This window comes from Clostridium aestuarii (assembly GCF_026735135.1).
Lineage (GTDB): Bacteria > Bacillota > Clostridia > Clostridiales > Clostridiaceae > Clostridium_H > Clostridium_H aestuarii.
On record NZ_JAPQER010000002.1, the window covers coordinates 403700 to 461370 of the forward strand.

Here is a 57671-nt window from a genome sequence, read left to right on the forward strand (position 1 = left end):
TATTTTTATTAATTTTAAATTCATGTATTATATCACTTAAAGATATTTGAAATATCAAAATCAATGCAATAATATAAATAGACACTAAAATTATATAAGTTCCAATACTACCAAATAATTTATATAGAGGGACATCTATTAAGTAACTAAGAATTCCTCCATGAGTTATTTTTTCTTCATTGTATATTTTTTGGATACCCTGTAATACATTTCCTTCTGTATAATATTCATTTATAAGTATCATTTGTATAAATAATAGAGAATTTACAATTAACAGTAAAATGCCATAAAACCTTTTTTTAAAATTAACTTTTCCATTTTTAGCAATATAGCTTATGCCAAGAAATATTATTATAAATGGAAAAAAATACGATCCAATTCCCATAAATGATATTAATATCTTTTTTGAAGTTATACCTATTAATCCCGCCGATGATGAATTTGTTATAAAAACACTTAATATAATAAGTATACCTATAGTAATGAAAATTATTCCCTTAATATCATTTTCAAATTTTGATTTTCTCTTAGAGTTTTTTCTTCTACTATATTTGGTTTTCCGGCTAGTTTTTTTGGTCATTTGCATCACCTCTATTTTTTAGTTCTACATAAAATATAATTATCCTTTAATATTATTATATATTATAAGCATCGCAAGAAAACTAGCCGGTATTTATAAATTGTTAGCTAGTTTTTTTATCTTCTATCAGTTCATTCAATTTTTTAACAGCGTTGCTTATACCACCAACTTCATCAATTAAGCCATATTCTACAGCTTGTTGTCCTATTAAAATAGTCCCCATATCATTTAGTAACTCATCAGTTTGAAGCATTAATTGCCTTAATAAAGGCTTTTCTATTTTAGAGGTTCGAGAAATAAATTCAATAATACGTTCTTGCATTTTATTAAAATATTCGAAAGTTTGAGGTACTCCTAATACCAAACCATTCATTCTAATTGGATGTATAATCATAGTGGCTGATGGTGATATAAAAGAATAATCAGCAGAAGTTGCAAGTGGAACACCTATAGAATGACCACCACCAATAACCAAAGATACTGTTGGCTTACTTAAACTTCTTATCATTTCAGATATTGCAAGACCAGCTTCAACATCTCCGCCAACCGTATTTAGTATAATAAGTACCCCTTCTACAATTTCATTAGTTTCTATGGCCACTAATTGAGGAATAAGATGTTCATATTTAGTAGCTTTAGATTGAGGAGGCAAAGCAGAATGCCCTTCAATTTGACCTATTATAGGTAATACTTGAAATTTTTGAATTTGAGAAGGGACATTTGCTGTTCCTAATTCTTTTATCGAATCAATTTTTTCATTTTCATGTTCTGATTTTATTTTTTTTTCATTCATAGTTATCATTCCTCCTAGTAAGCTTAGTTTTTGCTTAAGAAGTAATGACTATTCATATTTTATTTGCAATCCAAATCAAATTCTTTATGAAGTGCATTTATTGCTGTTTTAGTATATTTTGATTGTATTAAACACCAAATAGTGGTATGAGAATCTGCTGTTTGGAGTACTTCTATATTTTCCTTAATTAATGGCTTTAATATTTTAGCCATAACACCAGGAATACCACGCATTCTAGAACCTATTACGGCTAGCTTACTACAATTATCAATATATGAATATTTTAGGTTTAAGTCATTCATTATACTATTAAATTTATTAATGTCTTTATTATCTATGGTGAATATTTTTTGGTTAGGAAATATATTTATTAAATCTATACTTATTAAATTTTTTGCTAATATAGGGAATAAATCGTAATAAATATCATTGTCAATATTTATATTTAATTCTACTTTTACTTGAATTCTATTATCCATATGAGTAATACCAGTTATAATATTTTTATTATCTATAGATCCTATATTATTAATAATTGTACCATCGCATTCATTCATTGTATTTTTAATTACTAAAGGTATATTACCTTTCATTGCAATTTCAACAGCTTTGGGATGAATAACTTTTGCACCTTGATCTGCAAATTGAAATACTTCAGTATAATTCATTTTTTTAATCAATGAAGCATTTTTCACAATTCTAGGATCTGCTGTCATTATACCATCTACATCGGTGTAAATTTCTACTGCTTCAGCTTTTAAAGCATTACCTAAAAGTGCTGCTGTTACATCACTTCCTCCTCTTCCTAATGTAGTTACAAATCCCTCTTCACTTATTCCTTGAAATCCACATATAATTGGAATTTTTTTATCTTTTAATATGTTTATAATATTTTCACAAGATACATTTTTTACAGAAGCATTATTAAATTCATTATTAGTCTTAATTCCAGCTTGACCTCCAGTTAAAGGAACTGAAGCTATACCGTATGAATATAGTTGATTACAAAGCACAACAGAGCTTATAACTTCTCCACAACTCATTAAAAGGTCTGAAGCTAGATAATTATCATTTTTAAATTTTTCAGTTAAAAGTGATAATAACGAGTCAGTTGCATATGGTTGTCCTATTCTCCCCATTGCAGATACAATTACAACCGGCAAAAAACCTTTTTGTTGAGCTCGAGCTATTTTTTCTATCACAAAATTTCTTTTTTCATGAGTAGAAACAGACGTTCCACCAAATTTTTGTATTAAAATTCTCATGATTGCCTCCATGATATTACTTACTAAAATTTTTAAGTTCAGATTCTTCTATATCTAGTATTATAGTTCTTGTACCAATTTTATTTACATATTCCCAAGGTACTTCCCAAAAAACATCACTACCAAAAAAACTAAAATGATGTTTAGTAGTATTATTAATTATTAGAAGTTTTAAATTACCATCTTTATCAATTATTGTGTCATTATCTGAAAGATAGTTATACTTCTCACCGTTATTAATATTAATTATCTCATACCTTTCCATGTCGCTATAAAATTTTATTTTATCATCATTCAAAGTTAAATTCCCTCCTCAGTGTATATCATAATATATATTATGATATACACTGAAATTATACCACTACAAATTTATCATTTTAGAATTTTTATAAGCAACTTGATTTTTTTCTAAGATATTCATAATTATTGTTTTGTCAAAATTATTTCCTACAAAAGCAGAATTTTGTATACCTAAATTAAAAGTTTTTTTCATGACTTCTTTAAGTTTTTCTTTATTTATTTGGTCAATTTTATTTATTACTTCAGTAGGAGTGACAATTTTATTTAAAAATAATGCAATACGACCATTTCTAAACATTCTACTACTAGTACTTTCTAATCCTAGAATAAAATTACCTTTTAATTGCTCCTTTATTTTTGAGATTTTATCATTACTAATATCTTGTTTAGAAAAATTATAAAGTTCTTCTTTTATATAATTTACTGCATCTACTGCATATACAGGATTTAGGCTAGTATATATATTAAGTGTACCCGCATTAATATAAGAAGAAATATAAGAATATATAGTATAACACATCCCAAGTTCTTCTCTTATTTTTTGGAATAATATAGATGAAGCTCCTCCTCCAAGAATTGTATTAAGCAGCATTAAGGGATAAACATCATCATTACCAACTTCAATACCAGGTATTCCTAAACTTATATGAACCTGCTCAAGATCTTTAATTTGAAATAAGTTATTTGTTTGAAGTTTTGGTAAGGAATAGTTAGTTATTTTTTTATTGTTACTATTCCAGTTTCCAAAAAATTTTTCAACTAAACGCTCAATATTGTTAGTATTAAAATTACCTGATATAGATACAACTGAGTTTTCCGGTATATAATATGAATCAATGTATTTTTCTAGCATATCTTTAGTAAATGAGTTTACTGTTTGTATATCACCTAATATTGGAAATGATATAGAATCCTTACCAAATGATGCTTTACCATGTAAATCCATTAATACATCTTCTGGATTGTCATTACTCATTTTTATTTCTTCAATAATAACTTTTTTTTCTTTTTCTATATCTTCTTCTGAAAATCTACTATTAAAAAGCATGTCAGACAACAGGTCTAATGATAATTCTAAATGTGTATCTAAGATTTTTGCATAAAAGCAAGTAGATTCTTTACCTGTAAAGGCATTTATTTGCCCACCGACATTTTCAATAGTTTCAACAATATCTTTGGCAGTTCTTTTTTCAGTACCTTTAAAAAACATATGTTCAATGAAATGAGAAATACCATTATTATTTGTATCTTCATTTCTTGATCCATTTTCAATCCAAAGTCCAACAGTAACTGAATTTATATAATCAATATGTTCTACTATTACTTTTAATCCATTATCCAATTTAAATAAATTATACATATGACCTCCTAAAATTTAATAAAATAAAAAGGCATCTCTGCCCTTCTACTTGTTATCAGTATTACTTTCTTCTTCTGATTCTTTAATAGCATCTTTTCTTGAAAGATTTATTCTTCCCATTGAATCGATATCTGTAACTTTAACTAATATCTCATCTCCTACTGAAACTATGTCTTCAACCTTATTTACTCGTTTAACATCAAGTTTTGATATATGGACTAAGCCTTCTTTACCTGGTAATATTGCAACAAATGCACCAAAATTAGAAATTTTAGTTACTCTACCTAGATAAATTTCTCCAACTTTTACTTCTTTAGCATATCCATTAATCATTTCTAAAGCTTTGTTACCACATTCATAATTTTCAGCAGTTACGAATACTGACCCATCATCTTTTATGTCAATTTTAACTCCAGTTTCATCTATGATTTTATTTATTGTTTTTCCACCTGGTCCTATAACATCTTTGATTTTTTCAGGATTAATAGTTACAGTAAATACTTTTGGTGCATATTTAGATACTTCTTTTTTGGGTTCAGAAATACATTCATTCATTACTTTTAATATTTCTAACCTTGCTTTTTTAGCATCATTTATAGCAGTTTTTATACAACTGTTTGATAATCCTGATATTTTAGTATCAACTTGTATTGCTGTAATTCCCTTTTCAGTTCCAGCTACTTTAAAGTCCATATCTCCAAAGAAATCTTCTAATCCTTGTATATCTGTAAGTATTTCTTCTTGCTGTAAATCTTCACTTGTAACTAGTCCCATAGCAATTCCTGCTGCTGGTCTTATAATAGGAACACCGGCATCAAGTAAAGCAAGAGTACTACCGCAAACACTTGCTTGAGAAGTAGATCCATTTGAACTCAATACTTCTGATACTAATCTTATAGCATATGGGAAATTTTCTTCACTAGGGATTAATGGTTCAAGAGCTTTTTCAGCTAATGATCCATGACCTATCTCTCTTCTATTAGGTCCTCTTAATGGTCTTGTTTCTCCTACACTATAAGATGGGAAATTATAATGATGCATATATCTTTTAGATGTCTCTTCACCTATGCCATCTATAGTTTGCCCTTCGTTTATAGATCCTAAAGTTGTTACAGTCATAACTTGAGTTAATCCTCTTGTAAACACTCCACTTCCATGAGTTCTTGGTAAAACACCTACTTCAGCAGATAAATTTCTTATTTCACTAAATTTTCTACCGTCCGGTCTTCTTTTTTCATTCAAAATCATATTTCTAACAATTTCTTTTTGAGTTTTATATACTACCTCATTTATATCAGAAATATTATCAGGATATTTTTCAGCAAATTCTTCGCTGATTTTTTCTTTAACTTTATCCATAGCTTCATTTTTAGCAGCTTTTTCAGTTATATACATAGCATCTTTTATCATTTCAAAAGCAAAATCTTTTACTTCTTTTTCTATTTGTTTATCTGCAGTATACATTTCAACTTCAATTTTAGTTTTACCATATTTTTTCATGACTTCTTCTTGGAACTGAGCTATTTTTTTACATTCTTCAAATCCGAATATTATAGCATCATACATTACATCTTCTGGAACTTCCTTGCCACCTGCTTCTATCATCATAACTCTATCTTTAGTAGCACAAACTGTTAAGTCTAAATCACTTTCTTCTCTTTGTTTTGAATTAGGATTTATTACAAATTCACCATTAACAAGTCCTACAGATACAGTTCCAACAGGAGTTGTGAATGGTATACTAGATAGACATAAAGCTAAAGATGCTCCATTCATTGCTAATATATTTGGTAAATTATCATGCTCAACAGACACGACAGTACATACTATTTGAACATCATTTCTAAATCCTTTTGGGAAAAGCGGTCTTAATGGTCTATCAATGGCCCTAGCGTTAAGAATAGCTTTATCAGAAGGTTTACCCTCTCTCTTTATAAAACCTCCTGGGATTTTTCCTACTGAATATAGTCTCTCCTGGTATTCTATACTTAATGGAAAAAAATCAATACCCGCTCTAGGACTCTCTGATACATTAGCATTAACCAATATTACAGTATCACCATAGCTTATTTTTAAAGCGCAGTTTGAAAGCATACCTAACTTTCCAAATTCGCCTATTAATTTTCTACCAGCAATAGTTGTTTCAAAAACATTATTCATTTTTTTACCTCCCTTCAATATGTAAACCTAATAATATTATTACCTATTATAACTAATTTAATAAAATAATAGAGCGGTACTAGCCCGCTCCAAGTTATTTTCTTAATCCTAATTTTTTAATTAAAGTACGATATCTTTCAATATCTTGATCTTTTAAGTAATTTAAAAGACCTCTTCTCTTACCAACCATCATTAAAAGACCTCTTCTTGAATGATAATCTTTTTTATGCATTTTCAAGTGTTCATTTAAGTGGTTAATTCTTTGTGTTAATAAAGCAATTTGAACTTCTGGAGAACCAGTATCTCCTTCATGTGTTGCATATTGTGTTATTAATTCTTGCTTCTTAGCCTTTTCCATATCTAAGCACCTCCAAATTTGTTAATCCCCTATATTCCATGGATGCCGCCGGCCAGTCAAGCACTCATAGGATAAGGTTCATAAATGTTATTATAGCAAATAACTGCCAAAATGTAAATCGTTTTTTTGATTTTCTACATAAGATTTATCTTTTGATATTTGAGAAGAAAGTTCATTAAGAGAATTAAACTTTTTTTCATCTCGTATTCTATCAATAAAATATATTTTTACATTTTCATTATATATATCTTTATCAAAATTCAATATATGAGTCTCTATACTTAATTTTTTATCTTTAACTGTTGGATTATAACCTATATTAGTTATACCTTTATATTTATTATTGTTATACTCTACAATAGAGTAATACACACCACCACGTGGTAATATAAATCTTTTATTGTAATCCAAATTTATTGTAGGAAAATGAAGTTTTCTTCCTAACTGTTTGCCCTGTATAACCTTTCCTTCTAACATAAAAGGTCTTGTTAAATAATAATTAGCTTTTTTAAGTTCACCTTCTGATAATAAATGTCTTATTCTGGAACTACAAATCACTTCATCATTAAATTTTACAGGATCCATTACATATACTTCAACTCCAAGCTTATGTCCTAAGTTTTTAAGCAACTCAATGTCTCCTAGATTTTTATATCCAAATCTATAATTAAATCCTACTATAAAACCTTTAGCATTGTAATGCTTAACCAAATTTTTTATAAAATCTTCAGGAGATATTTTCATGAAATTTTCATTGAAATTTGTATAATTAACAATATCTATTCCAATTTTCTCAAAAAGTTTTGATTTGGTTTTATTTGTAATTATTAGCTTAGGAGCTAAATCTTCATTAATAGTTGTTAAGGGATGATTTTTAAAAGTAAATATCATACTTTTAACATTACTAGCTTTTGATAACTCAATTGTCTTATTAATTAAACTCATATGTCCCATATGTAAGCCGTCAAAACTTCCTAATGTTATATAGGTTTCTTCTTTTAGTTTAATATTAAAATTATCTTCGTATATCATCATTTATTTAACCTCTAAAGCAATAATTTCTTAATTTTAAGACCTGTATCTTTTCGCATACCAATACCTATAAATTTTTCATCTTCAGTATAAAAACGATACATTTTATTTAATTCAAATTTTTTTAACAGATTTTGATTTTGTATTTCAACACCATTGATTAACAATTTAGCTACTTTACTAGTTACATTTATTTTTTTGTATTTATCTAAAGCTTCATCTAATGGAATTAAAAAATCATTTATATTATCTTCTGTTATATCTTCTAATTTTATTGAATCATTTTTTTTAAAGTTTCCACTTTCAGTTCTTTCAAGATACCACATAGTACCACCGCAATTTAATTTAGTTCCTATATCATAACACAGACTTCTAATATAAGTACCTTTTGAACATTTAACTTCAAATGTAACATACGGCAGATTAATATCTAAAATATTAATTTCATGTAAGGTAATATTTCTAGCTTGCCTTTCTATTTCTATACCTTGACGTGCAAGCTCATATAATCGTTTACCTTGTACTTTTATAGCTGAATACATAGGAGGTATTTGAGAAATTTCACCTTTAAAAGAATTAATGGTGTTTTTTAAATCAGTTTCAGAAATATTCACTTCGCTAGTACTAATGATTTTTCCTTCTCTATCGTAAGTGTCAGTAACTACTCCTAATTTTAATTGAGTTTTATATATTTTATAATCGTTCATTATATAATCTACAATTTTAGTTGCTTTTCCAATACATACTGGAAGCACTCCACATGCCATAGGATCTAAAGTACCAGTATGCCCAACTTTTTTTATTCTAGTAATATTTCTTATTTTCCTTACAACATCAAAGGAGGTTATTCCTTCAGGCTTATAAACATTTACTATACCATTCATTTTATCAACTCTTTTTCTATTTCTTTAATTAAAAGCTTTTTAGTGATTTCAAGTGATTTTTTACACAAAAAACCTGAAGCTCTGATGTGTCCTCCGCCTCCAAAGACTTCAGCTATTTTCCTAACATCCACTTTACTTTTAGATCTTAAGCTAACTTTTGTTCCTTCTTGAGATTCTTTTAATAATAATGTTACTTCAACAGTATTTATTTTAGTTCCTATAGATATTATATCTGACGTATCAGCTTTATCAAGTTCAAATTCATCAAGTAGTTTTTGGGTTAATTCCATCACACATACTTCTTCATTAAGAACCAAAAACATATTATCTATTACTCTACCATGCAATTTTAATCTTGAAAAATTCATATTTTCAAAAATATTTCTATGAATTTGTGAAAAATCAATTCCTGTATTTATTAAATTTGCTGCAATATTATGAGTTAATGGTGTAGTATTAGAATGCTTAAAAGAACCTGTATCCGTAATTAGTGCTGTATATAAGCAAGTGGCTATATCTTTATCTATAAAAACATCCATTAAATTAAGCAACTCATATACAATTTCTGCTGTTGCTGCAGCCTTAGCATTAACATAATTTAAATCACCATATAAATCATTTGATAAATGGTGATCTATGTTTATTAAAGTATAGTTACTATTTTGAAATTTCATATTAGAACTAATTCTTTCTACATTTCCACAATCTAATACTATTACTGTATCAGTATTTTCTAAAACACAACAATTATTTTTGTCTATTTTTAATGAAGATGGTAAATATCCAAAATTTTCAGGAAGAATATCTTTTGACATAATATAAACTTCTTTGCCTAATTTAAGAAGCCCTTGCATTAATGCAAGAGAGCTTCCTAAGGCATCACCATCAGGTGATACATGGTATGTGATTCCTATTTTTTCACTTTTTCTTATAACATCAATAATATCATCTATTATCATGAGCCTTTTCATCCTTCTTTAAATTATGAATAAGTTCATTTATATGCATACCATTTTCTATACTATTATCTAGTTCTAAGATTATTTGTGGAGTGCATCTTAACTTAACTCTATGACCCACTTCACGTCTGATGAATCCAAGAGAACTTTTTAATGCATTAAAACTAGCTTTTTTAGACTCTTCATTTCCAAAAAGACTAACAAAAACTTTTGCATATCTTAAGTCATTTGTTACTTCAACTTTTGTTATACTAACCATAGCTGTAAGTCTAGGATCATTTACATCATCTCTGATTATATTACTGATTTCTTTTTTTACTTCTTCATTAATTCTACCTAATCTATATTTAGACATATATATCTCTCCTCAGTATTTTTATATATGTTTAGGTTTTATTTCTTCCATAATATAAGCTTCTACTAAATCGCCTTCTTTTAGGTCATTGAATTTCTCTATTGTCATTCCACATTCATATCCTGTAGCTACTTCTTTTACGTCATCTTTAAATCTCTTTAGTGATGAAATTTCTGATTCAAAAATTACGATACCATCTCGTATAACCCTAACTTTACTATTTCTTGTTATTTTTCCATTTGTTATATAACATCCAGCAACAGTACCTATACTTGAAATTTTATACGTTAATCTAACTTCAGCAGTACCTAAAACAACCTCTTTATATTCTGGTTCTAACATACCAACCATAGCAGCTTTTATATCATCTAAGGCATCATATATAACTCTATATGTTCTTACGTTTACGCCTTCTTTTTCAGCTAAAGTTGTTGCATTATTAGAAGGTCTAACGTTAAATCCTATAATTATAGCATCAGATGCTGCCGCAAGAGTAACATCTGTTTCATTGATAGCTCCAACAGCACCATGAATAACTCTAACTTTAACAGAATCAGTAGATAATTTTTCTAAAGATTGTTTAACAGCTTCAACTGAACCTTGAACATCAGCTCTAACTATTACACTTAATTCTTTTACTTTACCTTCTTGAATTTGATTATATAAATCTTCAAGAGAAACTCTATTTGTTGTTTGAAGACGTTGCTCTCTTAAATTTTCTTTTCTATTTTCTGCCATGTTTCTAGCTGTTTTTTCGTCTTTAACTACATTGAATCTATCTCCTGCATCAGGTACTTCTGACAAGCCTAAGATTTCTACTGGAATAGATGGTCCAGCCGAGTTGATTTTATTACCTTTATCATCAAACATAGCTCTTATTCTACCATATGTAGAACCAACTAGGATTGAATCTCCTCTATTAAGAGTACCATTTTGAACCAATAATGTTGCTACTGGTCCTCTACCTTTATCTAATTTAGCTTCAATTACAGTACCTCTAGCTTTTCTATTTGAATCAGCTTTTAGTTCTTGCATTTCTGAAGTTAAAATTACCATTTCAAGTAGAGTATCTATTCCTTCTTTAGTATGTGCTGATACTGGAACACATATAACATCGCCACCCCAATCTTCTGCGATTAAATTGTGCTCTGTTAATTCTTGTTTAACTCTATCTATATTTGCACCAGGTTTATCAATTTTATTTATAGCCACAACAATAGGAACATTAGCTGCTTTACAGTGATTTATTGCTTCTAATGTTTGTGGCATTATTCCATCATCTGCTGCAACCACAAGAATAACTATATCTGTTATTTGAGCACCTCTTGCTCTCATAGTTGTAAATGCCGCATGACCTGGAGTATCTAAAAATGAAATTTTCTCACCGTTTATTTTTACGGTATAAGCACCTATATGTTGAGTTATTCCACCAGCTTCTGTTTCAGTAACTTTTGCTTTTCTAATAGCATCAAGTATTGAAGTTTTACCATGGTCAACATGACCCATTACAGTTACAACTGGTGGTCTTGTTTCAGCATCATTTTCTTCAATATCTTCTTCAAATTCTTCAACCCCTGTTATATTTTGTTCTTTTTGTATAACTAAGGCATTAAATTTTTCACCAAGTTTTTCAGCTGTATTAAAATCCAACTCTTGGTTTATTGCTGCCATTACACCCATAAACATTAATTGTTTTATTACTTCTGTTATCGGTTTGTTTAATTTATCAGCCAATTCTTTTACTGTAATCGTATCTTCCATTTCTATTGTTATTTGGTCATCTAGTTCTTCTTGATTTTTATTGTCTAAGTCTACATTGTTACAATCTTCTTTTATTTGTTTTTTCTTTTTAGTTTTTTTCTCTTCAACTGAATTGTTAGCATCTTCCTCATATTCATCTACTATACTTTTAGGTGTATCATCCATATCCTGTTTTTTACTATTTTCAGAATCATCATCAAATAGTTCCTTTATCAACTCAGCATCTTCCTCATCTAATACACTCATATGATTTTTTATTTTAATACTAAATTCATTTAAAAGTATTTCTATTAATTCTTTACTTGTTATATCTAATTCTTTTGCTAATTCGTAAACTCTTGTTTTAGCCAAATAGTTCACCCCCATTAGTTTTTTTTAATTTTATTCACTTAAAATTTCTATTTTTAATTTATCATAGATTTCACTACCTATTTTGCATTGTAAATTTTTGTCAAGTCTTTTAGATTTAAAAGAGGCTTCTAAACAACTAACATCTTTACATATATAAGCGCCTCTCCCTGGTTTTTTACCAGTTAAATCTATAGAAATTTCGCCTTCTTTATTTTTCACAATTCTTATTAATTCTTTTTTAGGCTTCATTTCTGAACAGCCAGTACACATTCTTTTGGGTATTTTCCTTACTTTCATAAATAAATTACCACCTTTCTTCAGAATTATTCTGAAGTTAGAGTTTCGCTAGCTTGAGATTCACTCTTTATATCAATTTTCCAACCTGTTAATTTAGCTGCAAGTCTAACATTTTGACCTTCTTTTCCTATTGCTAAAGACAGTTGACTATCCTCTACAATTATTTTAGCAGATTTGTTATCTTCATTAATTGATACATCAATAACTTTTGCTGGACTTAAGGCATTGGCAATATATTTTTCAGGTAAATTACTCCATTTGATTATATCTATTTTTTCATTTCTTAGTTCATTAACTATATTTTGTACTCTTATTCCTTTTGGTCCTACACAAGCTCCTGTAGCATCTACGTTTTCATCATTAGAATGAACAGCAATTTTAGTTCTTGAACCAGCTTCTCTTGATATACTTTTAATTTCTACTACTCCTGAATATATTTCAGGAACTTCCAATTCAAATAATCTTTTTACTAAACCTGGATGTGTTCTTGAAACAACTATTTGAGGTCCCTTTGTTGTATTTTTAACTTCAACTATATAGAATTTGAATTTTTGGTTGAAATTATATTGTTCACCAGGCATTTGTTCATTAGAACACAGTACTGCTTCAAGTTTTCCTAAATCAACAAATACATTTCCTTTATCTTTTCTTATGATAGCTCCAGTAATTATATCATATTCTTTTGCTACAAATTCACTATATATTACTTTTCTTTCAGCTTCTTTTATTCTTTGAATAACTACTTGTTTAGCTGTTTGTGCTGCAATTCTTCCGAATTTTTTAGGAGTAACTTCTATATCAACTATATCACCCATTTGATATTTAGGATCATATTGTCTAGCATCTTCTAAACTTATTTCATTAACAGTTGCAGGATTTTCTTCAACTACTTTTTGTGAATATACGTGCATTTCACCATTGTCTTTATCAATTGTTACTTTTACATTTTGAGAATTTCCACCACTTTTAGCAAAATTCTTTTTATAAGCTGATACTAATGCATCTTCAACCGTATCAAATAACAACTCTTCACTAATTCCTTTTTCTTTAACAATTTCTTTTAAGGCATCAATAAATTCTACATTCATTGTCTTACAAACCTCCTCAAAACTCCCCTTTTAGTGTAATTTTTTTAATTTTATTTTTAGGTATACTAACATTTTCATTTTCTATTTCAATTGAAATATTTTCATTATTAAAATCTAATAATTTACCTATATATGTTTTTTGACCATTATATAATCTTGATAATTTTATGTTTACTATATTATTTATATATTTACTAAGATGTTTATCATTATATAATGTTCTCTCAATACCTGGAGAAGATATTTCTAAATAATAGCTTTCGCTTATAGGATCTTTTTCATCCAGCATATCACTTAATTTTCTACTAACTTTTCCACAATCTTCTAAAGATATACCTTCAGCTTTATCTATATATATTCTAAGATAATTTTCTTTGTTTTCTTTTATATATTCTATATGGTATAATTCATAATTTAGTTGTACTACAATAGGTTCTACTAAATTTGAAAGTTTATCAATTAAAATATCATTTTTCATTTCTGACCCTCCTTACTCTTAGTTTTTACAATTTATTTTTAAATAAACAAACATTAATGAAAAACGCAACATCAGTTGCGTTTTTTACAAATATAAAGAGCGGGCTTTAACCCACTCTTATGCGAACATTTATTTGCAAAGTAATTTATTCAACTTCATTGTAACATACTAAAAAATCTATTTCAAGTAAATATAAGAAAACAATTTATCCTAAACTTGTAAATGCACCATTAGAACAAAGATAATTGATTTGTTTCTGGCAATCCATCTAAGCATCCATGTTCACTTAAAGCTGCTATTACAGTTTTAGAAATTTTTGCCCTTTTTCTTAAATCCTCTTTTGAAATAAATTGACCTTCTTTTCTAACTTTAACAATGCTTTTAGCTGCATTTGCTGCAATACCAGAAAGTGCACAAAGCGGTGGTCTAATATCATCGCCCTCTATTACAAATTTAACTGCATCTGATTTATATAAATCAACTTTTAAAAATTTTATTCCTCTCATATGCATTTCATAAGCCATTTCCAAAACTGTAAGTAACCCTTTATCCTTTTGAGTTGCAGTATTACCTAAATTATTAATTTCACTCATCTTATTTTTCATGGCGTCTACTCCTTTTAATATAAGTTGAGCATCAAAATCATCAATACCTCTTACAGTGAAGTAGGTGCAATAATATGCATGAGCATAATAAACTTTATAGTAAGCTATTCTAACTGCCATCATTACATAGGCAACAGCATGGCCTTTAGGAAACATATATTTTATTTTTTTACATGAATCAATATACCAATCAGGGACTTTATATTCTCGCATCATTTGTTCATGTTCTTCTGTTAATCCTTTTCCTTTACGAACTTTTTCCATTATAGTAAAAGATTCTTTAGACGGCAATCCTTTATGAATTAAGTACATCATTATATCATCTCTTGTTGCAATACAGTCTTTCAACGTTGTATATCCTTCTTTAATATAATATTGAGCATTATTTAGCCAAACATCCGTTCCATGTGATAATCCTGATATTCTTACAAGGTCAGAAAAAGTTTTTGGAGAAGTATCTACAAGCATTTGACGAACAAACTTGGTTCCAAATTCCGGAAGACCATAACTACCAACAGGGCACCCTAATTCTTCAACAGTTACTCCTAATGCTTCCGGAGAAGTAAAAAGACTTAAAACTTTTTCATCACTTATTGATATTGTTGTAGGATCAACATTTGTTATATCCTTCAACATTCTTAAGACAGTAGGATCATCATGACCAAGAATATCTAACTTTAATAATCTACCACTAATTGAGTGATAATCAAAATGTGTTGTTATTATATCACTAGTAGTATCATTCGCTGGGTGCTGTATAGGACAAAAATTAAAAATTTCATTATCACTTGGTACAACCATTATTCCACCTGGATGTTGACCTGAAGTTCTCTTTACCCCAGTACAACCTTGAGTTAATCTTTCGATTTCTGCTTGTGGCACTATTTTTTCTTTTTCATCTAAATATTTTCTAACAAATCCATAAGCAGTTTTTTCTGCAATGGTTCCAATTGTACCAGCTTTAAATGTATGACCTTTTCCAAACAATACTTCTGTATATTTATGAATATCTGCCTGATTTTCACCTGAAAAATTTAAATCTATGTCAGGTTCTTTATCTCCATTAAATCCCAAGAAAGTTTCAAATGGAATATCATGTCCTTCTCTTATAAGATCAGCGCCACACTTAGGACATTTTTTTGGTGGTAAATCCACCCCAGAAGATACTGAACCATCAGTGAAAAATTCGCTATATTTACAATCAGAACAAACATAATGTGGCGGTAATCCATTAACTTCAGTTATATTACACATAGTGGCAACTAAGGATGACCCAACAGAGCCCCTCGAACCTACTAGATAGCCATCATTTAAAGATTTAGCAACTAATTTCTGTGCTATTAGATACAATACAGCATATCCATTATTGATTATTGAATTCAATTCTTTCTCTAATCTTGTTTTCACTACGTCTGGTAATGGGTTTCCATATATAGAATATGCTTTATTTATGGTCATATTTCTAACTTCTTCATCCGCACCTTCTATTTTAGGTGGAAAAGTTTCATCCGGTATAGGTTTAACTGCTTCAATGCTATTTGCAATTTTTTTAGGATTATATATAACAACTTCTTTTGCTTTATCTATACCTAAATATTCAAATTCCTTAAGCATTTCATTAGTAGTTTTTAAATATAAAGGGGGTTGGTTATTAGCATCCGAAAACCCTTGACCATTCATTAAGATTTCTCTAAAAATAGCATCTTTAGGGTCTAAAAAATGAACATCACAAGTAGCAACAACAGGCAAAGTATTTCTTGCTGCAATAGCACATATTTTTTTGTTAATTTCTTCTAGCTGTTTTTCATTTTTTACAATTCCTTTTCTAATCATAAACTCGTTATTACCTAAAGGCTGTATTTCTAAATAATCATAAAACTTTGCTAGGTTATCTAACTCTTCTTCGCTTGTACCTCCAAAAACACTTTTATACATTTCTCCAGCTTCACATGCTGAGCCTATTATTAAACCTTCTCTATATTTTTCTATTAAGCTCTTTAGCATTCTAGGTTTTCTAAAAAAATAATCTAGATTTGAGAAGGAAACAAGTTTGTATAAATTTTTTAGACCAATTTGATTTTTAACTAATATTATTAAATGATATGTATTCATTTTTTTTATATCTTGATTTCCTAAAAACTTCTTATTTAAATCCTCTAATTTAATAATGTTTTTTTCCTTTAATACATTAAAACAATTTAATAAAATATCAGCGGTCGCTTTCGCGTCATCAACTGCTCTATGATGATTTTCTAATGAAATTCCTAAATGTTTAGCAATAACATTTAGTTTATATCTTTTTAATTCTGGAAATAAAAATTTTGCTAAAGGTACAGTATCCATAATAGAATAATTAAATTCTAAATTTATATCATTACAATTTTTTCTAATGAATGATATATCAAAATTTGCATTGTGTGCTACTAAAATCGAATTTTGTATAAATTCTATGAACTTAGGCAATATTTTCTCAACAGTATCAGCATTTTTCACCATACTATTATTTATACCAGTAAGTTCAGTGATTGTATATGGTATGTTGATTTCTGGGTTAATAAAAGTGCTAAATCTATCTACAATAGCTCCATTTTTGATTTTCACAGCACCTATTTCAATAATTTTATCATAAGTACTTGAAAGTCCAGTTGTTTCTATATCAAAAACAACAAATGTATCATTAATAGTTCTATCATTACTGATATTAGTAACTATAGGTACACCATCATTTACCATATATGCTTCAATACCATATATAACTTTAATATTATATTTTTTAGCCGCATCCATTGCTTCTGGATAAGCCTGCACAACACCGTGATCAGTTATAGCTATTGCAGGATGCCCCCACTTTGCTGCTTGTTTTATTAAAGACGAAGTTGAAGACAAACCATCCATAGCACTCATTTGAGTATGAACATGAAGTTCAATTCTTTTTTCTTCAGCAGTATCCATTCTTTCAATTTTAGTAGTTTTAACTATATCTTTTGCCATTATAACAACTTCTCTTGCAAATGAGTCATGAACAGCTTCACCTCTTACTTTACAGTAAAGCCCTACTTTTAATTCTTCAATCAATTCATCAGTTTCTTTAGGTTTAGGAAAACATTTTACAGTTATAGAACTTGTATAGTCCGTTATAAAGAATGTTATGATTTTTCTTCCTGATTTAGTTTCAATTATTTTAATTTTAAAGATATCTCCACATACTGTTGTAATACCTGATGTTTCCTTAATTTCACTTATGTTAACAATTTCTCCTATAGCATCTCTTCCAAAAATAGCATTAGGATTTTTATTAACTTTCTTTTGGGAATAATAATTATTATTATATGAATTACTTGCTTTTTTAGTTTGTTTTGTTTCAATTGAATTAGACATATTAGAAGAATTAGATTTTTGATCAAGTATTGATTTAATTAATAGGTTTTCCTCTGTTGTTTTATTTTTAAAATAGTCTTTTTCACTTAAGGTTGAATCATAATTTATAATAACACTACAATTTATATCGAATATATTACATAAAGTATTTTGGGTTAATTTTTCAATATTTTTTGATTTAAGAAGTTTACACATGAATTTATTACCAATACTTATTTTCAAAGTGTTTTTTTCAACTTTTTTTATAGCTTTGCTTAAAATCTGTTTGCACATAGGTATATTTATTCCTATATTTTCAACTATATCAGTCCAATATTTTTCAACTACTTGAATTAATGTCAAATTAGAAATATTTCTATAACAAATTAAATCTATATTTTCAAAACAAGGTAACTTTTTTAAAATCATTTTCTTTATAATATTTTTATCACTATCCTGTATTTCATTTGTAGATTTTAAAATAACTTTTAACTTGTTACTCTTCGCTAAATATTGAACTTTTACTACTGCTACATTATCTAAAATATCTTTATAACCACTATCCAATTCAGTTTTCAATAGTTGAATCAAACTTGCATTCATTAAGTAACCTCCTAATCAACCAGTTATTGCTGTAAATAATATAGGCTATGAAAAATCATAGCCTACATTTTATCGATTTCATAAATTAATTGGTCAATTAATTTATCTTCTTTTACCTTTTTTATAATTTCACCCTTTTTAAAAATCAATCCTTCTCCTATACCTCCAGCTATACCTATATCGGCTTCCCTTGCTTCTCCCGGTCCATTTACAACACATCCCATTATTGCAACCTTTAAATTTTTATTACAAGAAGATAATCTTTTTTCTGCCTCATTTGCTAATTTAATTAAGTTTATCTTGGTTCTTCCACATGTTGGACAAGATATAAATTCAATACCTTCTTTTATATAACCTAAAGATTTTAGTATTTGTCGCCCTACTTTAATTTCTTCAATAGGATCTTCCGTAAGAGATACCCTTATTGTATCTCCTATGCCTTCTGCAAGTAACGTTCCTATTCCTATGCTTGATTTTATAGTACCCCTCCATAGTGTACCTGCTTCGGTTACCCCAATATGAAGAGGATACTTTACTTTTTCAGATATAATCCTATAGCTTTCAATAGTTTGCATAACATTTGAAGATTTTAATGAAATAATGATATCATCAAAATTTATATCTTCTAATATTTGAACATGATTTAATGCACTTTCTACTAAAGCTTCTGGACAAACTCCACCATATTTGTGCAACAATTGTTTTTCAATTGAACCTGAATTAACACCTATTCTTATAGGGATTTTTCTTTCTTTTGCAGCTTCAGCAACAAGTTTCACCCTGTTTATATCACCAATATTTCCAGGATTTATTCTTAGTGCTGCAACACCACTTTCTATTGATTTTAATGCTAATCTATAGTCAAAATGAATATCTGCAACAATAGGTATATTAACTAAATCTACTATCTTTTTTAATGCTTCAGCCGCTTCTATATCAAGCACTGCACATCTTGTTATATCACACCCTTCAGATTCAAAAGCTTTAATTTGTTTAACAGTAGCATTAATATCTTTTGTATCTGTATTATTCATAGATTGAACACTTATTTTAGAATCTCCACCAATATAGGTGTTTCCTATTTTAATTTTTTTTGTCTTTTTTCTTTCCATAATAATATCACCTAAAAACCTTTAGAATTTTATTGGGTATAGTACGTCTTTTATAGTTACTAAAACCATCAATAAGAGTAACAAACCAAATCCTATAGTATTTATTAAACCTAACTTATCCTTATCTACTTCTTTTCTTGTTATTATTTGATATAATGAAACAAAAATCCAAAAACCATCTAATGCTGGGAACGGAAGTAAATTAAATATTCCTAGTTGAACACTTATAAAAGAAGAAAAAGCTACTAAATTTATTAATCCTGCTTTAGAAACAGCCCATGTAATTCTCATTATAGTAACGGGACCACCTATATCATTCTTTGACGCTCTTCCTTTAAAAATCATGCCTAATGATAAGAAAGTTTGCTTAATTGTTGAACCCGTTTTTTGAAAACCGTGTTTTAGTGATTGTAAAAAATTTGGTTTTTCTACTACAGTAGAGAAAATTCCGACCATATAAGTGTTACTCTCTTCTACTTTCATTGGTGTTAAATTAACTGATTTTTTTTCATCATTTCTGGTAAATATAATTTTAAGTTGTTCTCCTTTTGACATAGCAACTTGAGCTACAAAATCATCCCAAGTGGAAATAACATAATTGTTAACCTCTATTATTTTATCTCCAGGTTTAATTCCTGCGTGCATAGCTGGACTTTCAGGAACAACTTGACTTACAACTGGTGTCAAATAACCTTTTAGACTACTTACTGATGCAAACAAAACTATTGCTAAAATGAAATTCATTATAGGACCTGCTGCAACAATACTTAATCTTCTTATAGGGGATTTATTTGAAAAAGCTCTTTCATCAGATGTATTTTCTCCATCTTCTCCTAGCATCTTTACATATCCACCAATTGGTACTGCTCTTATGGCGTATAAAGTTTCCTTACCTTTTATTCCTACTATCTTTGGTCCCATACCAATTGCAAATTCTTCTACTTTAACTCCATTAAGTTTTGCCAATGTAAAATGACCTAATTCATGAATTATAACTAAAATACTAAAAGCTATAAGAACTATGAGAATATTCAATATAATATCCAATAATCGTTCCTCCTCTTATACATTATACTTATGTTTAATAAATCTTTTAACATCCTTCTCTGTCTCCAATATTGCATGCAGATTAATTTGATTTGTGTTTTCAAATTTATTCATACATTCTTCAATTATGTCAATTATTTTCAAATAACTTATTTTTTCTTGCAAAAATAATTCTACTGCTAACTCATTAGCTGCATTTAAAATTGTAGGCATAATTCCACCTTGTTTTCCAGCTTCATATGCTAAATTTAGTCCTCTAAAAGTTACAAAATCTGGTTTCTTAAAAGTAAGACTTTTAATTTTATAAAAATCTAATTTTTCAATTAAATTATTTTCTCTGCTAGGGTAATTAAGTGCATACTGAATAGGTAATCTCATATCTGCTGCAGATAGTTGAGCAATTACACTTCCATCTTTATATTCAACCATGGAGTGAATAACACTTTCTGGATGTATAAGCACTTGAATGTTTTTATAGTCTATATTAAATAGCCAGTGGGCCTCGATAACTTCTAACCCTTTATTTATTAATGTTGAAGAATCAATCGAAATTTTTCTTCCCATATTCCAATTTGGATGTTTAATTGCTTCTTCAGGTTTTATATTGAATAAGTCTTCTTTCTTTTTTCCTCTAAAAGGTCCACCTGATGCGGTTAAAAGTATTTTATCTATAGAGTTTATATCATTACCTTGAAGGCATTGAAAAATAGCACTATGTTCTGAATCAACAGGTAATATATTAACATTATTTTTTTTTGCCTCACTCATTACCAATTGGCCACCAGTTACTAATGTTTCCTTATTAGCTAAAGCTATATCCTTACCAGCTTTTATAGCTTCTAAAGTTGGTATTAATCCGATCATTCCTACTATAGATGTTACAACTATATCTACTTCATTTAAAGTAGATATTTGAATTAAGCCTTTCATTCCTTCTAAAACTTCACTTTTTTTATTCTGTTCTACGCAATAAGCTTTAACTTTTTTATAAGTTGATTTATCACTTACGGCAACATATTTTGGATTAAAATCTTCTATAATAGCAATAAGCTTTTCATAATTTTTGTTTCCAGAAATAGCTATTAACTTAAACTTTTCTCTTTCTTTTTTTAAAACATCTAATGTTTGTGTTCCTACTGAACCTGTTGCTCCTAAAATACTTATATTTTTCATACAATATCTCCTAACTTAAGTTGAAAATAAAATTTCTTTAGTCGTAATAATATATATTGGTGCCATAAATAAACCTATAACACCAAAAATTTTAATTCCAACATATATTCCTAAAATTAGTACAAGAGGATGTAGTTCTAATTTTTTACTAACAAATTTAGTTTCAGTAATTTGTCTTGTTACCTGAAGAAAAATATACAATATTATTAAACCAATAGCAATTATATTATTTTTAATTGCAAAATTATATATAATTAAAGGCATAAATATCATTATAGTCCCTATATATGGAATTAAATCCAAAACACCACAAAGCACCGCTATAAATACAGCATTATTTATTCCCAGAGCTATAAGTCCTAATAGTGTTTCTAACGTTGTACTTAAAATTAAAATCAATTCTATTTTTAACATTTTGTTTATAGTACTTAACTTTTGTTTTAATAGAAAAAACTTATTAGCTGGAAATAACTTTTCAATAGTACTAACTATAACATATTTATCAATTAAAATAAAGTATGTTGCTATATTACCTATAAAATATGTAAATATTCCATTAGTTGTATATATAGCACCTTTTTTTATATAATTGCTTCCAGGAACATTAGAATATAATTCTCCAAATTCATTGAATTTTATAAGATCTAATTCAAATAAAGCATTCAATTTATTAGTAATGTTTTTAAGTTGAATAATTATTTCTGAATAATTATTTATAAATAAATTGTGAATTTTATTTATGAAAATCCGACCTGTATAAAACATTAAAAAAAAGATAATTAAATTTATTAGAAGTATACTTAGAACTGCATTTATGTTTTTATTAAACAATTTACATTTACATAATAAGTCATAAATTGGTTTACAGGTAAAAAAAATAAAAATAATAATAAAGCATGGCTTAAAATAATTTTTTATTATAAATGTTAATATAATAAAAGCAAATAATATTATACTGCAATATACTAACTTTATATATGTATTTTTATAGTTTTCCAATCATTACATCCCCATTATTATTGTTATATAATAATATACTACAAGAGATGTAAAAAGTATGCTATCGAATCTATCTAAAATTCCACCATGTCCTGGAATCAGATTACTATAATCTTTTACTTCAACATATCGTTTAATTGATGAAGCCGCTAAATCACCAAATTGACCAAATATACCGCCTATAACACCAATAGCAAAAAAGTTGAAAAGTGGGATGTTAATTCCTTTGGAATTAATAAATACTCCATATATGCCACATGCTATTGTACTACCTAATAATCCACCTATTGAACCCTCAATAGTTTTTTTGGGACTTACATCTGGACATAACTTATTTTTCCCTAAATATTTTCCAGTATAATAAGCTGCAGTATCACACAACCATGATGAAATAAATATAGTCCATACTAAATAGTTTCCATATTGTTTTTGATTAACTAGTACTATGAAACTAAAAAATATAGTCACATAAAAAATACCTAGTAAAGTTACAGAAACGTCAATAAAAGTATACTTTCTATTTATAATTGGGATACACATCATGACGAACACAACTAATGTTGTAAGTAAAAATATATTTTTAAAGTTTAAAGAATTATGACTAATTATTATAGTATAATAAACAATATTCAAAACATATGCAATACCACTTAAAGGTGTGATGTTTTTATTTTTTATAATATTATAAAATTCATACATACCAAATAAAGAAAGGAGCATAACAACATATTTTAAGTATATATCTCCTAAAAACAATACTATTATTAATGGTGATAAAAATAATGCACCTAAATATCTTTTATTCATATTTTCACCCCTATTTTATTCCGCCATAACGCCTATCTCTGTTTTGATAGCTGTAAATAGCTTGGTGTAAATGTTCCTTTTTAAAATCTGGCCATTTTACATTTGTATACCAAAATTCAGAATATGCACACTGCCATAATAAAAAATTACTTAATCTTTGCTCTCCACCTGTTCTTATAATAATATCAGGATCAGGGATTTTAGCTGTATATAAATTATCAGAAATTAGTTTTTCATTAATTGAATTACAAGTTAAGCTACCATTTTGTATTTCTTTACCTATCTTTTTTAAAGCATATATTATTTCATCTCTACCACCATAATTAAGAGCTAAGTTTAAAACTAACCCTTTATTAGGTTTTGTTTTTTCATAAGCTTTTATAAGTTCTTGCTGACATATTTCAGGCAATTTAGAAATATCTCCAATATGTTTAACTACAACACCTTCTGAATTTAGTTCCTCTATTTCTCGTTTTAAATATTCTACTAAAAGTTTCATAAGCACATTAACTTCTTGAGCAGGTCTTTTCCAATTTTCAGTTGAAAAGGCATATACAGTTAAATATTTCACTTTTAATTTACTACATTCCTTAACTATTCCTCTTAGAGCTTCTACACCAGATTTATGACCTAAAGTTCGTGGTAATCCTTTTCTTTTTGCCCATCTACCATTCCCATCCATTATTATAGCTATGTGCTGGGGTATATTTTTTATATCACTATTAATTTCAATTTTATTTTTTTTATTATCTTTAAAACCAAAAAAATTTTTCATTAGCTTCTCTCCCATTTCTAAATTATAGGTTAAAGTTGTAAAATACCTGCATTTAAGCAGGTATTTTACAACTTTAATATAAAAACATTATATAGACATTATTTCTTCTTCTTTGGTTTTAACAATTTCATCAATTTTTTTAATATAATCATTAGTTAATTTTTGTATATTTTCTTCAGAATCTATAGCTTGATCCTCTGTAATTTCATTTTCTTTTTTTAAATTTTTAATTTTATCATTTGAATCTCTTCTTATCGACCTAATAGCTACCTTGGTATCTTCACCAGTTTTTTTGACTTTTTTTGCAATTTGTTTTCTTGTTTCTTCGGTTAATTCTGGAATAATTAATCTAATTACATTACCATCATTTGAAGGATTTAATCCTAAATCAGATTGTAATATTGCTCTTTCTATATCCTTTAGTGAGTTTTTATCCCAAGGTTGAATTAATAAAACTCTTGGTTCTGGAGCTGAAATATTAGCTAATTGATTAATTGGAGTTTTGCTACCATAGTATTCCACAGATATTCTGTCAAGCATAGCAGGATTAGCTTTTCCTGCTTTCATTGAAGCTAATTCAGATTTTAAAACTAAGATAGTTTTATCCATTTTTTCTTCTGATTTTTTGAAAATATCTTTTACCATAATTATCCTCCTTTTATTTTGATACTACTGTACCAATTTTTTCTCCCATAACTACTCTTTTTATATTATTAGGTTTATCAAGTCCAAAAACTATAATAGGAATATCATTGTCCATGCATAATGATGTTGCAGTAGAATCCATCACTTGTAAACCCTTTTCAAGTACTTCAATATACGTAAGTAAATTGAATTTTTTTGCATCAGTATATTTATTAGGATCTTTATCATAAACTCCATCAACTTTTTTAGCTAGAAGAATTGCATCTGCTTCAATTTCTGCTGCTCTTAAAGCTGCTGTTGTATCAGTTGAAAAGTACGGATTACCTGTTCCAGCTGCAAATATTACTACTCTTTTTTTCTCAAGATGTCTCATTGCTTTTCTTCTAATAAATGGTTCAGCAATTTCTCTCATTTCGATTGCAGTTTGTACTCTAGTATCAACACCAATACTTTCTAAAGAATCTTGTAATGCAAGTGCATTTATACATGTAGCCATCATGCCCATATAATCAGCAGTAGTTCTGTCCATTTCTTTACCATTTCTTCCACGCCAGATATTTCCACCACCTACAACAGCACCTACTTCTATACCCATATCAACAATTTCTTTTATTTCTTCTGCAATTCTTTTAGCAACATCAAAGTTTATACCAAAGTTATTTTCACCACTTAGAGCTTCACCTGACAGTTTGAGCATAATTCTTTTATATTTTGATAAACTCATAATATTATTATACCTCCAAATCCCAAAAATTACATATATTTTATGCTTTTATTCCTAAAAAAAGAGAACACCATGTGTTCTCTTTATTAACTTTTATTTATTCATTATTTTTGTCCCATTTGTCTTTGAACTTCTTCAGCAAAGTTTTCTTCTCTTTTCTCTATTCCTTCGCCTCTTTCAAATCTAACGAATTTAGCAATAGCTATTTCAGCTCCAACTTCCTTAGATTTTTCTTGAAGTAATTGAGTTATAGTATAATCTGAATTTTTAACCCATATTTGATCAACTAAGCAAACTTCTTTTAAATATTTTTTAACTCTTCCTTCAACCATTTTTTCAACGATTTTTTCAGGTTTTCCTTCATTTAAAGCTTGCACTCTATATATTTCTCTTTCTTTGTTAATAGCATCATGATCAACACTATTTTCATCTAAGAATAATGGGTTTGCAGCAGCTACTTGCATTGATATATCTTTAGCAAGTGGTTTCAAAACTTCATTTTCTTTTTCACAACTAAGTGCTACTAGTACACCTATTTTTCCACCGCCATGAATATAACTGTTTATGCTACCATTTTCAATGTTTAATTTTTCAAATCTTCTGATGTTCATATTCTCACCAATTTTTGCTATTAAAGCAGTTAAAACTTCTTTAACAGTTACACTAGCATCTTCAATGAACTTTTCTTCTAATAATTCTTCTACAGTTGAAACATTAGAAGTTGCTATTTGTTTTGCTACACTATTAGTAAAGTTAACAAAAGATTCATTTACAGCAACAAAATCTGTTTCACAGTTTACTTCTAATATAACTGCTGTTTTATTATCATCACTTATATAAGTTGATACTAAACCTTCTGCAGCAATTCTTCCAGATTTTTTAGCAGCAGCAGCTAATCCCTTTTCTCTTAAAAATTCTATAGCTTTTTCAACATCACCATCAGTTTGTGTTAAAGCTTTTTTACAGTCCATCATACCTGCACCAGTTAGTTCTCTTAGTTCTTTAACCATTTTTGCAGTAACCATATGTATACCTCCCGTAAGTTGTTTTTTAAAAAATTATTCTGCTAACTGTTCACCTTGATTTCCTTCTATTATTGCATCAGCAACTTTAGAAGTTAATAATTTTACAGCTCTAATAGCATCATCATTTCCTGGTATTACATAATCAATTTCATCTGGGTCACAGTTTGTATCAACAATTGCAACTACTGGGATTCCAAGATTTTTAGCTTCAGATATAGCATTTTTTTCTTTTCTTGGATCTACAACAAACATTGCACCTATATTAGCAGCAGACATGTTTTTGATTCCGCCTAAATTCTTTTCTAATTTTTCTTTTTGATTTCTTAATTTTATAACTTCTTTTTTAGGAAGAACTTCAAAAGTTCCATCTTCTTCCATTTTTTCAAGATCTTCTAATCTCTTAATTCTAGCTTTTATAGTTTTGAAGTTTGTAAGCATTCCACCTAACCATCTTTGATTAACAAAGTGCATTCCTGCTCTTAAACTTTCTTCTTGAATAGCTTCTTGAGCTTGTTTTTTAGTACCTACAAATAAAACTTCTTTTCCTTCTGTAACTACACTTTTAACAAATTCATAAGCTTCTTCAACTTTTCTTACTGTTTTTTGTAAATCGATAATATAAATACCGTTTCTTTCTGTAAATATGTATGGAGCCATTTTAGGATTCCATCTTCTTGTTTGATGTCCAAAATGAACACCAGCTTCTAATAATTGTTTCATTGAAATAACTGACATTAGTAATACCTCCTAGAATTTTGGTTTTTTCCTCCATTACCTTCGCGTTATGAAAAACCTTTGAATTCAAAGGCACCGTTTCATAAATTAGGCAATGTGCGTTTTCTTCCTTAAGTAGTATATCATAGGAATTGTACATATTCAACAATAAAAAGAATAGAATTTAAAAATTCTACTCTTTTTTATAATAACCTATTTTATTTTTTTTAATTCATCTAATAACTTATTGTTTAAGATTTTTATGTGAGTACCCTTCATTCCTAAAGATCTAGACTCTATTACTCCGGCACTTTCAAATTTTCTTAAAGCATTAACTATAACTGATCTTGTAATACCAACTTTATCTGCAATTTTAGATGCTACTAGCAATCCTTCATTTCCATCTAATTCATTAAAAACATGCTCTACAGCTTCTAATTCTGAATATGATAATGTGCCTATAGCTAGTTGTACAACAGCTTTCTTTCTTGCTTCTTCTTCTATCACATCATTTTCAGATCTTAGAATTTCTAACCCCACAATTGTAGCACTATATTCTCCTAACACTAAATCTTCTTCAGTAAATTTTAAGTCAAATCTTGTAATAAATAAAGTTCCTAATCTTTCTCTATTGCCAACTATAGGTATAATAGTTGATAATTTTCCTTCTAATTCTGCTGGCTTAGATTCATCAAAAGAAGATTTCCCTTCATTATCTAAATTCGCAATTGTTTCATCAATACTTAATAATTTGTTATTAAAATATTCAGGAAACTTCTTATCTTTTATTACTTTTTGTTTTACACTTTCACATTCTACACCATTAAAAAAGCTATGACCTAATATTTTTGCTTTTCTACTTATTATATAAACATTACATTCTAATACATCACTAAGTGTACTACATATTTCATCAAATACAACTGGTTCAGCTCCTGATTTTTGTAAAAGTTTATTAAGTCTTCGTATTTTATTTAATAATTGTGAAGCCATTTATTTCTCTCCTTTTTAAATACCATTTTCTATTCTAAGTATAAAAGTTAGAATTTTTATACTTTTTCAAATATTTAGAATTATTCTTTCCACTTACTTATGATAACACAGTACTTAGTACATTTCAACAGTATTTGATATAAATTCGACACAGTTTTATATATTATTTACATATATTAAGTATATATAAGTTTTTTTGTTAAAATTAGTTGAAGAGCTTAAATGACTACTAATTCTATAAACTAAGATTAAACACAATTCATTTATTCTTCTATTTTATATTTACATTCTTTATTTGAACATTCAATATAGTCGCCTTTTGCTTTACTATGTTTTTTCACCATAATTTCTCCACATTTAGGACATTTTTTGTCAACAGGTTCAAACCAACTAACAAATTTGCATTCAGGGTAATTGCTACATCCATAAAACTTTCTACCTTTTTTACTCTTTCTCAACACAATTGTACCACCACATGTTGGACAAGGAGTATCTATTTCTTCTATAATTGGTTTTGTGTTTTTGCATTCAGGATAGCCTGGACAAGCAAGGAAATCACCAAACCTTCCATGTTTTATAACCATATTCTTTCCGCATTTCTCACACTTAACATCTGTTACTTTATCTTCTATTGTTACTTTTGCAACTTCTTTTTCGGCTATTTCTATACATTCTTTTAGAGGAGAGAAAAATTTATCAACTATGTTTTTCCAATTTTCCTTTCCAGCTTCAACATTGTCCAACTTATTCTCCATTTCAGCTGTAAATTCGATATCTACAATTTGTTTAAAATATTCGCTAACAATGTTATTTACAATAAATCCTAGCTCTGTTGGGAATAAGGTTTTGTTGTTTCTTTCAGCATATTTTCTATCTAAAAGCGTCGAAATAATAGGTGCATATGTGCTAGGTCTTCCTATGCCATTTTCTTCTAAAGTTTTTACAAGTGATGCTTCTGAAAATCTTGACGGTGGTTGTGTGAAATGCTGTTTACTATTAATTTTATCTTTAAATAGTTCTTCATCTTTTGTTAATTGTGGAAATTTATTATTTTTATCTTCTTCTTCTTCATATTTATATATTTTCATAAAGCCATCAAATTCAACATTAGAACTAGTTGTCCTTAATGCATATAATCCATTTTTAATACTTATAGATAGCGAATTCATCATGCATTCAGCCATTTGACTTGCTACAAACCTTTTCCAAATCAAGCTATAAATTTTAAATTGATTAGTTTTTAAACTAGCTTTAATTTTTTCAGGTGATAATTCTATATAAGTTGGTCTAATTGCTTCATGTGCATCCTGTATATTTTTCTTGCCCTTAAAATTTCTAGTTTGTTTTGGCAAATATTTTTCACCAAAACTTTCTTCAATATATTTTTTAGCATTATCTTGTGCTTCTTTTGATATTCTAACTGAATCCGTTCTCATGTAAGTTATTAAACCTACCGTGCCAACACCCTTGATGTCTATCCCTTCATATAACTGTTGAGCAATAGACATAGATTTTTTTGTTGAATAATTTAATTTTTTATAAGAATCTTGTTGAAATGTACTTGTTGTAAAAGGTGGTAATGGATTTTTAATTTTTGTAGATTTCTTTATTTCCTTTACAATATATTTGTTTTTATTTAATTCTTCAACAATAATATTACTTTCATTTTCATTATTAATTTTTATTTTCTTATTATCTTTTGATGTCAATTTTACTAAAAATGGTTTATCATTTTTATTTTTCTTTAATTCACATTCGATTGTCCAATATTCTTCAGATTGAAATTTATTAATTTCATCTTCTTTATCACATACCATTTTTAGTGCTACTGATTGTACTCTACCAGCACTAAGTCCCCATTTTACTTTTTGCCATAAAATTGGACTTATTTTGTAACCAACCAACCTATCTAAAACCCTTCTTGCTTGTTGAGCATTAACTAAATCTATATTTATTTGTCTTGGCTGTTTTATAGCAGCCTTTACTGCACTTTTAGTTATTTCGTTAAACTCAATTCTACATTTTTCATTTTCTGCTATTTTTAAAGCTTTAGTTAAATGCCAAGAAATAGCTTCTCCTTCTCTATCAGGATCGGTTGCAAGGAATATCTTATCGCTTTTTTTAGCTTCTTTTCTTAAACTACTTAGTAGTTCTCCTTTACCTCTTATAGTTATATACTTAGGATTATAATCATTCTCTATATCAACACCTAATTGGCTTTTAGGCAAATCTCTAACGTGTCCCATAGATGCTTTAACTACATAATTTTTTCCTAAATATTTACCAATAGTTTTTGCTTTAGCTGGAGACTCTACTATAACTAGCTTTTGACCCATATTATCCCCTCCATTAATTCTAGTTTATTTCAGTTAGTCATATTTATTCAATTTAAATTCATTTTATTTTTACTACATATTATATAATATTAATAATTTAACTAATTATAGTTGCAATTCAAATAATACCTCATTTGATAGTTTTATGTCAATCTTAGTCAATATTAAAATTTAATATATGTATATTAATAAACTATATTAAACAATTATTATATTTGTATCATTTAATAATTTATTTATGCAAATAATTTATCTAAAATTAATACTTGGGAATATTTAAAAGAAAGAGTACTATTAAATTTACATTGTAAAAGAATATCAAAAAATACAATATTTTAAAATTTAAACTTAACTTTAAATTTTATTATTATTTCTTACATAATAATTCCCACTTAAGCAAATTACTTGTTCTTTTAATTTAAGATCAAATAATACTTCATATAATTTTCTTATATCAATTTGAGTTAAATTGATAATTTGATCAATATGCACCGGAGTATTACCAATGTTTTCATAAACCTCTTTTTCAATACAGCTCATTTTAGAAGATATAATATGTGGTTGTTTTATATCTTGTATATTTAAAATATCATATATGTCTTTAATCTCAGTAAAAACATATGCTCCATCTTTTATTAATTTATTAGTGCCTTTACTTTGTTGTGAAAAAACATTTCCTGGTACTGCAATAACATCTTTCCCTTGATCTAATGCTGAACTTGCAGTTATCAATGAACCACTTTTTTCATTTCCTTCTATGACAATAACCAAATCACTAAGAGCACTTATTATTCTGTTTCTTATAGGAAAGTTGTATGAAAAAGGTTTAATTCCAGGCATAAACTGTGAAATTATACATCCATTTTTAGATATATCATGGTATAAATTTAAATTTTGTTTAGGATAAACTACATCTATACCGGAACCCAAAACTGCACAAGTATACGAATTCATATTTATACATTTGGAATGTGCTAAAGTATCTATTCCTCTTGCCAATCCGCTTATTATATTGATATTATTTTTACATAAATGCTGGCAAATGAGATTAGTAACATTTGCTCCATAATTAGTGCATTCTCTAGCCCCAACAACTGCAACATTATGCTCATAGTTTATCTTTTTTATATCCCCTTTATAAAATAGCATATATGGAGAATCTTCATATACTTTTAGTCGTTCAGGATATAATTTATCTGTTATAACTACAGTTTTTATATCTTCATTAACTAATTTTTCTTTTATAAAATTAATTTTGTTTTTATCCCAAGCTTTTTCTAAAGCACTAATCATTTTAGTATTAAAAATATTATCTTTTTTATTTTGTATACTATAATACCATATTTTTTCTACAGATTTAAATTTATTTAATAATTTTAGTTTTACCATATAAGATAAATTAGCATTAGCAAACCAAAGTTCATAATCATTCATTATTATGTCCTCCTATTTATTTGATAAATTATTTATAATGTAGAAACTTTTCATTTATCCAGTAATTGTTAATTTATTTTGCACTTTTAAATTTAACTTTTTTGATTAAATGACATTGTTTATCAGAACAATCTCTATATAAATTTTTCTGATACAAATTTTCTATATTGAAATGCTTCAATTACATCCTGCTGTTCTATTTTTTCTCTTTCGTCTAAATCAGCTATACTCCTAGCTACTTTTAATATTCTGCTATATACTCTAACACTTAACTTGAATTTATTATATATTTTCTCTAAAATCCTATTTGTTCCAGAATCTACTGAACAATATTTTTTAACCATTCTTTGATTCATTTGAGCATTACAATAAATATTTTCTTTTGAAAACCTTTCTTTTTGAATATTTCTAGCCGCTTCTACTGTTTTTCTTATATTCTCTGAACTTTTATTTTTAACTGGGTTTCTCAATTCTTTATATGATAAAGCATTTACACATACAAATATATCTATACGATCCAAAAGTGGACCTGATAATTTGTTTATATATCTACTTCTTTCATATTCACTACATACACATTCCTTAATATTACTTCCATAGTATCCACACGGACAAGGATTCATAGCTGCAACTAGCATAAAATTCGCTGGATATTTTACTCTTCCATTTGCTCTGGAAATTTTTATAATTCTATCTTCCAACGGCTGCCTTAAAACCTCTAAAACTTTTTTATTGAATTCAAGAATTTCATCTAAAAAAAGTACGCCATTATGCGCAAGAGAAATTTCTCCTGGCATAAGTTTATTACCACCACCAACTAATGATATTTTAGAACATGTATGATGAGGATTTCTAAATGGTCTTTCTTTAATTAAACCATTTACCTTATCTAAATTACCAGAAACACTATATATCTTAGTTACTTCTAATGCCTCTTCATAGCTTAACTGAGGCAAAATTGTGGGAATTCTTTTTGCTATCATGGTTTTACCACATCCAGGAGGACCAAATAATATTATATTATGACCTCCTGCAGCTGCTACCTCTATTCCTCGTTTGCAACTTTCTTGACCAACTATATCTGAAAAATCATAAATTTTATTATTAGAATTTACTTTATTATTACTTATTTTATTATTAGGTAATAAATCTCTGTATTTTAAAAATTGTACTACTTGTTTTAATTTCTGAAAAGGATACACTTTAGCTGTCTTTACAATAGTACATTCTTCTACATTATCCATAGGAACAATAAATTCTGTAATATTATTCTTAATTCCTTCAACAACAATAGGTAATGCTCCTTTCACTTTTTTTAATTCTCCTAACAATGACAGTTCCCCTATAAATAAAAATTTATTAACATCACTAATATTTATTTGTTTAGTAGCTACAAGTATACCTACCGCTATAGGTAAATCAAATAAAGAACCTTCTTTTTTTAAGTCCGCTGGTGCTAAATTAACAGTAATTCTTTTAATAGGAAATTCAAAACCAGAATTTATTATAGCAGCTCTTACTCTTTCTTTAGATTCTTTAACTGAAATATCTGCTAACCCTACAATATTAAATGCTGGAAGACCATTTGATATATCTATTTCAACATTAATAAACGTTCCATTAATACCCATAAATGTAGCTGAATTTATCTTTATAACCACATTATCACCTTGTATAATGAACAGGTAGTAAAAATTCACTATACTTTTCCTTTCATAATAGTTTTTAATAAGTATATCCAGTTTATTGAATAATATTTCTATTATATTTAAAATAATTATAATAAAAAACGGAGCCTGAGGCTCCGTTTAATTAGTTCGTTACTTTTTATCTAATTTTTCTTCAATTTGATTTAGTTTCATTTCAATTTCTTTAACATATAAATTTAGCATATCAATCTTACTTTCAGTTCTTTTAATGTCCTTAGGAATTTCAAAAACAATTTATATACTGGAAGTGTAAACGTGAGCATACAAAGTAGTAAACGCACACTTACAGTTACTTGGGATAAGTCTAGTCATAAAAGGTTAAAAATATCCTTTGTAGATCTAATTTATAATCTTCTTGAATACTGTTATTTTAGATATGTATATGGTAATTACATTAATAATAAGTTACTTATTAATTTTTAAAATCGTATAAAATATAAATATGTGGCAATAAATTAAGATAGTTATCACATATTTATTGCCAAGAATTAACTAAACAAAAACCTATGTTGTTACACCTGGGTTTTTGCTGTTTTATATTATTTTTTTTATTTTGACGTTATATTTGAGATAAAATTTTAACTTTCTTTTCATTAAACTCTTCTTGTGATAAAATTCCTTTATCTCTTAGTTCTCCTAACTTTTCTAACGTTTTCAGTAACTCTTCTTTGTTCTCATTAATACTAGAATTATTATAGCTTGTTTCTTTTGATTGCTGCATTTGCAAAATTCTATTTATTGCATTTCTCATTACACTTTCGCTTCCCCACGCTTTTCTATAATCGTTAGGATCTAAAATTCTACAATGACCTGTTAATTTATTTTGTTGTAATCTCCAACCATTACATTCAATTAAATTATTCCAAAAAACTTTTCCACCCGCAGTTGACATTTCCCAATTAGGCATGTCTCCTCCTAGTAGTTCACACAATTCACCTATTAATTTAGGATTAGATACAATTAAACTAAAATTTTTAGTATTTATCATTTGGTACACTCCTCTTTAATAATTTTTAAATATAAATTTTCTTCTTAAATTAGCTATTTACTATTATACAATATTTACAGTATAAGTAAATCAACATATAATTTTTGATTTTGGGTAAAAGAAAAAGCCCTGAGCCTAAGCCCAGGGTAAAATTATTTATCTTTCGCTGCTTGTCTTGCAGTAGATTGACCAAAATAAAATGAAATAATCATAAGAAATACTGTCATAAAATCTTTAGATTCTATATTACCTTTTATACTTAAATATGAAAACACTCCGGTTAGAACTAAAGCTATAATCTTTTTAATTTGTAACAGATTCTTTATAAATTCCATACTAATATTCCCCCTCAACTAGTTTCCATAGAATTTGTAGTGATTTTTCTGTTTCTGAACCGTACAATCCATCTTCTAAAACAGGTTTAGCTGTTTGTGTTACTTTGTTATACCATTTTTGCAACTCTATACAATATTTATATTTCTTACCTTGCTTTATATATGATACTAAGATTTTTATTGATTTTTCTGTATTACTGCCATAAATCTATCTTCCATAAGTGATGCTACTGTTTCAGTTGCTTTATTATAGAATTTCTGCCATTCCAAACAGTAATTAATTGAATATGTTCTCTTCTGTTTATTTTCTTTGTCATATTGATATAACTTGTATCTTTCTATCAAATTAATAAGCTGCTTTGAGTAATTAGGATCTGTAGCATACTCTGCAACTTTAAGTGCTCGTGTTTGTCCTTTGTAATCTTTTGTACTAAAAAAAATATTTTTCTGTGACATGACTACCATTTCGGTATTCTCCTGTTTTCATGTTTACAGCTTTTCCTTGCCAATTGCCTATGGCTTTTATCCCAAAGAGATTATGGTATTTTGAAGCTAAAGAACTTCTTCCCCAGCCTGACTTCAAAACAGCTTGTGCAATTGTAATTGAAGCTAATACACCATGTTTTTTCATTGAAACAATAGCTCTTGGTACTATTTTATTTATAAATTCTGTTTGTCTACTCATAAATTTTTTCTCCTTTTATTTTAAAATATTATTTTGTACTACATAAAAAAAGAATCCAAGTAAACTTGTTACCCATATTCCAATGAACCATTTCATAACATTTGTTAATCCTTTGATATTATCACATAGATTCTTGTTTTCCACTCTAAATTCTCTACTATCCTGTTCAACTCTATCAAGTCTTTTATCATGATCTTTTAACGTTTCCTCATGCTCTGTTATTTTTATTTCCATCGTTTCACTATTCATGCTACACCTCCAAAGTCGTAATAAAAAAGAACCTACATTAAGCAAGTTCTTTTTTAAATAAAATTTCTCATTCATCAATGTTGCATATCACTAAATGAAATATAACTCTTTCTAATCTTGCATGTTGTTTTATAACCCCTCGGTAATTTTTATATAACTTACAAAATATGGTTTAGTTTTTGCAAGTTTTTCACATTTATTTTTCAGTTTTTTTAAAAAGGGACATAAAAAATACACTTAAATTTTTAAGTGCTCTTGCTTCACAATAGCTACCTATTGCGTCATTACTAATAATGAAAAAAGAACCTTTAAAAGGTCCAAGTATTAAAAAATATTATGTTTTTTAGAATTATAAATGCCCTTTACTTGATATATAATTGCCTTGAATATTTTTCAGGCAAAACCAACTTTTAATTTTATTTACTCCATCATCATTATCAGCAACAAAGTCATTTAGCTTAGCTTGTATTTCCAGCATAGATTCTGGGGTTCCAGTATAAAATTTATAAATATTTTTAAATTTAGTTAATATATCGTCACCTTTTATACTTTTGGACTCTGTTAAAGAATAACTAAGGGTATTAGGTTCATATGTTAGTTCATTAAATTCCTTATTCTTTGAGCTTAATATATAAACCTTTAAATTATTGTTTATAGTTACCCCCCCAAATCTTATATTATTTCGTTTTTAATATCATCTATTGTAATAATATTATCTTTTATAAGTCTTAAAAGCTTTTTAAAATAAGTTTCATTTATCATTTAACAATTTATTCCTGCTTTAATAATAATAAATCTACTGTATTTCTTAAATTTTTAAGCTGATTTTCAAGTGGTTCAATATCTGTAAATATGAAAAATTTACCTTCTGTAATATTCTAATGTTCAATTAAAATTTTATCTGTATTAGTTAATATAATATTTTCTTTTTCTCCTTCTGTTTGATATTCAAACTTATATTTCATATTTAATCACCTCTTGTATATATTATTTAATAACTGAACCCATTGAAGATGTATCTATACCTAGTCTTAGAGTACCTCCCCCAATAATTGAATATTGAGTATCGCTTTTTATATATAGTTGAACTAAATCATTTTTCTTAACTGAAATATCTATTGCACTTGTAAAGATTTTATATGCATTACAAAAACCATCCTCGCCAACTGGAGTCTCATTTACTCGTATTTGTCCATAAGCCCTTCTATTAAGATTAGGTCTTAAATCAAAAATGCTCTAACACCACCAGTTACATAAACTTTTAATTCTGCAACTTTAATATATGCCGTCTTGCCACTCAATATATTACTTGCAGTTGCTATAGCATCCCCTGTAAAATTACCATCCACACCAAATAAATTTTCACCTATAATCATATTTAAACAATGAATGATTATACAATTAGTACACTTTATGATAATTTCAACTTTAGTACAGACTATTACACTATATATTATGAATTTATATATACATAGTAACAAATATTTTCTTTTATGATAAATATTCTATGCAAAAATGTAAGAATAATATTTTAAAAATAAATACTAAATTAGTAGAGTTACAACATAAATACAGAATTTAAAACAAATTAAAGATTATTTAACTAAAATATTTTCAGTGTTAAAAATAACAAGATTACATTCTAAGATTTACAAATAAATCAAAAGTATTTTTATACTTAAAGTCCTATGCGAAGGTGATATTATGAAAAATAAAGAAGATGCACGCGCATTATTGAAAAATTTTAATAATAGTATAAAATATGAAAATAGATTCTTTATGGATGAACAATTTTCAAAAGACTTAAAAACCGTCATTAATTTACATAGAGATACCTATAATACTGGAAGTAGCTTATATAGAGCACGAATAAATAATAAAGAAGAAAAAAATGCTTATGAAATATCTAAAATGAAAAGTCCCCCAATAAATAGAGTTTCTGGTGGAAGAGCCAACACTGAAGGGATAAATACAAACCTATATACAATTACAGATATAAAGTATACTTTTCATGAAATTACTTGATAGAATAAATACTATTGCTATAGAACCTCCAAAGTGCTAATTAGGCACTTTTTTATTTTTCCTTTTCCATCTTTCTTTTTAAAATCTTAGGTTTTATAATAAGTTATTTCCTATACTATACCTATAATGATTTACATTTCCAATAATTGTTTAGATTTTTTGAGTATTATTTTGTATAATTGTACAAGCATTTATAGCTACACACTTTAAAGAAAATGTGTAGTAAAGAAGATATAATGTGTTAAGACTAAATTGTAGAATATTATGAAATTAAAATCAATTTTAGAATTCAAAGGAAGTGGAATAAATGAAAAAGATATTAGTAATTTTGGGGATTATACTAACTGTGTTAATTTGTAGTTTATGTAAAATGTGGACAATAAGTGATAAAACTACTGATATATCGAATTATAGTAAATATTTTGGAAATCAGGGTGGGCATAGCAATGATATATTCCCCAAAAGTATCCCAGATTCAGCAGAAATTGAAGATTTTTGTTATTATTACTATAATCCATTTGACCCAAATTTTGTATCATATCTTGTATATAATTGCAATGATGAAGACTTTATTGAAGAAACAGAGAGATTGTCAAAGTTAAATTCCTCTAGAGATTATCTTATATATGGTGCAACAGGATTTAATTATCCAGTAAGTGCAGTTTATGCTGACAGTTATAGTGGTTATATTTATGCTTTGGCTGATAAAGAAAATAACAGATTAATTTATGTGGAAATTACTCTTTGTAATCATTTCAGTGATATAGACTATGAAAAGATAATTGACAAAGAACATCTTCCAATTAATTTCGATGCAAAATTCGATGTAAAACCAAGAAATCTAACGTAAAAAAGCATGAAGAATTTATGAAAAAAGAAATGGAGAATTAAAAGTAATAAATTTGAAAATCTTTTAACATCAATATCAGATATTATATTTATTTCAGCAACAAATATTTCTTTAGTTTGTTTTATATTTAGAATTGTTTATATTAAAAAAATATAATAAATGTCTGATCGTAACATTCTTAAATGACGATATAAAAAGCCAATATTAAAAGAAACAGAATACATAATAGTACAATATTATATCTTAACACTAAAAGTGCTAATCTAAATTAGCACTTTTTACATATGTACCTTTATACATTTTAAATATGCATCTTAAAAATGTTGATATTGTTATTTTTAATTTAGAGTATAAGTATTATATGCAATTGATTAAGAGAAAATTAGATGACTATACAAAAACATATTTATTGGATACAATAGATGTGAAATTACTTATGATGAGGAGTCTTATAATATGAAATACTATTTTGCACCGTTAGAAGGTATTACTGGATATATATATAGAAATGCATATCAAACTTTTTTTGGACAAATTGACAAATATTTTACACCCTTTATCTCACCAACGAGTAATAAGGGCTTTACTTCAAGAGAATTAAATGATATATTACCCGAACACAATCAAGGACTGTCTGTGGTTCCTCAAATACTTACAAATAATGCTGAGCATTTCATTCGTACGGTGAACGAGTTAACTAAGTTTGGTTATAATGAGATCAATTTAAACTTGGGCTGTCCATCTGGTACAGTCGTTGCGAAACATAAAGGTTCAGGATTTCTTGCACAAAGAGAACAGCTGAATGAATTTTTAGAGGATATATTTTCAAAGTCATCAACGAAGATTTCCATAAAGATAAGAATTGGAAAGGATTCCCCAGATGAATTTTATGAGCTGATTGAAATCTTTAACAAGTATCCTCTGGAGGAGATTATCATTCATCCAAGAATACAAACAGATTTTTACAAGAACAAGCCGAATATGGAGGTATTTAAAGATGCATTAGCATTAAGTAAAAATCCTGTTTGCTATAATGGTGACATTTTTAATGGGTCGGACTATAGGAAATTGGCAGAAATGTATCCAAGTTTAGGTGCAGTAATGCTAGGCCGAGGCCTTATTGCAAATCCAGCATTAATCGGAGAAATTAAGAATAATCATATCATAGATAAGAAGGTAATGAAGGCATTTCACGATACAGTTTATGCAGGATATCAGAAAATCCTTTCTGGAGATAGAAATGTATTATTTAAAATGAAAGAATTTTGGTTTTATATGATACACTTGTTTGCAGAGAGTGATAAATATGCTAAGAAAATAAGAAAGACAGTTAGATTATGCGATTATGAGGCAGTTATATCGAGGCTATTTCAAGAACTTGATATAGAAGAACCACTTTTACGCGGATTTTAATATTATTATATTGATACAAAAATAATATATTATTTTACAAAAAGATTATGATTAGATACAATACTAAAAGTGCTAACTTAACGTTAGCACTTTTCATTTTTCAATTAAAATTACCATATAGTACTTATTTAAAATAAATTAGTCTCCCATTACCTCTTTCTCAGAATTTTATTAAATAACTATTATACTCATAGCTTTTTTCTATGTAAAATCTTAAAAATATTTTTTTATATATTTAAAAATTTACCTATTAGGATTGTACTAATTATTGAACTTATGTTCGTATTTGGTAAAAAGGTAGTAATAATAAATGGATAAGTTATTTTCCAATAAAATCATATCTGTGAACAGAGCAAACCCAACAAGTATTTAAATATATAAGAGTAAGTTCCGAAGATTAAGCTGAAAGAGGTACAATAGAAAATCAAATAGAGTTCGCATATAAATACTGTGATTTACACCAACTAGAGCTTTTAAAATTGTATAAGGATGATGGTATTAATGGTACTATTCCTTTGGAGCAAAGAACTTCAGGAAAGCAACTAATTGAGGATGCCAAAGAAAAGAAATTTGATACTCTTCTAATTTATAAATTAGATAGATTAGGAAGATCAGCAAGAATAACTTTAAACAGTATACATATGTTAGAGGAATAATTCCTTATGGATATTATGTTGATGAAAATAAACATTTACAAATAAATGATAAAAAAATGCCTAAAAATAATATGAGTGAATGTGATATTGTAAGACTAATTTTTGATATGGTAGCCAATAAAGGCTATAGCACTATAAAACTTGCTGATTATTTAAATGCAATTAGAATACCAACTCATTATAGTAAAGATCATAGAGGTAATACAGCTAATATATGGCGACCTAATAACATAGGAAGAATGATAAAGAATAAAACTTATATGGGTATACATATATATGGAAAGCGCTCTAAAAAGCAACGTGAGCTTATAGAACGACAAGTTCCAGCTATAATTGATGAGGATACTTGGAATAGAGCTCAACAAACTCTTAAAAATAATCAACTTGATGCTACAAAAAATGCTTAAAAAAATTATCTGTTAAGAGGATTAATTAAATGTGGTGAATGTGGTATGACTTATCACGGAGTTAGCTATGGATAATATAAAAAAGTTTTAGAATCAAACTACAAAACAAATTAACTTTTGAAGATAAGCGAAAAATAATTAAAAGCCTAGTTAAAAAGGTTATTATACACACAAAACATATCTATTAAAAAAAGCACTTCATTATGTGCAAGAGAAATTTCTCCTGAAATTTTATTTTTCATCTCTTTTTTTATTGATTTTATATATTTGATATAGTTAAAATTTTTTTATTGTGTAATTTGAGTTTACTTTTTTATTACTTTACATAATTAATTTTATGTAATCTAGTAATGCACTATAACTCTAATATTTACAGCATATAAATCAAATTATTAGTTTGATTTGGACCGCTAAAACCCTTATGGTATATAAAATTCTGTAGTAGCTGAAGGCTTTATTTCAAAATTACTAGGTACTATTAAACAATAATGACACTTGGAGTATGACCATATGGATTTTTTATCTTCCCATTTTTGACTCTCAGTATTATAGTCTGCCATGTGCCATGGCTATACCGTATGATAACATCATAGTATAGCATTTTAGACAATCCTAACCATGTTTCTGTTCATATTCTTTTACAAAATACCTGAAATTTTTAATATGAAAAGAAATATTTCTGTTTAGTAATCAAGTTGATTTATGCCAAACAAAATTTTAGGTTTCTTAACTATTCTTTTATTTACCAGTATATTAACTTCTACACTACACATAATATAACCAGAGAGGTGATTAGCAATGGATATAGATTGTAACAATAATTATTTAAGGTTAGACCTAAAATAATGTTAAAGTCTCCATACGTTCACTAATCTTTTGTCAGGGAGTAATATTACTTCCTGACTTTTAAATATTTTTTATTTTGAAAGATATCTATCCTTCAAAATAGGTTTTAAAACTATATTTGCTTTTCTCTCAATACCCAGTATTATTAATAATGTTTCTGCCATAAGTTCTCCTTTTCTGTATAATTTATTTCGCTTTATGTTGCTGTTATGTCTTAACTGTTTTTTAAATATTAGCTTTTTATATCGTTATTTAAGAAAATTACCAGCTACTTATATACTATTTCGAATTCCTCATACATTACTAACATATCTTCTCTAAATTCCATATAATGCCTTATAAATAACTAAATATTCACCTATTTCAGTATGTTGAACTATATCTAGCAATAGTTACAAATCACCTTATTAACTATATCTTTATCTTGTCTGAAAGTAAATAAAGCAGCAGCTAATATAGCTACTACTAAAATAGGAAATGCATATTCAAATTTGATTTTGATCATTAATATTCGCCTTTCATTAATTTTTCTAAAAGTTCATATTTTTCTTTAGTTTTTCTTCCATAAATTCCATCTACTTTAAGTGGTTTTCTAGTATTTGATATTATATTGAACCATTTTTGAAAATTAGTATTCCAATATTTTTGTTTTTCTTTAGTTATTCCATGATATTTACCTTCTAATAATTTACCTAATAGCAAATATTTTTGTTTGGCTTTTACTCCATAAACCCCATTTATTAATAATACATCTCTACTTTGAGATATTTTATTGAAAAACTTTTGAAAAGCTTTTGTCCAAAGCTTCTGATATCCTTTTTCTTCTATAACATCATATTTGTACAACTTATATCTTTTTACTATAGCAATAATCTGTTTAGAATAGTTAGGGTCTGTAGCATATCCTGCACGTTGTAAAGCTTCTGCTTGTCCTCTATAATTCTGTGTATTGAAAAACCCATGCCTCTTATATCTTCTATTTTTGACTAAGAATAAGGCATGATCCTCTATGCTTTCTGCATAACTGTTATATTTTCTAAACTTAGCATTTATCCTAATTTTCTTACCTCTGCTCCATTCTGTAGTAGGCATTATTACATAAATTTTTGAACTAAAAGCTTTTATGCCAAATAGATTTTTAGCTTTAGTACTTAATCCACTTCTACCCCATGACGACTCCAAAATAGCTTGTGCAATTGTAATGCTTGCTAAAACTCCATGTTTTTTCATTGAAGCAATAGCTCCACTTTTAATTGAATTAATAAATCTAATTTGATATCCCATAAAATCCCCCCTTCTACTTAAATATTCTATGTTGAATTACATAAAATATGAAATAAATAAGAAAATCTCTCTATCACTCTTTTAAAAGCTCCTGTTATTTGACATGCATATACTGGCGATGCAAATATAATCCCATCTGCTTTTATAAGTGAATGACAAGGACAGTAAATCATTTGTGAGAACACCCACTTATCGAGAGATAGGTATCAAAATCAGAGTAGCAGTATTTTGGATTTACAAATTTATTATTTGAAAAGTAAATATACATGTTATTAAGAATGGTAGAAATACCTCTCTTTTTCATTTGTCTATCCCCTATCTCTTTTTCTAACTCAACTGATATAATATATAAAAGTAGTCTATGATATAATTGTAAAATACTGTAAAATTATTGAACTTTAAAGTGAGGATTTAATATTGAAATCAAAAGCATGGAAACTATTGTTGATAGCAGCCATTTGTTTTTCATTTACAGGTATAATGAGTTTAATTGAAAAAAAGAATCATATGGCAATTCTATATCTATCGTTAGCAGTAGCATATTTTATTTTAAGTATAACTAATTATAAAGCTATTAATAAATCTAATGAAATTAGATTGTCTGATACAGAATTACAAAATATGAATATTGAATTAACAAAACTAATTATAGACGGAAAAGAAATTAAAGCAATAAAAAGATATAGACTTGATACTGGAGTTGGATTAAAAGAAGGCAAGGACTATATTGATTCATTGAGTGAAAAAATCCAAATAAATAAATTTACAAAATGAACAAGCAGCATATTAATTTTTAATACTAAAAGTGCTAATATAGTTTAGTACTTTTTATTTATATTACTTCCTGCATTACTCTAATCCCCTACTTTTAAGTATTTAACATTTTATTCCAACTCACAATTTTAAGTTTTATTTTTTAACTTTTTGTTACATAATGTTTAAATTAAAATTTAAGTTTACATTTATGTTTATTTTACATAATTATTTTTATGTAAAATAAAATACAGATTATAAAATATATTTTAGGCAATACTTAAAATTATATTAATTTTAACAACTGAAAATTTGAGGAGGTATCTAATGAAAATTTTTAATGTATCTATTGGTTCATACGGCGAAAATTTAGCCGAAAATCATCTAAAAAGTTTAGGATATAAAATTATCGATAGAAATTTTACATGTAAAATAGCCGAAATTGATTTAATAGCTATAGATTTAAAAACTAACTACATAAGTTTTGTAGAAGTAAAAAGTAGATATTCTTCTTCCTACGGATATCCATGCGAAGCGGTTACTACTAAAAAAATTATAAAAATACGTAAAGCAGCTCAACTTTATATAATGAAAAACAAGTTATTTAATAATTATAATTTTAGATTTGATGTTATCGAGGTGTTCCTTAATCATAATAACAATAATTATTCTATAAATTTTATTAAAAATGCTTTTTAACCAAAAAAGCAGCTAATAAATAGCTGTTTTTTTGGTTAAAACATTGTTAATATATTCTTTAGAAAGGTCATTCTATGTATAGGTGTAGGTCCATATTTTTTTATAGCATCAATATGTTCTTTGGTTCCATATCCTACATTTTTATCAAAAGCATATTGAGGGTAAGTTTTAGCATATTCCTTCATTAAGTTATCTCTATATACTTTTGCTATAATAGATGCACATGCTATACTTGCACTTTTACAATCACCTTTTATAACAAACTTATTATCATACTTGCATTTTTTTATAGCATATCCATCTGATAAAACTAATTCTGGTTCTACCTTTAACCCTTCACATGCTTTCTTTAACACTTCGTTATTACACCAAGCTATACCTTTACTATCAATTTCGTTATTATCGATTTCTACTATACAATAGCTTATAGCATTATGTTTTATTATCTTATTTAGTTCTTCCCTTGTTTTTAGTGTTAGTTTTTTTGAATCATTAATTTTTAAAATCAAGTCTTCATTTGTCTTATAATTTAAATCTAAAATTACAGCAGCAGCAACTATAGGACCAGCTAAAGGTCCTCTTCCAACCTCATCTGTTCCTGCAATATAAGATTGTACTTGAAATGTCTTATCAAATCCATACATTTTTTTTGTTCTATTAATTTCCATATCTTTTTTTAGTATGAATTTTTCTACTGTTTCATGTAATTTTTGAACAGTTTTTCTTTCATCTTTATTTATTAAATTTAAAAGTGAGTTGTAATCACAACCATGATTCTCTAATTGTACTTTAACATAATTTTTCACTTCTGTTGATGTCATTTTTGTAAAATCAATTTCTTTCATATCGTTTATGGTCTTTCAAGTGATATAGACCCTAATTTACCCCCTCTAAATTCGTCTAATAACATAACAGATACTCTGTTATAATCAATATTACCTCCAGATATAACAGCTCCTCTTTTTCTAGCTATATTATCCATATTTTCAATCGTCTCTTGACTTAAATTACCTAATTTATATCTTTCAATTAGTCTCTCTGGATACTCGTTTTGTAGTCTTTCTATAAGTCTAAATGCTAATGTCTCAATATCCATTATTTCATCTTTAATAGCTCCTGTAAAAGCTAAATTTAACCCAACTTCCTCATCTTCAAATTTAGGCCAAAGTACTCCTGGTGTATCCATTAGTTCAATACCTATTTTTGTTTTAATCCATTGTTTACTTCTAGTAACACCTGGTTTATCTCCTACCTTAGCTCTATTATTTTTTGACATTCTATTTATAAAAGATGACTTCCCTACATTTGGAATTCCTACTACCATAACTCTAGTAATAATATTAATCAAACCTTTGGCCTTTAATCTATCATGTTTTTCTTTTAAAAGATCATTAAGTAAATTTTTTATGTTATTTAATCCTTTACCATTAAGACTATTGACTGCTGTTACTTTTGTTAAATCATTAGACAACTTTTCTATCCAAGCCTTAGTAACCTTATCTTCTGCAAGATCACCTTTATTTAATAAAATTATTCTTGGCTTTTTTTTACATATATCATCAACCTCTGGATTTTTACTAGACTTTACTATTCTAGCATCTCTAATCTCAATAACTGCATCTACAAACTTAAGATTTTCTTGTATTTCTCTTCTTGTTTTAGCCATATGACCTGGAAACCAATTTATTGCAGCCATATTGAATCAAACCTCCTTTATATAGGTTTTTATACAAAAATATGTGTTCATACTTCTATATAAAAAAAAGGGACTATCAAGTCCCTACTTTTCTATCTGATTAATTCTTTAACTTTTGCAGATTTACCTATTCTATCTCTTAAGTATAATAATTTAGCTCTTCTTACCTTACCTCTTCTAACTACTTTTATGTTTTCAACCATTGGAGAATTTATAGGAAAAGTTCTTTCAACTCCTGATCCATAAGCAACTCTTCTTACAGTAAAAGTTTCTCTTATTCCACCATTTTGTCTTTTAATTACTGTTCCTTCAAAAGCTTGAATTCTTTCCTTAGTTCCTTCTTTGATTCTAACATCAATTCTAACAGTATCTCCTACGTTGAATTCAGTTATATCTTTCTTAATTTGTTGAGATTCAATTTCTCTTATTATATCTAGCATGTGCTTTCCCTCCCTTATATTTTTCTTGATGTTCATGTCCTACGCAAACATAGGCAGAGGAACACCCGTACTAGCACGATGTTTATCATAACACATAAATACATTTTTTTCAATACATATTTGTTATTTCGTAAAATTACTCTATATCTTTTAATAATTTTTTGTCTTCTTTAGACAAATTAAGTTTTTTAAATAAATCTATTCTTCTTTCTTTTGTTAAAATTAATGACTTTTTTCTTCGCCACTTTCTTATATTTTCATGGTGCCCTGAAAGTAATACTTGAGGCACTTTTTCTCCTTTAAAACACTCTGGACGTGTATATTGAGGGTATTCTAATACCCCATCATAGAACGATTCTTCCATGAAACTTTCACTACTTGATAACACTCCAGGTATTAATCTACAAATACTATCTACAATTGGAATACAGGCCATTTCACCACCAGTTAAAACAAAATCACCTAATGAAATTTCCATATCTATATGTTCATATATTCTTTCATCTATTCCCTCATAATGTCCACATAAAAATATAAGTTCATTTTCTTTTGAAAGTTTTTTTGATATCTCCTGATCTAAAGTAACACCTCTAGGGCCTAAAAAAATAACTTTGCCTTTGTTTTCTTTTTGGATGCTTTTTATACAACTTACTATAGGTTGCGGTGTCATAACCATTCCAGCACCACCACCATAAGGATAGTCATCAACTTTTTTGTGTTTATTTAATGAGTAATCTCTTATGTTATGGGTATTTATTTGAATAATATCTTTTTGTATAGCTCTACCCATTATACTGCATTTGAAAATTTCAAACATCTCCGGAAATAATGTTAATATATCTATCTTCATTGCCATACATCCAAAGATTTTATTATTATTTTTTTATTATTTATATCTATTTTAAGTATAATATCCTTAAGTGCTGGAATTAATACTTCATTTTCACCTTTAACCCAGTAAACATCATTACTTCCTGTATAAATAATCTCATCTACATTGCCTATTGCATTTCCATTTTCTTCAAAAACTTCACATCCTATAATATCAGCTTCATAATAAGAGTCTTCAGGAAGCTGTACTGCATTTTCCCTTTTTACTTTTATAGGTTTGTTCTTTAACTTAACAGCTTCTTCAATAGAATCTATGCCTTCTATTTTTAAAATAACCTTATTAGGTTGAAATTTACATCCTTTAATATTAACAAGTTTTTCATTAATATAAGCTTCCTTTAACTCTTTAAATCTTTTAACGTCATCACTAATTGGTTTTACCTTAATTTCTCCTTTTATACCATGAGTATTTATTATTCTACCTACAGTTAAAAACTGTTCCATACGCTATACTCCTTTGTTTTAATTTTAAATATTCTAAAAGAGTTAGGAAATCCTAACTCTTTTATGTACACTTATGTGTAATCTAATTATATTATTTCAACAACAACTCTTTTATTTTCTTTTACAGCTGCTGCTCTTACAACAGTTCTGATAGCTTTAGCTATTCTTCCCTGCTTTCCAATTACCTTACCCATATCATCAGGGGCAACTTTTAATTCAAGAATTATTGATTGTTCACCAATAATTTCATTTACACTAACCATACTTGGGTCATCAACTAATGCTTTAGCTAGTACTTCTAGTAAATTTTTCATTTACTACACCCCCTGGTTACTACTTAGAAAGCTTTTCACTTATTCCTGTTTTGTTAAAAAGCTTTTTAACTACATCTGTAGGTTGTGCACCATTTTTAATCCATTGGATTGCTTTTTCTTCATCTATTTTTATAGTCTTAGGTTCTGCAACTGGATTATAATATCCTATTTCTTCAATAAATCTTCCATCTCTTGGGGATCTTGAATCAGCAACAACCACTCTATAAAAAGGAGCTTTTTTAGCACCCATTCTTCTTAATCTTATTTTAACTGCCATTATGTCTCACCTCCTTTAAAGTGAATAATATCTACATGAATGGAAATTTTCCAAACATACCTTTCTTTGATCCTCTTTTTTGCTGGCCCTTCATTTGTTTCATCATTTTTTTCATCATTTGAAAATCTTTTAATAATTTGTTAACTTGCTGAACAGTTGTGCCTGATCCTTTTGCAATTCTTCTCTTTCTTGAAGGCGAACTGCTTATCAAAGTATGGTCTCTTCTTTCCTTAATTGTCATAGAATCAATAATAGCTCCTATTTTCTTCATTTCCTTTTCACTTTGACTTAAATCTACACCTTCAAGTTGCTTAGTATTTACTCCTGGCATCATTTCAACTAACTTTGTTAAAGGACCCATTTTCTTTAATTGAGCCATAGATTCTTTGAAATCCTCTAAATTGAATTCCGAATTCATCATTTTGTTTCCTAGTTCTTTGGCTTTTTCCTCATCTATAGCTTCTTGTGCTTTTTCTATAAGTGATAAAACATCACCCATACCTAATATCCTTGATGCCATTCTATCAGGATGAAAAACCTCAAGATCATTCATTTTTTCTCCTAGGCCAACATACTTAATTGATTTTCCTGTAACTGCTCTTATAGATAAAGCAGCTCCTCCTCTTGTATCACCATCTAACTTAGTTAAAACAACACCGGTGATATCTAACATTTTATTAAAGCTCTCTGCTACATTAACAGCATCTTGACCAGTCATAGAATCAACAACTAATAATATTTCATTTGGTTGTATGTCTTCCTTAATAACTTTCAACTCATTCATTAACACTTCATCTATATGAAGTCTTCCTGCTGTATCTATTATTACAACATTTAAATCATTGTTTTGCGCATGTTCAATGGAAGCTTTTGCAATATCCACAGGATTCACTTTATCCCCCATAGTAAAAACAGGCACATCAATCTGCTTTCCAACAACTTGAAGCTGTTTTATTGCAGCAGGTCTATAAATATCACAAGCAACCAACAAAGGTTTTTTATTCTTTTTTCTAAGGTTAAGCGCTAATTTACCACAATGGGTAGTTTTACCTGCACCTTGAAGACCAACTAACATAATAACTGTTATACCATTACTAGAAAATTCAATTTTACTCTCAGTGCTTCCCATTAACTCTTTTAACTCGTCATTAACTATCTTAACAACCTGTTGTCCTGGGGTTAAACTTTCCATTACTTCTTTTCCAAGACATTTTTCACTTGCGCTTTTAACAAAATCTCTTACTATTTTATAGTTAACATCAGCTTCAAGTAAAGCTAATTTAACTTCTCTCATAGCTGCTTTAATGTCTTTTTCAGATAGCTTACCTTTACCTCTTAACTTTTTTAAAGTATCTTGAAGTTTGGACGCTAGTCCTTCAAATGCCATCTTATTCCTCCTAAACAAATTCAACTATATAATCTATTACCTCTTGTAAATCATCTATTATTTCATTTTCATTTGTATTTTCTTGGATTTGATTTATTTTTTTTATAATTAATTCTTTTTGTTTGTTTTTCTGATTATTTTTTCCCATAAGACTTAGCTTATCTTCATAGGTAACAAGCATCTTATTACATCTCTTTATAATATCATATACCGCTTGCCTACTTGTATTTGTAAGTTCTGAGATTTCTGCTAGTGATAAATCTTGATTAAAATAAAGCTCCATAACATTTTTTTGTTTTTCTGTTAAAAGTGCTTTGTAATAATCCATTAACATTGATGTTTTTACTCGCTCTTCCATTCAATCACCAACCAACATATAAGATAATAACAAAAAAACTAAAGGGTGTCAAGTGTTTTTCCTTAACACCTTTTAATTTTTTTTAAAAAAGCGCCTCAACAAAATCTTTAGCATTAAAATCCTGTAAATCATCTATGCCTTCACCAACACCAATAAGCTTTACTGGTATATTTAATTGATGTTTTATTGATATAATAACTCCACCTTTAGCAGTTCCATCTAATTTAGTTAAAATTATTCCATCAATTGGGCATACTTCACTAAATTGTTTAGCTTGCTGTAAAGCATTTTGTCCAGTAGTCGCATCTAAAACTAATAGCGTTTGTTTCTTTGCTTCATCATGTTCTCTATCAATTATTCTATTTATTTTTTCTAATTCATTCATTAAATTTTTCTTGTTATGAAGTCTTCCAGCAGTATCACAAATTAATATATCCGCTTTTCTTGCTTTTGAAGCTTGTATAGCATCAAATACTACAGCACCCGGATCTGATCCTTCTTGATGTCTAATAATATCAACTCCTGCTCTATTACTCCATACTTCTAATTGTTCTATAGCAGCTGCTCTAAATGTATCAGCAGCAGCCATCATAACTTTATAACCATCATTTTTTAATTTAAAAGACATTTTCCCTATCGAAGTAGTCTTTCCTGCTCCATTAACACCTATAACTAATAAAACTGATGGAGTAGTTTTAGGAGCAATCCCACTTTGTTCTCCTTCTAATATTTCTTCTAATACTTCCCTTAAACAATTTTTCACTTCTAAAGGATCTTTTATTCTTTTTTCCTTAACTTTTTGCTTTACTCTTTCAATAATATCTAAAGAAGTATCAACTCCAATATCAGCGGTTATAAGTATTTCTTCTAATTCTTCATATAATTCATCATCTATTTTTACTGCTAAATTTAAAACATCTGTAACCCTATCTGTAAAATTATCTTTAGTTTTTGATAAACCATCTTTTAGTTTTTTAAATAAGTTCCCTAACATTTCACGACTCCTCTTTTTCATCAAATTTAGTTACTTAAATCAACAGATATAATTTTTGAAATTCCTTTTTCCTCCATAGTAACACCATATAAAACATCACTAGCTTCCATGCTACCCTTTCTATGCGTAATTATAATAAACTGTGTGCTATGAGAAAATTTGTTTAAAAACTGAGCATATCTGACTACATTAGAATCATCTAACGCAGCTTCAATTTCATCTAAAATACAAAATGGAGTTGGCTTCATTTTTAAAATAGCAAACAATAATGCTATTGCAGATAACCCTTTTTCTCCACCTGACATTAAATTTATATTGCTAAGCTTTTTACCAGGTGGTTGAACATTTATCTCTATATTAGAAGTTAATTCATCTTCTCCTTCAAGTATTAAATCTGCATTTCCACCTTTAAACAACTCTATAAAAGTTTCATTAAAGTTTTTTCTAAGCTTATTAAAATTTTCATGAAAAACTTTTTTCATCTTACTAGTCATTTCACTAACAACGCTTAATAATTCTTCTTTACCCTTTATTAAGTCTTCTTTTTGTGATTTCATAAAATCATGCTTTTTTATAAGCTCATTATATTCTTCAATAGCTCCTAAATTCACTACTCCAATCTTAGATATTTTACCTTTATAATATATAATATCTTCTTTGCATTTTTTTATATTTCCATCTTTTAATTTTAAATCTACTGCTTCTGCATAAGTTAACTCCATTTCCTCATTTATTTTTTTATATAAAGAATTTTTTTCTGTATCACCCCTAGCAAGAGCTATCTCTATATTATGATTTTCTTTCTCTTTTTTATTATACAACAATGTTACTTTTTCTAAATTTTCTGTATGATTTTTTATATTTTCTTTAATCTTTATTCTATTTATTTCAGCTTCTTTAAATTTTTCTTCATATTCTTTTATATCCTTTAATATTTGATCAATTTTTTTGTGATTTTCTATTATTTTTTCACTTAAAATACTTTTATTTATATCTGCTTTTTTAATTTCATTTTCTATATCAATTACTTGATTCTTCATTTCAATTATTTCATCATCTATTCTTCTAATATCTTTAATTACATTTAATATACTTTCTTCAACTTGAGCTTTTTTAATTTTCAATGATGTGATTTCTTCATTTTTATCTTTTAACTGTTGATTTTGTTTATCCAAAATATTTTCTGTTTCAAAAATTTTATTAGAATTTTCATTTTGTAGTTTAGTTAAGTCTTCAATTTTATATTCATTTTTTTTCATTTCTAAAATATTATTATCTATATTTTCTTTAGCTAATATCATTTCATTATTTGCAATTTTTAAATCTCTTTTTAATTTATCATTTTCATTATCAATAGCACTTATTTTACCATTAATTTTAGTGCTTTCTATATTTTGAAAATGAACTTTATCTCTTAAATTTAAGATTTCATCATCCATTTTTTTTATCTTAACTTTACAAACATCAATTTTTTTTATGGAATCTTTTATTTGAATACTATATTCCTTTAAATTTAAAGTTATTTCATCAATTTCTCTTTTTCTACTTATTATACTAACATTTCTATTATGTAAACTTCCACCTGTTAAAGCCCCACCTGGATTAACAACCTCACCTGTCAATGTAACAATTTTAAAGCTGTAGCCACTTTCTTTTGCTATAGAAAGCGCACTATTCATGTCTTCAGCAATTACAGTTCTCCCCAAAACATAATCAATTGCATTAATAAATTTAGAATTATGGGATACGATTTCACTAGCTATGCCTATATATCCCTTCATCCTTTTAATTTTATCAGATATATGTGTTTTTTTGCCCTTTATTATGCTAATGGGTAAAAAAGTGGCTCTTCCCAACTTATTATCTTTTAAATATTTAATAAGTTTTTTTGCAATATTTTCATTCAAGGTAATAATATTAGAAATACTACCTCCTAATGCTATTTCTATAGCAACTTCAAGGTTTTTCTCTACTTTTATTATTTCACCCAATACCCATGTATTGTCTAAAACATCTGGTATTTTATGCTTTTCAATATGAGTCATCAAATTTTTAACTGATCTATTATACCCTTCATATTGCTTTTCTAAGTTCATAAAAGCATTACACTTAGCTTCTGCTTTATTATATATAGAAGTTATCGCTTGTAACTTTTTTTCCTCATCAACTAAATTTTTGTTCTGCATAGAAATAGCTTTTTTATACTCTCTTATATGATTCTCGTAATTATTAATGTTTTTCTTTATATTAATAATTTCATTATTTAATACATTTCTAGTACTATGATTTATTTTTATCGAGTTACCATACGTTTCACTATTATTTTTATATTCATCTAGTTTATTTTGTTGAGTATTTATTTCATTTTTTATTAAAACTAAATTATTTTTATACTTAGTTATATTGCTTAACAAGTCACTTTGATATGATTTAGAATTTTTTATTAATGTATTATTCCCCTCAATTTCATTACTACTACGTTTCATAATTTCTTCATTTTTTAATATATTCTTTTTAAAAGAATCTTCCTGGTTCTTAATTGATTCTAACTTGATTTTTTCTGAAATTTTTTGTTCCTTTAACTCTTCAATTTTAATATTAAGTTGAGTTAATGTTTTAGAAGCTCTTTCATTACTATTAGATAAATTACTAATTTTTTCATTTAACAAATCAATTTGTGATAATAAATTTTGCTTACTAGTTTTACTATCATAATATTTTTTTCGTTCTTCGCTATTTTCCATTTCCATCTTCTCAAGTTCATTATTATATTTCATAAGTTCATCTTTATATTTATTTTTCTCATTTAGAAGTTCTTTTAAGTTTATTTCATTATTTTGTACTTCGCTTTTGAAAAAATTAATTTTATTTTCTATATTGTTTATACTATCAATAATTACTGTCACTTCTTTGACTTTAAGCTTTTGTGATAATTCTAAAAATTCTTTTGCTTTTTCATTTTCTTTTCTAAGTGGTTCTAGTCTCTCTTCATATGTACTAAATATATCATTTATTCTTTGAAGGTTTTGTTCAGTATTATATAATTTTTTTTGCGCTTCTTCTTTTCTACTTTTAAACTTAACAATTCCAACAGCTTCTTCTAAAATACTTCTACGTTCTTCTGGTCTTCCACTTAGAACAGCTTCTATTTTTCCCTGTCCAATTATAGAATAACCTTCTTTTCCTATTCCTGTATCCATGAAAAGTTCTTGAATATCTTTCAATCGACATTTTGTATTATTTAAATAGTATTCACTTTCCCCTGATTTGAAAAGCCTTCTAGTTATAGTAACATCTATATATTCTATTGGAAGTTCTCTATCACTGTTATCAAGGACAAGAGTTACTTGTGCTAATCCAACTGGTCTTCTAAACTCAGTCCCAGCAAAAATAACATCCTGCATTCTACCTCCTCTTAAATTTTTTACGCTTTGTTCACCAAGCACCCACTTTACTGCATCTGATATATTACTTTTACCACTACCATTAGGTCCTACTACAGCTGTAATTCCTTTTTTAAAAACCATTTCAGTTTTATCTGCAAAGGATTTAAAGCCTCTTATCTCAAGTGACTTCAAAAACATGTTTATCTCTCCTATTTCTAAATATAAAATTAATAAAAGCTAATCTCTATAATTTTCATTATATAACTATATTACTATATTATTTTAAAACATATAGTTTTAAATATCAATTAAATATATAAATAAAAAAAACCGTGATTAACACGGTTTTATACTATCTAGGTTCTACTATAAATTTTATAGCTGTTCTCTCTTCTCCATCTATTAATATCTGTGAAAATGCTGGAATTACAATTAAATCGATTCCATTTGGTGCTACAAATCCTCTTGTAATAGCTAATGCTTTAACAGCTTGATTTACTGCTCCTGCTCCTACAGCTTGTAGTTCGACGCTTCCACATTCTCTGAGAACTGCTGCAAGTGCACCTGCTACTGATTTTGGTTGAGATTTAGCTGATACTTTTAATACTTCCATTCTTAATCCTCCCTACAAAATTTATTATTGCATATTATTGCATCCTTTATAGGGAATATATTCTATAAAACTTTTTAATATCCTTCTTTGTATCTTTTTTTCAATATTTCTTTAATATTTATTTTTTTACATTTATTTTCAATTTTTAACAAAATACAGCCTCTATCAATATCATTGTTTTGAAAAACTTTGATGACATTTGTTTTTATTTTTGCTTTCATGTCATTAAAAAATTTTTTTCTATTTGTATATAGTTTAGATATTTCCTTACTATTTATATATATATTAACTGCATCATTATCACATTGTGCCAATTCTTCTAAAAGAATATCATTATACAAACTTCCCTCAACCAGTTCTCTAAAAGACGGGTGGAAAGGTCCTATAATCACATCTTTTCCTAAATTTATTTCTTCTGTTGGTTGTAGTCCTATTCGAATTACATTAATATCATTAGCTGCAAACATAGCATACACTATTTTACTTATTTCAATAGCTTCATCTAAAGTATATGGTTTGTACATTCCTTTATCATACATTTTTTCCATAGGAGTTCCTTTTATTACTAAAGCAGGATAAATTCTAGCTATCTTTGGTTTTAGTTCTATAACTTTTTTTGCTGTTTCTATATCCTTTTCAAAATTATCTCCAGGAAGACCTAACATAATTTGGTGTCCTAAAGTAAACCCAAACTCTTTTATAAGTTTTGAGGCTTTGAAAACATCTTCATTATCATGACCTCTACCTGTCTTTAAGAGTACTTCATTATCTAAAGATTGAACTCCCAATTCAATTATATCCGCAGAATAGTTTTTTAAATTTGTAAGTATGTCCTCATCAATATAATCTGGTCTTGTAGAAAGATGTATGAAATCTATAAGTCCGTTATCTTTATATTTTTTAGCAACTGCTAATAATTGTTTTTGCTTTTCTATATCTATTGCAGTAAAAGTACCACCAAAAAAAGAAACTTCTACAACAGAATTTTGTCTATTAATTGTTTTTAAATACTCTTTAATAGTGTGTTCAACAAAAGCTGGAGTAACTCTTTGATTTGTCCCTGTAATACTATTTTGATTACAAAATACACAGTTATGAGGACATCCTTCATGAGGTACAAAGATTGGTATTATATAATGAGTTTTACTCATCTTTATCACCCAAACTTTCTAAAGCTTCTTTTGCAGCATTTTGTTCTGATTCTTTTTTACTATACCCTTCACCTACACCTTTAACTAGTGAATCCACCATTACCTCAGTGAAAAATTTTCTTCTATGTGGTGGTCCTTCATATCTAAGCAAACTATATTCCACACTATATTCTCCAAATTTTTGAATTGTTTCTTGTAATTTTGTCTTGTGATCAATAATAATTTCATTATTATCAGCTTCTTCTATTATTACTTTAAAATTTTCAAGTATAAATTCTTTTGCTTTTGTATAGCCTTGATCTAAGTAAATCGAAGCTATTGTTGCTTCAACACAATCGGATAATATCGAAACTCTTGTTCTGCCCCCTGTCATTTCCTCACCTTTACTCATATTTATATACTTTCCAGCATTCCAATTTTTAGAAACTCTATACAATGAATTTCCACATAC

The 57671-nt window shown here is 27.5% G+C and carries 61 protein-coding genes (2 of these 61 running past the window's edge); 8 read left to right on the top strand and 53 right to left on the bottom strand.

All coding sequences use genetic code 11. From position 1 onward, the window contains the following. From OW763_RS06110 to OW763_RS06285, 36 genes are all read right to left on the bottom strand, one after another. Positions 1–580 carry the 5' portion of a DNA translocase FtsK gene (locus tag OW763_RS06110; protein ID WP_268040194.1) on the bottom strand. It extends 1754 nt beyond the left edge of the window, so only the first 580 of its 2334 coding nucleotides appear in the window; its start codon is at positions 578–580; the stop codon falls past the left edge of the window. A gap of 103 nt (positions 581–683) precedes the next feature. Then, positions 684–1373, bottom strand: coding sequence for a ClpP family protease (locus OW763_RS06115; protein ID WP_268040195.1), 690 nt, complete (start codon positions 1371–1373; stop codon positions 684–686). A gap of 59 nt (positions 1374–1432) precedes the next feature. Further along, positions 1433–2638, bottom strand: a complete 1206-nt coding sequence (dapG, locus tag OW763_RS06120) for an aspartate kinase (protein WP_268040196.1) — start codon at positions 2636–2638, stop codon at positions 1433–1435. Positions 2639–2654: 16 nt separating this feature from the next. Next, positions 2655–2903 (bottom strand): YlmC/YmxH family sporulation protein, encoded by a 249-nt coding sequence (locus tag OW763_RS06125; RefSeq protein ID WP_336296884.1) that lies wholly within the window; start codon positions 2901–2903, stop codon positions 2655–2657. 96 nt (positions 2904–2999) lie between these two features. After that, a complete protein-coding gene (locus OW763_RS06130) occupies positions 3000–4298 on the bottom strand; it encodes a M16 family metallopeptidase (protein WP_268040198.1) in 1299 nt (432 codons plus the stop codon). A gap of 45 nt (positions 4299–4343) precedes the next feature. Next, complete coding sequence (locus tag OW763_RS06135; RefSeq protein ID WP_268040199.1) at positions 4344–6458, bottom strand: polyribonucleotide nucleotidyltransferase; 2115 nt, start codon at positions 6456–6458, stop codon at positions 4344–4346. A gap of 94 nt (positions 6459–6552) precedes the next feature. Continuing rightward, complete coding sequence (gene rpsO / locus OW763_RS06140; protein WP_268040200.1) at positions 6553–6816, bottom strand: 30S ribosomal protein S15; 264 nt, start codon at positions 6814–6816, stop codon at positions 6553–6555. Between the two features lie 90 nt (positions 6817–6906). Further along, positions 6907–7851 carry a bifunctional riboflavin kinase/FAD synthetase gene (locus tag OW763_RS06145; protein ID WP_268040201.1) on the bottom strand — a complete coding sequence of 315 codons (945 nt, stop codon included), beginning with the start codon at positions 7849–7851 and terminating at the stop codon, positions 6907–6909. Between the two features lie 11 nt (positions 7852–7862). Continuing rightward, positions 7863–8732, bottom strand: a complete 870-nt coding sequence (gene truB, locus OW763_RS06150) for a tRNA pseudouridine(55) synthase TruB (protein ID WP_268040202.1) — start codon at positions 8730–8732, stop codon at positions 7863–7865. Then, positions 8729–9691 (bottom strand): DHH family phosphoesterase, encoded by a 963-nt coding sequence (locus OW763_RS06155; protein ID WP_268040203.1) that lies wholly within the window; start codon positions 9689–9691, stop codon positions 8729–8731. The genes truB and OW763_RS06155 overlap by 4 nt, the downstream gene beginning before the upstream one ends. After that, positions 9678–10046, bottom strand: a complete 369-nt coding sequence (rbfA, locus tag OW763_RS06160) for a 30S ribosome-binding factor RbfA (protein WP_268040204.1) — start codon at positions 10044–10046, stop codon at positions 9678–9680. The genes OW763_RS06155 and rbfA overlap by 14 nt, the downstream gene beginning before the upstream one ends. Before the next feature lie 21 nt (positions 10047–10067). Beyond that, positions 10068–12158, bottom strand: a complete 2091-nt coding sequence (gene infB / locus OW763_RS06165; protein WP_268040205.1) for a translation initiation factor IF-2 — start codon at positions 12156–12158, stop codon at positions 10068–10070. Positions 12159–12188: 30 nt separating this feature from the next. Beyond that, positions 12189–12455, bottom strand: a complete 267-nt coding sequence (gene rnpM / locus OW763_RS06170; protein WP_268040206.1) for an RNase P modulator RnpM — start codon at positions 12453–12455, stop codon at positions 12189–12191. Positions 12456–12481: 26 nt separating this feature from the next. Further along, positions 12482–13543: a transcription termination factor NusA gene (gene nusA, locus OW763_RS06175; RefSeq protein ID WP_268040207.1), complete on the bottom strand. Its 1062-nt coding sequence runs from the start codon at positions 13541–13543 to the stop codon at positions 12482–12484. A 16-nt stretch (positions 13544–13559) separates the two neighbouring features. Next, on the bottom strand, positions 13560–14021 hold the full coding sequence (rimP, locus tag OW763_RS06180; protein ID WP_268040208.1) for a ribosome maturation factor RimP: 462 nt from the start codon (positions 14019–14021) through the stop codon (positions 13560–13562). Positions 14022–14251: 230 nt separating this feature from the next. Continuing rightward, positions 14252–18586: a PolC-type DNA polymerase III gene (locus OW763_RS06185; RefSeq protein WP_268040209.1), complete on the bottom strand. Its 4335-nt coding sequence runs from the start codon at positions 18584–18586 to the stop codon at positions 14252–14254. Between the two features lie 62 nt (positions 18587–18648). Further along, the gene (ispG, locus tag OW763_RS06190) at positions 18649–19698 is read right to left on the bottom strand and encodes a flavodoxin-dependent (E)-4-hydroxy-3-methylbut-2-enyl-diphosphate synthase (RefSeq protein WP_268040210.1); all 1050 of its coding nucleotides are present in this window, start codon (positions 19696–19698) and stop codon (positions 18649–18651) included. A 21-nt stretch (positions 19699–19719) separates the two neighbouring features. Further along, positions 19720–20733 (bottom strand): RIP metalloprotease RseP, encoded by a 1014-nt coding sequence (rseP, locus tag OW763_RS06195; protein WP_268040641.1) that lies wholly within the window; start codon positions 20731–20733, stop codon positions 19720–19722. A 27-nt stretch (positions 20734–20760) separates the two neighbouring features. Continuing rightward, positions 20761–21918, bottom strand: coding sequence for a 1-deoxy-D-xylulose-5-phosphate reductoisomerase (gene dxr / locus OW763_RS06200; protein ID WP_268040211.1), 1158 nt, complete (start codon positions 21916–21918; stop codon positions 20761–20763). A 15-nt stretch (positions 21919–21933) separates the two neighbouring features. Continuing rightward, positions 21934–22917 (bottom strand): AI-2E family transporter, encoded by a 984-nt coding sequence (locus OW763_RS06205; RefSeq protein ID WP_268040212.1) that lies wholly within the window; start codon positions 22915–22917, stop codon positions 21934–21936. Positions 22918–22920: 3 nt separating this feature from the next. Further along, the gene (locus OW763_RS06210) at positions 22921–23724 is read right to left on the bottom strand and encodes a phosphatidate cytidylyltransferase (protein ID WP_268040213.1); all 804 of its coding nucleotides are present in this window, start codon (positions 23722–23724) and stop codon (positions 22921–22923) included. Positions 23725–23734: 10 nt separating this feature from the next. Continuing rightward, positions 23735–24499 carry an isoprenyl transferase gene (locus OW763_RS06215; protein WP_268040214.1) on the bottom strand — a complete coding sequence of 255 codons (765 nt, stop codon included), beginning with the start codon at positions 24497–24499 and terminating at the stop codon, positions 23735–23737. Positions 24500–24586: 87 nt separating this feature from the next. Beyond that, positions 24587–25144 (bottom strand): ribosome recycling factor, encoded by a 558-nt coding sequence (gene frr / locus OW763_RS06220; protein WP_268040215.1) that lies wholly within the window; start codon positions 25142–25144, stop codon positions 24587–24589. Between the two features lie 13 nt (positions 25145–25157). Beyond that, positions 25158–25868: a UMP kinase gene (gene pyrH / locus OW763_RS06225; protein ID WP_268040216.1), complete on the bottom strand. Its 711-nt coding sequence runs from the start codon at positions 25866–25868 to the stop codon at positions 25158–25160. A gap of 104 nt (positions 25869–25972) precedes the next feature. Beyond that, on the bottom strand, positions 25973–26893 hold the full coding sequence (gene tsf / locus OW763_RS06230; protein ID WP_268040217.1) for a translation elongation factor Ts: 921 nt from the start codon (positions 26891–26893) through the stop codon (positions 25973–25975). Between the two features lie 33 nt (positions 26894–26926). Beyond that, a complete protein-coding gene (gene rpsB, locus OW763_RS06235) occupies positions 26927–27628 on the bottom strand; it encodes a 30S ribosomal protein S2 (RefSeq protein WP_268040218.1) in 702 nt (233 codons plus the stop codon). 192 nt (positions 27629–27820) lie between these two features. Continuing rightward, the gene (gene codY / locus OW763_RS06240; protein WP_268040219.1) at positions 27821–28600 is read right to left on the bottom strand and encodes a GTP-sensing pleiotropic transcriptional regulator CodY; all 780 of its coding nucleotides are present in this window, start codon (positions 28598–28600) and stop codon (positions 27821–27823) included. Positions 28601–28863: 263 nt separating this feature from the next. Beyond that, on the bottom strand, positions 28864–30936 hold the full coding sequence (gene topA, locus OW763_RS06245) for a type I DNA topoisomerase (protein ID WP_268040220.1): 2073 nt from the start codon (positions 30934–30936) through the stop codon (positions 28864–28866). Positions 30937–31290: 354 nt separating this feature from the next. Continuing rightward, positions 31291–32370: a DNA-processing protein DprA gene (dprA, locus tag OW763_RS06250; RefSeq protein ID WP_268040221.1), complete on the bottom strand. Its 1080-nt coding sequence runs from the start codon at positions 32368–32370 to the stop codon at positions 31291–31293. A 134-nt stretch (positions 32371–32504) separates the two neighbouring features. Beyond that, positions 32505–34031 carry a YifB family Mg chelatase-like AAA ATPase gene (locus OW763_RS06255; RefSeq protein ID WP_268040222.1) on the bottom strand — a complete coding sequence of 509 codons (1527 nt, stop codon included), beginning with the start codon at positions 34029–34031 and terminating at the stop codon, positions 32505–32507. A 607-nt stretch (positions 34032–34638) separates the two neighbouring features. After that, complete coding sequence (locus OW763_RS06260) at positions 34639–35067, bottom strand: SHOCT domain-containing protein (RefSeq protein ID WP_268040223.1); 429 nt, start codon at positions 35065–35067, stop codon at positions 34639–34641. Positions 35068–35219: 152 nt separating this feature from the next. Next, on the bottom strand, positions 35220–35402 hold the full coding sequence (locus tag OW763_RS06265; RefSeq protein WP_268040224.1) for a hypothetical protein: 183 nt from the start codon (positions 35400–35402) through the stop codon (positions 35220–35222). A 177-nt stretch (positions 35403–35579) separates the two neighbouring features. Further along, positions 35580–35867 (bottom strand): glucosaminidase domain-containing protein, encoded by a 288-nt coding sequence (locus OW763_RS06270; RefSeq protein ID WP_268040225.1) that lies wholly within the window; start codon positions 35865–35867, stop codon positions 35580–35582. Then, entirely contained in the window at positions 35833–36087 is a 255-nt protein-coding gene (locus OW763_RS06275) for a glycoside hydrolase family 73 protein (protein WP_268040226.1), read from the bottom strand. The genes OW763_RS06270 and OW763_RS06275 overlap by 35 nt, the downstream gene beginning before the upstream one ends. A gap of 15 nt (positions 36088–36102) precedes the next feature. Continuing rightward, positions 36103–36336, bottom strand: coding sequence for a hemolysin XhlA family protein (locus OW763_RS06280; RefSeq protein WP_268040227.1), 234 nt, complete (start codon positions 36334–36336; stop codon positions 36103–36105). A gap of 1220 nt (positions 36337–37556) precedes the next feature. Next, positions 37557–37685 (bottom strand): hypothetical protein, encoded by a 129-nt coding sequence (locus tag OW763_RS06285; protein ID WP_268040228.1) that lies wholly within the window; start codon positions 37683–37685, stop codon positions 37557–37559. Positions 37686–38040: 355 nt separating this feature from the next. Here OW763_RS06285 and OW763_RS06290 point away from each other — a divergent pair, with 355 nt between their 5' ends. From OW763_RS06290 to OW763_RS16995, 6 genes are all read left to right on the top strand, one after another. Beyond that, positions 38041–38361, top strand: coding sequence for a hypothetical protein (locus OW763_RS06290; RefSeq protein WP_268040229.1), 321 nt, complete (start codon positions 38041–38043; stop codon positions 38359–38361). 307 nt (positions 38362–38668) lie between these two features. Further along, positions 38669–39211 (top strand): hypothetical protein, encoded by a 543-nt coding sequence (locus OW763_RS06295; protein ID WP_268040230.1) that lies wholly within the window; start codon positions 38669–38671, stop codon positions 39209–39211. Positions 39212–39667: 456 nt separating this feature from the next. Beyond that, on the top strand, positions 39668–40624 hold the full coding sequence (locus OW763_RS06300) for a tRNA dihydrouridine synthase (RefSeq protein WP_268040231.1): 957 nt from the start codon (positions 39668–39670) through the stop codon (positions 40622–40624). A 428-nt stretch (positions 40625–41052) separates the two neighbouring features. Then, positions 41053–41280, top strand: a complete 228-nt coding sequence (locus OW763_RS06305; RefSeq protein WP_268040642.1) for a recombinase family protein — start codon at positions 41053–41055, stop codon at positions 41278–41280. A gap of 56 nt (positions 41281–41336) precedes the next feature. Continuing rightward, positions 41337–41687 carry a recombinase family protein gene (locus OW763_RS06310; RefSeq protein ID WP_268040232.1) on the top strand — a complete coding sequence of 117 codons (351 nt, stop codon included), beginning with the start codon at positions 41337–41339 and terminating at the stop codon, positions 41685–41687. A 24-nt stretch (positions 41688–41711) separates the two neighbouring features. Beyond that, positions 41712–41762: a hypothetical protein gene (locus OW763_RS16995; RefSeq protein WP_336296885.1), complete on the top strand. Its 51-nt coding sequence runs from the start codon at positions 41712–41714 to the stop codon at positions 41760–41762. Between the two features lie 1153 nt (positions 41763–42915). Here the strand turns inward: OW763_RS16995 and OW763_RS06315 are convergent. From OW763_RS06315 to OW763_RS06325, 3 genes are read right to left on the bottom strand one after another with little or no spacing between them, the layout of a single operon-like run. Beyond that, entirely contained in the window at positions 42916–43038 is a 123-nt protein-coding gene (locus OW763_RS06315) for a hypothetical protein (protein ID WP_268040233.1), read from the bottom strand. Continuing rightward, positions 43038–43817, bottom strand: a complete 780-nt coding sequence (locus tag OW763_RS06320; RefSeq protein ID WP_268040234.1) for a glycoside hydrolase family 73 protein — start codon at positions 43815–43817, stop codon at positions 43038–43040. The genes OW763_RS06315 and OW763_RS06320 overlap by 1 nt, the downstream gene beginning before the upstream one ends. Positions 43818–43843: 26 nt before the next feature. After that, the gene (locus tag OW763_RS06325) at positions 43844–43990 is read right to left on the bottom strand and encodes an NAD(P)H-dependent oxidoreductase (protein ID WP_268040235.1); all 147 of its coding nucleotides are present in this window, start codon (positions 43988–43990) and stop codon (positions 43844–43846) included. A gap of 244 nt (positions 43991–44234) precedes the next feature. Between OW763_RS06325 and OW763_RS06330 the strand changes: the two genes are divergently transcribed. Both OW763_RS06330 and OW763_RS06335 read left to right on the top strand, forming a co-directional pair. Beyond that, positions 44235–44591: a DNA-binding protein gene (locus tag OW763_RS06330; protein ID WP_272507320.1), complete on the top strand. Its 357-nt coding sequence runs from the start codon at positions 44235–44237 to the stop codon at positions 44589–44591. Between the two features lie 306 nt (positions 44592–44897). Then, entirely contained in the window at positions 44898–45269 is a 372-nt protein-coding gene (locus OW763_RS06335) for a YraN family protein (protein WP_268040236.1), read from the top strand. 35 nt (positions 45270–45304) lie between these two features. On the opposite strand, the gene OW763_RS06340 is transcribed toward OW763_RS06335, so the two are convergent. The 14 genes from OW763_RS06340 to rnc all read right to left on the bottom strand — a co-directional run. Further along, positions 45305–46114 carry a ribonuclease HII gene (locus OW763_RS06340; RefSeq protein WP_268040237.1) on the bottom strand — a complete coding sequence of 270 codons (810 nt, stop codon included), beginning with the start codon at positions 46112–46114 and terminating at the stop codon, positions 45305–45307. Between the two features lie 5 nt (positions 46115–46119). Then, the gene (ylqF, locus tag OW763_RS06345; RefSeq protein WP_268040238.1) at positions 46120–46965 is read right to left on the bottom strand and encodes a ribosome biogenesis GTPase YlqF; all 846 of its coding nucleotides are present in this window, start codon (positions 46963–46965) and stop codon (positions 46120–46122) included. 92 nt (positions 46966–47057) lie between these two features. Beyond that, a complete protein-coding gene (gene rplS / locus OW763_RS06350; RefSeq protein ID WP_268040239.1) occupies positions 47058–47405 on the bottom strand; it encodes a 50S ribosomal protein L19 in 348 nt (115 codons plus the stop codon). A 136-nt stretch (positions 47406–47541) separates the two neighbouring features. After that, the gene (gene trmD, locus OW763_RS06355) at positions 47542–48261 is read right to left on the bottom strand and encodes a tRNA (guanosine(37)-N1)-methyltransferase TrmD (protein ID WP_268040240.1); all 720 of its coding nucleotides are present in this window, start codon (positions 48259–48261) and stop codon (positions 47542–47544) included. Next, on the bottom strand, positions 48252–48740 hold the full coding sequence (rimM, locus tag OW763_RS06360) for a ribosome maturation factor RimM (RefSeq protein WP_268040241.1): 489 nt from the start codon (positions 48738–48740) through the stop codon (positions 48252–48254). Before rimM ends, trmD begins: the two co-directional genes overlap by 10 nt. 86 nt (positions 48741–48826) lie before the next feature. Continuing rightward, positions 48827–49054, bottom strand: coding sequence for a KH domain-containing protein (locus tag OW763_RS06365; protein WP_268040242.1), 228 nt, complete (start codon positions 49052–49054; stop codon positions 48827–48829). A 19-nt stretch (positions 49055–49073) separates the two neighbouring features. Further along, positions 49074–49331 (bottom strand): 30S ribosomal protein S16, encoded by a 258-nt coding sequence (gene rpsP / locus OW763_RS06370; protein WP_268040243.1) that lies wholly within the window; start codon positions 49329–49331, stop codon positions 49074–49076. 31 nt (positions 49332–49362) lie between these two features. Continuing rightward, positions 49363–50718: a signal recognition particle protein gene (ffh, locus tag OW763_RS06375; protein ID WP_268040244.1), complete on the bottom strand. Its 1356-nt coding sequence runs from the start codon at positions 50716–50718 to the stop codon at positions 49363–49365. Positions 50719–50728: 10 nt separating this feature from the next. Beyond that, a complete protein-coding gene (locus tag OW763_RS06380; RefSeq protein ID WP_268040245.1) occupies positions 50729–51076 on the bottom strand; it encodes a putative DNA-binding protein in 348 nt (115 codons plus the stop codon). Between the two features lie 82 nt (positions 51077–51158). Beyond that, positions 51159–52070 carry a signal recognition particle-docking protein FtsY gene (gene ftsY, locus OW763_RS06385; protein ID WP_268040246.1) on the bottom strand — a complete coding sequence of 304 codons (912 nt, stop codon included), beginning with the start codon at positions 52068–52070 and terminating at the stop codon, positions 51159–51161. A 26-nt stretch (positions 52071–52096) separates the two neighbouring features. Then, positions 52097–55654 (bottom strand): chromosome segregation protein SMC, encoded by a 3558-nt coding sequence (smc, locus tag OW763_RS06390; protein WP_268040247.1) that lies wholly within the window; start codon positions 55652–55654, stop codon positions 52097–52099. Positions 55655–55808: 154 nt separating this feature from the next. Beyond that, the gene (locus tag OW763_RS06395) at positions 55809–56069 is read right to left on the bottom strand and encodes a stage V sporulation protein S (protein WP_268040248.1); all 261 of its coding nucleotides are present in this window, start codon (positions 56067–56069) and stop codon (positions 55809–55811) included. Between the two features lie 74 nt (positions 56070–56143). Further along, positions 56144–57220: an elongator complex protein 3 gene (locus OW763_RS06400; RefSeq protein WP_268040249.1), complete on the bottom strand. Its 1077-nt coding sequence runs from the start codon at positions 57218–57220 to the stop codon at positions 56144–56146. Beyond that, positions 57213–57671: the 3' portion of a ribonuclease III gene (rnc, locus tag OW763_RS06405; RefSeq protein WP_268040250.1), read on the bottom strand. 249 nt of this gene lie beyond the right edge of the window; the window shows 459 of its 708 coding nt (coding positions 250–708); the start codon falls outside the window, past its right edge; the stop codon is at positions 57213–57215. The genes OW763_RS06400 and rnc overlap by 8 nt, the downstream gene beginning before the upstream one ends.

Bases quoted from the DNA above. Each gene is read 5' to 3' on its own strand.
- OW763_RS06340 (WP_268040237.1), bottom strand. From the start codon at position 46,114: ATGAAAGAAATTGATTTTACAAAAATGACATCAACAGAAGTGAAAAAT.
- rplS (WP_268040239.1), bottom strand. From the start codon at position 47,405: ATGCTAGATATAATAAGAGAAATTGAATCTCAACAAATTAAGAAAGAT.
- rimP (WP_268040208.1), bottom strand. From the start codon at position 14,021: ATGAAAAATGATATTTTAATTGATAAACTTTCAAATTTAGTAGAACCT.
- rbfA (WP_268040204.1), bottom strand. From the start codon at position 10,046: ATGTCTAAATATAGATTAGGTAGAATTAATGAAGAAGTAAAAAAAGAA.
- OW763_RS06400 (WP_268040249.1), bottom strand. From the start codon at position 57,220: ATGAGTAAAACTCATTATATAATACCAATCTTTGTACCTCATGAAGGA.
- OW763_RS06280 (WP_268040227.1), bottom strand. From the start codon at position 36,336: ATGAATAGTGAAACGATGGAAATAAAAATAACAGAGCATGAGGAAACG.
- frr (WP_268040215.1), bottom strand. From the start codon at position 25,144: ATGGTAAAAGATATTTTCAAAAAATCAGAAGAAAAAATGGATAAAACT.
- tsf (WP_268040217.1), bottom strand. From the start codon at position 26,893: ATGGTTACTGCAAAAATGGTTAAAGAACTAAGAGAACTAACTGGTGCA.
- OW763_RS06395 (WP_268040248.1), bottom strand. From the start codon at position 56,069: ATGGAAGTATTAAAAGTATCAGCTAAATCTCAACCAAAATCAGTAGCA.
- OW763_RS06210 (WP_268040213.1), bottom strand. From the start codon at position 23,724: ATGAATAAAAGATATTTAGGTGCATTATTTTTATCACCATTAATAATA.
- OW763_RS06365 (WP_268040242.1), bottom strand. From the start codon at position 49,054: ATGAAAAATTTACTAGAAGTACTAGCTAAAGCATTAGTTGATGACCCA.
- OW763_RS06335 (WP_268040236.1), top strand. From the start codon at position 44,898: ATGAAAATTTTTAATGTATCTATTGGTTCATACGGCGAAAATTTAGCC.
- OW763_RS06125 (WP_336296884.1), bottom strand. From the start codon at position 2,903: ATGGAAAGGTATGAGATAATTAATATTAATAACGGTGAGAAGTATAAC.
- OW763_RS06295 (WP_268040230.1), top strand. From the start codon at position 38,669: ATGAAAAAGATATTAGTAATTTTGGGGATTATACTAACTGTGTTAATT.
- OW763_RS06300 (WP_268040231.1), top strand. From the start codon at position 39,668: ATGAAATACTATTTTGCACCGTTAGAAGGTATTACTGGATATATATAT.
- rimM (WP_268040241.1), bottom strand. From the start codon at position 48,740: ATGGAACAGTTTTTAACTGTAGGTAGAATAATAAATACTCATGGTATA.
- smc (WP_268040247.1), bottom strand. From the start codon at position 55,654: ATGTTTTTGAAGTCACTTGAGATAAGAGGCTTTAAATCCTTTGCAGAT.
- OW763_RS06115 (WP_268040195.1), bottom strand. From the start codon at position 1,373: ATGAATGAAAAAAAAATAAAATCAGAACATGAAAATGAAAAAATTGAT.
- topA (WP_268040220.1), bottom strand. From the start codon at position 30,936: ATGGGTCAAAAGCTAGTTATAGTAGAGTCTCCAGCTAAAGCAAAAACT.
- OW763_RS06135 (WP_268040199.1), bottom strand. From the start codon at position 6,458: ATGAATAATGTTTTTGAAACAACTATTGCTGGTAGAAAATTAATAGGC.
- rpsO (WP_268040200.1), bottom strand. From the start codon at position 6,816: ATGGAAAAGGCTAAGAAGCAAGAATTAATAACACAATATGCAACACAT.
- ffh (WP_268040244.1), bottom strand. From the start codon at position 50,718: ATGGCATTTGAAGGACTAGCGTCCAAACTTCAAGATACTTTAAAAAAG.
- rnpM (WP_268040206.1), bottom strand. From the start codon at position 12,455: ATGAAAGTAAGGAAAATACCCAAAAGAATGTGTACTGGCTGTTCAGAA.
- codY (WP_268040219.1), bottom strand. From the start codon at position 28,600: ATGGCTTCACAATTATTAAATAAAATACGAAGACTTAATAAACTTTTA.
- OW763_RS06215 (WP_268040214.1), bottom strand. From the start codon at position 24,499: ATGAAAAATTTTTTTGGTTTTAAAGATAATAAAAAAAATAAAATTGAA.
- ylqF (WP_268040238.1), bottom strand. From the start codon at position 46,965: ATGGCTGCAATAAATTGGTTTCCAGGTCATATGGCTAAAACAAGAAGA.
- OW763_RS06325 (WP_268040235.1), bottom strand. From the start codon at position 43,990: ATGATTTACTGTCCTTGTCATTCACTTATAAAAGCAGATGGGATTATA.
- OW763_RS06155 (WP_268040203.1), bottom strand. From the start codon at position 9,691: ATGATAATAGATGATATTATTGATGTTATAAGAAAAAGTGAAAAAATA.
- OW763_RS06320 (WP_268040234.1), bottom strand. From the start codon at position 43,817: ATGGGATATCAAATTAGATTTATTAATTCAATTAAAAGTGGAGCTATT.
- OW763_RS06185 (WP_268040209.1), bottom strand. From the start codon at position 18,586: ATGAATGCAAGTTTGATTCAACTATTGAAAACTGAATTGGATAGTGGT.
- pyrH (WP_268040216.1), bottom strand. From the start codon at position 25,868: ATGAGTTTATCAAAATATAAAAGAATTATGCTCAAACTGTCAGGTGAA.
- OW763_RS06290 (WP_268040229.1), top strand. From the start codon at position 38,041: ATGAAAAATAAAGAAGATGCACGCGCATTATTGAAAAATTTTAATAAT.
- OW763_RS06270 (WP_268040225.1), bottom strand. From the start codon at position 35,867: ATGGTAGTCATGTCACAGAAAAATATTTTTTTTAGTACAAAAGATTAC.
- OW763_RS06275 (WP_268040226.1), bottom strand. From the start codon at position 36,087: ATGAGTAGACAAACAGAATTTATAAATAAAATAGTACCAAGAGCTATT.
- OW763_RS06130 (WP_268040198.1), bottom strand. From the start codon at position 4,298: ATGTATAATTTATTTAAATTGGATAATGGATTAAAAGTAATAGTAGAA.
- dapG (WP_268040196.1), bottom strand. From the start codon at position 2,638: ATGAGAATTTTAATACAAAAATTTGGTGGAACGTCTGTTTCTACTCAT.
- OW763_RS06310 (WP_268040232.1), top strand. From the start codon at position 41,337: ATGCCTAAAAATAATATGAGTGAATGTGATATTGTAAGACTAATTTTT.
- dprA (WP_268040221.1), bottom strand. From the start codon at position 32,370: ATGAATGATTATGAACTTTGGTTTGCTAATGCTAATTTATCTTATATG.
- rpsB (WP_268040218.1), bottom strand. From the start codon at position 27,628: ATGTCAGTTATTTCAATGAAACAATTATTAGAAGCTGGTGTTCATTTT.
- trmD (WP_268040240.1), bottom strand. From the start codon at position 48,261: ATGGCAATGAAGATAGATATATTAACATTATTTCCGGAGATGTTTGAA.
- dxr (WP_268040211.1), bottom strand. From the start codon at position 21,918: ATGAAAAATATAAGTATTTTAGGAGCAACAGGTTCAGTAGGAACACAA.
- ftsY (WP_268040246.1), bottom strand. From the start codon at position 52,070: ATGTTAGGGAACTTATTTAAAAAACTAAAAGATGGTTTATCAAAAACT.
- OW763_RS06260 (WP_268040223.1), bottom strand. From the start codon at position 35,067: ATGATAAATACTAAAAATTTTAGTTTAATTGTATCTAATCCTAAATTA.
- OW763_RS06265 (WP_268040224.1), bottom strand. From the start codon at position 35,402: ATGGAATTTATAAAGAATCTGTTACAAATTAAAAAGATTATAGCTTTA.
- truB (WP_268040202.1), bottom strand. From the start codon at position 8,732: ATGAATGGTATAGTAAATGTTTATAAGCCTGAAGGAATAACCTCCTTT.
- rpsP (WP_268040243.1), bottom strand. From the start codon at position 49,331: ATGGCAGTTAAAATAAGATTAAGAAGAATGGGTGCTAAAAAAGCTCCT.
- nusA (WP_268040207.1), bottom strand. From the start codon at position 13,543: ATGAATGTAGAATTTATTGATGCCTTAAAAGAAATTGTTAAAGAAAAA.
- OW763_RS06380 (WP_268040245.1), bottom strand. From the start codon at position 51,076: ATGGAAGAGCGAGTAAAAACATCAATGTTAATGGATTATTACAAAGCA.
- ispG (WP_268040210.1), bottom strand. From the start codon at position 19,698: ATGGAAAGAAAAAAGACAAAAAAAATTAAAATAGGAAACACCTATATT.
- OW763_RS06145 (WP_268040201.1), bottom strand. From the start codon at position 7,851: ATGATGATATACGAAGATAATTTTAATATTAAACTAAAAGAAGAAACC.
- OW763_RS06315 (WP_268040233.1), bottom strand. From the start codon at position 43,038: ATGATCAAAATCAAATTTGAATATGCATTTCCTATTTTAGTAGTAGCT.